The sequence below is a fragment of the Kitasatospora sp. NPDC093806 genome (assembly GCF_040683335.1).
Lineage (GTDB): Bacteria > Actinomycetota > Actinomycetes > Streptomycetales > Streptomycetaceae > Kitasatospora.
Window position 1 is genome coordinate 113,738 of the sequence record NZ_JBFBDO010000004.1, and the last position, 57,671, is coordinate 171,408.

Genomic DNA, 57,671 nt, shown 5'->3' on the forward strand with positions numbered 1-57,671 from the left:
CGGCAGCGCCAGCTCCGCGGCGACCTCCACCACGGCGGTCGGCGCCTCGCACATCCGCAGGATGCGCGCGTGCTCCGACTGCATGCCCGGTGCCGGCTCCCGCTCGGCGACGATCAGGGTGACCAGGTCGAACGCGTTCTCCGGGGCCCGGCTGCGGCCCCGGGTGATGGTGTACAGGCGGTCCGGGTCGTCGTCCCGGCCGGACAGGAGCGGACGCCCGTCGGTGTTCCCCCCGCGCCCGCTCATGCCCGGGCGCTCCCGTCGGTCACCGATCCGCCGGCCCCCGCCGCCTCGGCGTCCTCCCGGGCCGGGGCGCTGAGGTGGACGCCGATCTGCTCGATCAGCCCGTGCATGTTGTGGCCGACCACACCGACGTCCGCGTCCTCGTCGGTGACCACGGCCAGGTGCGCGCCCTCGCCGGCCGCCACGATGCACAGCACGCCGCCGTGGAACTCGGTCATCGACTGCCGCACGCCGCCGGTGCCGTCACCGAACTCGATGGACGCGCCGTGCGCCAGGCTCTGCAGGCCGGAGGCTATCGCGGCCAGCTGGTCGGCCTGGTCGTTGCCCAGCCCGGAGGTGTGGCAGAGCTTGAGGCCGTCGGCGGAGAGCACCAGGGCGTGCCGGGTGCCGGGCGTGTTGCCCAGCAGGTTTTCCAACAGCCAGTCGAGGTCGCGGTCGGTGGCACTGCTCATCAGGAGTCCTTCTCGGTGACGGGGGAAGCGTCGGACGCGGGGTGCGGGGTGGGCACCGGGTCCGGGGTGGACCGGGGGCCCGGGACGGACCGGGTGTCCGTGGGGTCCGGGATGACCGGCGTGCCCGCGGGCGGGGTGTCGCCCTTGGCCCGCTGGGCCGCCTGACGGAAGGCGCCGAACCGGGCGGCGGCGCTCACCCCGTCCGGACGGGCCGGCCGGTCGGCGGCCGCGGCCGCGGGGGCGGTCGTGGCCATGGTCTGACCGCGGCGGCGCTGCGGCAGGCCGCTGTCGGTGACCCGGACGGGAGCGGGGGCCGCCGCCGGGACGACCGCCGACGCGGACGGCACGGACGGTGAAACGGGAACGGGGGCGGCCGTCGGGGCGGCCAGCGCCGGGCGCGCGGGGGTGAGCGCGGGGCGCGGGACGGCCGCAGCGATCGGCTCGGGCGCCGCGGGCGCCGGAGCGGCCTCCGGCGCGGGGTGCGTGACCAGCTGCTGCGGGATCAGCATCACCACCCCGGTGCCACCGCGCGCCGACGGCCGGAAGGAGATCTGCAGCCCGTGCTTGCGGGCCAGCGCCCCGACCACCGCCAGGCCGATCCGGGTCCCCGCCGACAGCGCGGTCAGGTCCAGCGGCTCGGCCGAGACCGCCCGCTCGGCCCGGCGCAGCCAGCTGTCGCTCAGGCCCAGGCCGCTGTCCTCGACGGTGATCGCCAGGCCGGCCGGCACCTCCTCGACGTACACGTGCACCTCGGCCGGCGGGGCGGAGAAGTTGGTGGCGTTGTCCAGCAGCTCGGCCAGCGCGTGCATCACGCCCTCGGCGGCGAACCCGGCCACCGCGGCCGTGCTCGCGTTGTGCAGCCGGACCCGCTGGTAGGCGCCGATCCGGCCGAGCGCGCCGCGCAGCACCGACTCCACCGCGATCGGCTTCGCCCAGCGCCGACCCGACCGGGCACCGGTGAGCACGGCGATGCTGTCCGCCATCCGGCCCGCCTGGGCGGTCGAGTGGTCGAGGCGCAGCAGGTCGCCGAGGACCTCCTCGTCGTGCCGGTGCTGCATCTCGCGCAGCTCCGCGTGCATGCTCGTGGCCAGGGCCTGCACCCGGCCGGCGGCGGTCGCGCAGACCGCCAGCGCGGCGGCCCGCAGCTTCTCGCCCCGGCCGATCTCCTCGGCGACGGCGCGCAGCAGCGCGCGCTGGGGGTGGTCGCGGTGGGCGGCCAGCGCGCCGTCCACGGTCGCGCCGCCGCGCAGCCGCTTCACCACCTCGGGCAGCACCTCGTCGGCCAGCCGGTCCAGGGCGGCCCGCTCGGCCAGCTCCGCCTCGACCGCCGCGCGCGCCCGGGCGGCCTCCGCGCGGGCGGCGGTGACCTCCGCCTCGGCCCGCCCCTGTCCGGTCCGGGCCTCGTCCCGCTCGGCCTCCGCCGCGGCGGCCCGCGACCGGGCGGCGGCCTCGGCCTGCCGGGCCGAACCGGCCACCACGAGCGCCGCCATGGCCTCGTCGTCCTTCGCGGCCAGCGCCACCTCCAGCCGGCGGGCCCGCTCGGTGGCGGTCGCGGCCTGCCAGACGGCGATCAGCCAGAGCACGGCCACCGCGGCCACGGCGACGGCGGTCAGCGGCTGCCCGGCGTCGAGAGCCCGCAGCACCCCGACCGGCCCGGCCACCACCGCCAACAGGGCGGCCGCCGCCGTCAGGGCCTTGGTGCGCGCATCGGGTCGACGGCGTGGCCCGCCGTCGGGGCTGGTGGATTCTGTCATCGGTGCGGTGTCCTCGGCAGCGGGGCGGGCTGATGCGCGACCGCCCGGCCGACGTCGTGGAACGTCTCCGGGCGGGTGATCGGTACACGCGGTCGGCCGATCATATCCATTCATACAGTGCGCTCAACCGACGAGTTGACGGTCAGTCTCGGCCAGGCACGCTCCGTATACCGCTCCGCCCCCGTCCCCTCACCCCACCGCCACCTCCGACACCATCCGGCAGCGACGAAAAAGGTGGGGCGAGGACCTCAGGTCCTCGCCCCACCTCACACGTTCACCTCATCCGGTGGAACGTCCTGGTCTTCCGTCAGCTGCAGCCGCTGGTGGAGCCGCAGCCCTCGCAGAGGTAGCAGCTGCCGGCGCGGCGCATCTTGGTGCCGCAGGAGAAGCAGAGCGGCGCGTCGGCGTTCAGGCCCAGCTGGATCTCCATCAGCTCGGTCGAGTTGTGGGCCTGGGCCGGGGTGGCCTTCGGGGCCGGGGCGGCGGCCGGGGTGACCGGGGCGGACTGGACGAGGGTCTCGGTGTCCAGCTCCTCCTCGACCTCCAGCGGCTCGTAGGAGCCCGTCTCCAGGTGGCGCTGGCGCTCCTCGACGGAGTGGATGCCGAGCGCCGAGCGGGTCTCGAACGGCAGGAAGTCGAGCGCCAGGCGGCGGAAGATGTAGTCGACGATCGACTGCGCCATCCGCACGTCCGGGTCGTCGGTCAGACCGGCCGGCTCGAAGCGCATGTTGGTGAACTTCGAGACGTAGGTCTCCAGCGGCACGCCGTACTGGAGGCCGACCGAGACGGCGATGGAGAAGGCGTCCATCATGCCTGCGAGGGTCGAGCCCTGCTTGGACATCTTCAGGAAGACCTCGCCGAGGCCGTCGTCCGGGTAGGAGTTGGCGGTCATGTAGCCCTCGGCACCACTGACCGTGAAGGAGGTGGTGATGCCCGGGCGGCCCTTGGGCAGGCGCTTGCGGACCGGGCGGTACTCGACGACCTTCTCGACCGCGGCGGCGGGGGCCACCGGGGCGGCCTCGGCCTTGGTGTCCTCGCCGGACTTCTTCTTGGCCGAGAGCGGCTGGCCGACCTTGCAGTTGTCGCGATAGATCGCCAATGCCTTGACGCCCATCTTCCACGCCTCGAAGTAGATCTCCTCGATCTCGTCGACCGTGGCGGCCTCGGGCATGTTGACCGTCTTGGAGATGGCGCCGGAGATCCACGGCTGGATCGCCGCCATCATCCGCACGTGCCCCATGGCCGAAATGACACGCTCGCCCATGGCGCAGTCGAAGACCTCGTAGTGCTCGGTCTTCAGGCCCGGCGCGTCGACCACGTTGCCGTGCTCGGCGATGTGGGCGACGATCGCCTCGATCCGCTCGTCCTGGTAGCCGAGGCGCTTGAGGGCGCGCGGGACGGTGCCGTTGACGATCTGCATCGAGCCGCCGCCGACCAGCTTCTTGAACTTGACCAGCGCGAGGTCCGGCTCCACGCCGGTGGTGTCGCAGTCCATCATCAGGCCGATGGTGCCGGTCGGGGCGAGCACCGAGGCCTGGGCATTGCGGAAACCGTTCTGCGCGCCGAGCCGGAGCACGTCGCCCCAGGTGTCGGTGGCCGCGGCCCAGACCGGGGCGTCCAGCTCGTCGACGGAGACGGCGGCCTTCGAGGCGTCCGCGTGCTGCTTCATGACCCGCTGGTGCGGGGCGGCGTTGCGGGCGTAGCCGTCGTACGGGCCGACGACGCCGGCGAGTTCGGCGCCGCGGCGGTAGGCGGTGCCGGTCATCAGGGAGGTGATGGCGCCGGCCAGGGCGCGGCCGCCCTCGCTGTCGTAGGCGTGGCCGGTGGCCATCAGCAGGGCGCCGAGGTTGGCGTAGCCGATGCCCAGCTGGCGGTAGGCGCGGGTGGTCTCGCCGATCTTCTCGGTCGGGAAGTCGGCGAAGCAGATGGAGATGTCCATCGCGGTGATGACCAGCTCGACGACCTTGGCGAAGGTCGCGGCGTCGAACGAGTCGTCGTCGCGCAGGAACTTCATCAGGTTGAGCGAGGCGAGGTTGCAGCTGGAGTTGTCCAGGTGCATGTACTCGGAGCAGGGGTTGGACGCGTTGATCCGGCCGGACTCCGGGCAGGTGTGCCAGTGGTTGATGGTGGAGTCGTACTGGATGCCGGGGTCGGCGCAGGCCCAGGCGGCCTCGGCCATCTTGCGGAAGAGCTTCTTCGCGTCGACGGTCTCGATGACCTCGCCGGTCATCCGGGCGCGCAGGCCGAATTCGGTGCCGTTCTCGACGGCGGTCATGAATTCGTCGCTGACCCGGACCGAGTTGTTGGCGTTCTGGTACTGGACGGAGGTGATGTCGTCCCCGCCGAGGTCCATGTCGAAGCCCGCGTCGCGCAGGGCGCGGATCTTCTCCTCCTCCTTCACCTTGGTCTCGATGAAGGCCTCGACGTCCGGGTGGTCGACGTCGAGGACGACCATCTTGGCCGCGCGGCGGGTGGCGCCGCCGGACTTGATGGTGCCGGCGGAGGCGTCGGCGCCGCGCATGAAGGAGACCGGGCCGGAGGCGTTGCCGCCGGAGGAGAGGAGCTCCTTGGAGGAGCGGATCCGGGAGAGGTTGAGGCCGGCGCCGGAGCCGCCCTTGAAGATCATGCCCTCTTCCTTGTACCAGTCGAGGATCGACTCCATGGAGTCGTCGACGGCCAGGATGAAGCAGGCGGAGACCTGCTGGGGCTGCTTGGTGCCGACGTTGAACCAGACCGGCGAGTTGAAGCTGAAGACCTGGTGGAGGAGGGCGTGGGTCAGCTCGTGCTCGAAGACCTCGGCGTCGTCCGGGGTGGCGAAGTAGCCGTTCTTCTCGCCGGCGGCGCGGTAGGTGAGCACCACGCGGTCGATGATCTGCTTGAGGCTCCACTCGCGCTGCGGGGTGCCGACGGCGCCGCGGAAGTACTTCGAGGTGACGATGTTCACCGCGTTGACCGACCAGAAGTCGGGGAACTCGACACCGCGCTGCTCGAAGTTGATCGAGCCGTCGCGCCAGTTGGTCATGACGACGTCGCGCCGCTCCCAGCGGACCTCGTCGTACGGGTGCACGCCAGGGGTGGTGTAGATGCGCTCGACCCGCAGTCCGCCCTTGGGCGCCTTGCCGGCACCCTTCGCCGCGGTCTTGTCGGACTTCGACCCGCGTGCGGAACCGCTCGTGGTGTCTGTCACTGTTCCTCCTCCTGGTTGGGCAAACGCCCGAAGTGCCCCGAAAAGTCCGGGCACGGCTGGTTCGCTCTTCCGGTGTGCGGGCAGGCGGGACGCCGTCTGCTTGCGCACGATTTGTCATGATCTGTGCACCGATTTCGGGCACACGTCGGCCCTACGGGGAGCCGTGTCGGCCCCGGTGGGGGCCATGAGGTGCTGCCGACCCCGGAAGGGGCCGATGTGGGCCGCGCCGGCTAGGGCGCGGCGGCGGCGACGGGCACGCAGGCGCCGTCCGCCTCGGAGACGGGACGCTCGGCGCGGAGTTCCGCGATGGCGGCCTCGAAGTCTTCCAGTCCGTCGTACGCCTGGTAGACGCTGGCGAAGCGCAGGAAGGCGACGACGTCGAGTTCCTTGAGCGGGCCGAGTATGGCCAGCCCGACGTCATGGGTGGTGAGCTCGGCGTTGCCGGTGGCCCGCACGCACTCCTCGACCCGCTGGCCGAGCTGGGCGAGGGCGTCCTCGGTGACCGGGCGGCCCTGACAGGCCTTGCGGACGCCGGAGATGACCTTCTCCCGGGAGAACGGCTCGGTGACGCCGCTGCGCTTGATGACCATCAGGGCGGCCGTTTCCACCGTGGTGAAGCGGCGACCGCAGTCCGGGCACTGCCGGCGACGGCGGATGCAGCTGCCGTCCTCGGTGGTCCGGCTGTCGACGACGCGGCTGTCGGAGTGCCGGCAGAAGGGGCAGTGCACCTGAGGATCCCTCCTTGGCAGGACGTGCGGACTGGTCGAGTCTATGCGATCCGGAGGCGCTGCGGGCAACCCGATCTTGAGGCCTCGACCACAAGTACTGGGCCACGGGGAGGACTGTAGCCACTACATGTAGGTCTACGGCGGATCCGAGGGCGCTGGCGTGTCGGCGCCGACTAAACTGCCGGAAGCGACTTCGGGTCGAACATTTAATCGATGTACAACAAAGCCTTGATCGAGTCAGCCAACTCCCGAATAATTCACTCGAACGTGTGTTTGGCGCAACCTTTCGATACGAGGTGCGTTGGGCTGGAAAAAGGAGAGGACAGCCGTCGAGAGGGGCCGCCGTGAACACCGTCGAAAGCAACACCATCCCGGTGCAGGAACACTCCCAGCTCAAGGTGGGGCAGCGCACCACGAATCAGCAGAGTGTGGACATCACCATGGACCGTAGCGAAGACCACCGCCTCGCCGGCCCGGGCCATTCCGGCGTGGGCCGCGTGCCGGACCAGCCGATCGAACACTCCCCCGTGCTCGATGACGCCCACCCCGCGCCGACCAGGTCGGCGCCCGGCCGCCCGCCCGGGATCCGCACCGACGAGGCCGGCCTCACCGAGCGCCAGCGCCGGGTGATCGAGGTCATCCGGGACTCCGTCCAGCGGCGCGGCTACCCGCCGTCCATGCGCGAGATCGGCCAGGCCGTCGGTCTGTCCAGCACCTCCTCGGTCGCGCACCAGCTGATGGCCCTGGAGCGCAAGGGCTTCCTGCGCCGCGACCCGCACCGCCCGCGCGCCTACGAGGTCCGCGGCGTCGAGGTGGCCCGGCCGAACACCGCCGAGACCGCCGGCCGCCCGTCCACCTCGTACGTGCCGCTGGTCGGCCGGATCGCCGCCGGCGGCCCGATCCTGGCCGAGCAGACGGTCGAGGACGTCTTCCCGCTGCCGCGCCAGCTGGTCGGCGAGGGCGAGCTGTTCGCGCTCACCGTGCGCGGCGACTCGATGATCGAGGCGGCCATCTGCGACGGCGACTGGGTCACCGTCCGCCGCCAGCCGGTCGCCGAGAACGGCGACATCGTGGCCGCGATGATCGACGGCGAGGCCACCGTGAAGCGGCTCAAGCGCGAGGACGGCCGGATCTGGCTGATGCCGCACAACCCGGCGTACGAGCCGATCAACGGCGACAACGCGACCATCCTGGGCAAGGTGGTGGCGGTCCTGCGCCGGCTCTGACGGCCGCACCGCCCGCCGCACTCGCCCACCACGTACGGGAAGGGGCTCCACGCGACACCGCGCGGAGCCCCTCCGTCGTTCCCCCGGAAGAACCGCCCTGCTCAGCCCCGCTTCACCACCGGCCGGACCGGCGCCGCCGAGGCGTCGATCGAGGCCAGCGAGCGGCGCACCTGGTTGCGGTCGGTGGTGTACCAGAACTCCGGCATCGAGGACCGGAAGAAGCCCCCGTACCGCTTGGTCTCCACCCGCGGGTCGAGCACCGCCACCACGCCCCGGTCGTCCGCCGCCCGCACCAGCCGCCCGGCGCCCTGCGCCATCAGCAGCGCCGCGTGGGTCGCCGCGACGGCCATGAAGCCGTTCCCGCCGCGCTGTTCGACGTCCTTCTGCCGGGCGCTCATCAGCGGGTCGTCCGGACGCGGGAACGGGATCCGGTCCATCACCACCAGCTGGCAGGCCGAACCGGGCACGTCCACGCCCTGCCAGAGCGAGAGCGTGCCGAACAGGCAGCTGGTCGCGTCGGAGGCGAACTCCCGGATCAACTCGCCCAGGGTGTCCTCCCCCTGGAGCAGGATCCGGTGGTCCAGCCGCTCCCGCATCGCCTCGGCGGCCGTCTGGGCGCCGCGCATCGAGGAGAACAGCCCGAGCGTCCGCCCGCCGGCCGCGCCGATCAGATCGGCCAACTCGTCCAGCATGTCCGGCCGTTCGGGGTCGCGCCCGGGGTCGGCCAGGTGCTTGGCGACGTACAGGATGCCCTGCTTGGGGTACTTGAACGGCGAGCCGACGTCGATGCCCCGCCAGTGCGGCACCGGCTCGTCGTCGCCGAAGGCGGCCGGCTCCGGGCTGTCGCCCGGGGTGCGCACGTCCGGCAGCCGGGCCTCGGACGGCAGGCCGACCGAGCCGGCCACGCCGTTGAAGTCGCCACCGAGCTTGAGGGTGGCCGAGGTGAGCACCACCGAGCGCTCCTTGTACAGGCCCTCGCGCAGCAGCCCGGAGACGCTCAGCGGGGCGACCCGCAGCGAGGCGGTGCCCGGGCCGAAGCGGTCGCTGCGCTCGATCCAGACCACGTCGTACTCGGAGTCCTGGAGCAGCCGGTCGGCGGTCTCGTGCAGCGCCTCGGCGGAGGCCATCGCCTGCTTGCGGACGGCGTCCTCGTCGCTGAGCCCCTTGTCCCTGGTCTCGCCGAGCGAGGTGATCACCTGCCGGGAGGCGTCCCGGATCGCGGTAACCGCGTAGCCGAGGTACTCGGGCAGCTCCTCGACCCGGCCGGGCTGGGCGGTCTCCATCAGGCCGTGGTAGTTCTCGGCGGCGGCCTGGAGGGCGTCGACCGCCTTCTCGTTGGCGAGCCGGGCGGCGCGCTTGACCGTCCGGTTCACCGCGCCGACGGTCAGCTCGGCGGTGGCCGCCCCGGTGACCCGGTTGACCAGCTCGTGCGCCTCGTCGACGATCAGCAGCCCGTGCTCGGGCAGCACCGGCGCGCCCTCGATCGCGTCGATCGCGAGCATCGCGTGGTTGGTGACCACGACGTCGGCGAGCTTGGCCCGCTCGCGCGCCTTCTCCGCGAAGCACTCCTGGCCGTAGGCGCAGCGGGTGGCGCCCAGGCACTCCTTGGAGGTGACCGAGAGCTGGGCCCAGGCCTTGTCGGAGACGCCGGGGGTCATGTCGTCCCGGTCGCCGGTCTCGGTCTCGTCGGCCCAGTCGCGCAGCCGGAGCACTTCCTTCCCGAGCTTGCCGGTGGGCCCGCCCATCGCCTCGACCGGGTCGAACAGGCCCTCGCCCTCGTCGCTCGGGGTCCCCTCGTTGGCCCGGTGCAGGCAGAGGTAGTTGGAGCGGCCCTTGAGCATCGCGAACAGCGGGCGGCGGCGCAGCACCGGGTGCAGCGCCTCCACGGTGCGCGGCAAGTCCCGCTCGACCAGCTGGCGTTGCAGCGCCAGGGTGGCGGTGGCGACCACCACGCGGTCCCCGTGGGCGAGGGCCGGCACCAGGTAGGCGAGGGACTTGCCGGTGCCGGTGCCGGCCTGCACCAGCAGGTGCTCGCCGTGGTCGACGGCGTCGGCGACGGCCTCGGCCATCCGGAGCTGGCCGGGGCGCTCGACGCCGCCGACGGCCGCCACCGCGGCGTGCAGCAGCTCGGGGATGCGGGTCCGGGGGACGGCCTCGGCCGGGGCGTCCGCGCCGCTGTCGGAGCGGTCGGCGTCCTCTGCGGGGAGCTGGGATTCGGAGTCGTTCGTCATGGCCCTTCCACCCTACGGGGCAGGGGTGACAATCCGGTCCCGCTGTCCGGGCAGCGGCGCCTCCCCACCCTCGGCTAGCGGGTTGCCGACGGTGCCGTGGCGGGCCGCGTGCGGGCGGTGCGGGCGGTCCCCGTAGCCGTCCAGCAGCAGCCGGTTGCGGTTGAGGCAGAGCCGGTCGATCCGCGGCCGGAACAGGTCGAACAGCGCGTACCGCTCGGCCAGCTCGGGGAACCGCGCCTGGTGGCGGAGGATCTCGGCGCGCAGCAGCGCCCAGAACTCCTCCTCGGCCAGCCCGGTCCGCGCCTCCAGCAGCGGGGCCAGGTAGCGGAAGACGCCGATGAACAACCCGGAGTGCAGGAACTGGCAGAGGCCCGCCGGGTCCTCGCGCAGCAGGACCGCGTCGACCTCGGCGGGCAGTCCGCGCAGCTCGGGCAGGTCCCGGTCGCTGAGGTTGACGTCGTCGACGAAGTCCTTGACCGCCAGCCGGACCGGGGTGTCCCGCTCGTCGAAGAGCACGATGGCGTTCTCGCCGTGCGGGGAGAAGACGAGTCCGTAGCGGTAGAGGAAGTGCAGCAGCGGCGGCAGCATCGCGGCGAACAGCCGGCCGGTCCACTCGGCGGGGGTGAGCCCGGAGCGGGCGATCAGCTCGGCGACCAGCGGGCGGCCGTCGGTGCCGGTCTGGAGCAGGGCGGCCAGGGTGCGGGCGCGTTCGCCGTCCGCCAGCGCGGGGCCGAGCGGTTCGCGCCAGATCGCGCCGAGCAGTTCCTTGTACTGGTAGGGGGCCTCGGGCAGCTCGCGGTAGAGCGGGTGGTCGACGGTGACCGAGGCGATCTCGCCGAGCAGCACCACCCGGCACTCGTCGCGCAGGAACGGGTCGGCGTCGCGCAGGCCGTGGATCCAGGCGGTGACGGCGGGCGCGGCGAGCGTGCGCTCGGTGGGCAGGCCGCGCCAGACCAGGGTGTTGAGGATGGCCAGCGGGAGCTTGACGGTGCAGCGCTCGGGGCGGCTCTCGTTGAAGAAGGAGCGGATCGACTGCTGGGGCAGCCGCAGGTCGCCGTCGGTGCCGAGCGGGACGATCTCGCCGGAGGCGATCCACGGGGCGAACAGCGGGACGACGGTCTCGTCCCACTGCCAGGGGTGGACCGGCAGCAGCAGGTAGTCGTCGGCGGCCGGGCCGAGCGGGGCGCGCAGCGCGTCCGGGTCGTCGAGTTCGCGGCGGTACAGCCGCTCGGGGTCGGTCAGGCCGGGGACGCCCCGGTACTCGGCGAGCCGGCGGTGGACGGCGAGCCAGGGCAGCGGGCGGGCGGTGCGGGCCTCGGGGGCCCAGCGGGCGGTGTCGGCGGCGGAGAAGCCGAGCCGGCCCTTGTTGGGGACGATCCACGGGTGGCCGCCCTGCCGGCCCTCCAGTTCGGTGTGGCCGAGGTCGGCGAGTTCGGCGGCGGTGAGGCCGGTGGCCAGCAGGTGGGCGTCGGCGATCAGGGTGGCGGTGAGCTCGCGGAGCAGGTGGCCGGTGGTGTCGCCGCGCAGGCCGAGGGTGTGCCGGGCGTACGCGAGGAAGCGCAGCGGGTCGAGGCCGTCGGGCCGGTCGCACCGGACGGAGCCGGGGTCGACCAGCCAGCCGCCGTAGGCGCCGCGGCGGGCGGTGAAGCGGTACTCGGCCTCGGGCAGGGCGAGCAGGTGGCCGCCGGTGCCGTCCGGGACGGGGGTGATCAGCTCCTCGTAGGCGAACTCGCCGAGCATCTTGGCCAGCAGCGCGCGGCCGGCCCGCTGCCAGTGCCCGGCGGTGAGCTGCGGGGGCAGGTACAGCGGCGGTTCAGCGGCCGGCGGTTGCGGCACGGGTCGGCTCCTGGGGTCGGGGGAGGTCGGCGACGGACGGGGTCGGGGCTTCGGCGGACGGGACGGCTGCGGACGGGGCTTCAGCGGACGGGACGGCTGCGGGCGGCGCGAAGCCGGTCCAGGCGGTGCGGGTGGGCAGCCGGTGGACGGTCCGGCCGGTGACGGCGTTGAGGATCACCGCGGCCCGGTGGGCGCCGAGCCCGAGGTCGGGGGTGCCGACGCCGTGGGTGTGCAGTTCGCCGTTCTGCACGTACAGCCCGCCGGTGACCTCGGGCCTGGTGGCCACCCGGTGGTCGAGGTCGACCCGGTAGCGGCCGGCGCCGTCCCAGTCGATCAGCCCGGCGAGCGGTTCCAGGGCGGCCGGACGGGCCGCCCGGTAACCGGTGGCGAGCACCACGGCGTCGGTGCGCAGCACGTGCCCGGTGCCGGAGTCGGTGTGCTCGCAGCGCAGTTCGAGCCCGCCGCAGGGGCCGGGCCGGGCGTCGGTGACGGCGGTGCCGGGGGTGATCTCGACCGGCGCGCTGTCGATCGGCCGGCCGACGGTGCGCTCGTACAGGTGGTCGTGGATCTCGGCGAGGGTCTCGGCGGAGGCGGCCTTGTGCAGCTGCCACTGGGCGTCGACCAGGGTGTCCCGGACGGCCTCGGGCAGGCCGTGGAAGTACCGGGTGTAGTCGGGGGTGAAGTGTTCCAGGCCGAGCTTGGAGTACTCCATCGGTGCCAGCGCCCGGGTGCGGGTGAGCCAGCGCAGCCGGACGCCGTCGCCGTCGTGGCGGCGCAGCAGGTCCAGGAAGACCTCGGCGCCGGACTGGCCGCTGCCGACCACGGTGATGTCCCGGGCGCCCGCCAGGTCGGCCCGCCGGTCGAGGTAGTCGGCCGAGTGGAAGGCGCGCGGGTGGCCGTCCAGGGCGGCGAAGGCGGCGGGCCGGGTCGGCCGGGTGCCGACGCCGAGCACCAGGTGGCGGGCCTCGACGGTGCGGGTCCGGCCGGTGGCGGTCTCGCGCAGCTCGGCGCGGTAGCGGTCGCCGGCCCAGTGCAGGGCGGTGACCTCGGTGCCGAAGCGGCAGTTGGCGAGCCGCTCGGCGGCCCAGCGGCAGTAGTGGTCGTACTCGCGGCGGGTGAGCTGGAAGCGCTCGGTGAAGTAGAAGGGGAAGAGCCGGTCCTGTTCGCGCAGGTGGTTGAGGAAGGACCAGGGGTTGGTCGGGTCGACCAGGGAGACCAGGTCGGCGAGGAAGGGCACCTGCATCCGGGCCCCGTCGACCAGCATCCCGGGGTGCCAGCGGAACTCCGGGCGCCGGTCGCAGAACAGGGTGCGCAGGCCGGGAACGGGTTCGGCGAGCGCGGCGAGCGAGAGGTTGAACGGGCCGATGCCGACGCCGAGCAGGTCGTAGGGGCCGGGCGGGGGTGCTGGGGTGTCCATGGGTCGGGAACGTCCTAGGCGGGGTGCGGGGCGTGCGCGCGGTCACGGTGCGGGGCGCGGTCGCGGATCATCAGGGCGGCGCGCTTGGCGGGCAGGTCGAGTACGGCGGCGAGCCGGAAGCCGGCCCGTTCGAAGGCGCGGACGGAGCGCCGGTTGCGGACGTCGGGTTCGGCGACCACCCGCTGGCAGTGCGGCCGTTCCCGCAGGACGCGGTCGGCGAGGGCGGCCAGCAGGGTGGCGCCGAGGCCCCGGCCGCGGCTGCCGGCGGGGCCGAGCAGCAGGTGCAGGCCGGTGTCGTGGGGCCGGGCGCGGTAGTGCGCGGCGAGCGGGTCGAGATCGGCGCGGTAGACCTCCCAGTAGCTCATCGGGACGGCGTCGAGCAGGCCGAGGCAGGGCAGGCTGTGCCGGTCGCCCTCGGGGCCGGTGCCGTCGGGTCCGGCGCCCTCGGGTCCGGCGCCCTCGGGTCCGGCGCCGCCGGGTCGGACGCCGTCGAGCTGGGCGCGCAGGTGCCGCTCGGTGACGGCGGGCGGGCCGGCGAGCTCCCAGAAAGCGGCGACCTCGGGGTCGTTCATCCAGTCGGCGAGCAGCCCGAGGTCGGCGGGGAGCCGGACCGCCCGGAGCCGGAACTCCCCGGCGGCGGTGGCCATGGCGCCCCACCCGGACGGCTCGTCGGTGCCGGTCACGGCCCGGCCGGACGGCTCGTCGGCGCCGGTCACGCCCCGGCCGGACGGCTCGTCGGCGCCGGTCACGCCCCGGCCGGACGGCTCGTCGGCGCCGGTCACGCCCCGGCCACCGGGTTGGGGATGTCGACGTAGACGGACTGGGTGGCGACCGGGCCGACCAGTTCGTCCAGGCCCTGGATCCGGGTGAGCAGGTTGGCCTTGCACGGCAGGGTGGGCGCGTCGAGCAGCAGGGCGGGCAGCGCGGAGCCGGTGGCGGTGACGGCCGGGCCGGCCAGGAAGCGGCGGAGCGCGGCCAGCAGCACCGTCTCGTCGGCGAGCTGCTGGGAGCCGAGGGCGCCGATCAGGCCGAGGACGTGGTTGATGCCCAGGTAGTAGGCGAAGTGGTGGTCGATCACCGGGTCGTCGAGGAAGGTGTCGCTGCGCGCGCCGAGGCCGGGGAGCCGGGCGGTGAGCCGGTCGGCGGCGCTCTGCCGGTAGTAGTAGCCCTGGTTGTCGCGGTAGCGGCCGCCGGTCGGCCAGCCGTCGGCGTCGAGCAGGACGAGGCTGTTCTGCTGGTGGGCCTCCAGCGCGATGCCGGCCCGGCCGTCCAGCCAGAGGACGGGCAGCACGACGGCGTCCAGGTAGCGCAGGAACCATTCGGCGGCGACGGTGGGCAGCGGGCGGCCGGTGCGGGCGGCGAGCGCGCGCAGCAGGTCGCCGAGCCGGGAGGGGACGGTCTCGGCCGCGCCGTGCGGCCGTTCGGCGACCAGCCCGGCCACGCAGTAGGCGCGCGTGGCCGGGGCGAAGGGCTGGGCGCGCAGCACGGTGTCCAGGCCGCCGGGGTCGCCGAGGTCGGGGTGGTCGACGCCGATCCAGGCCGGGTCGCGGACGACGTCGAAGCCGGGGTGGGCGGCCCGCCACTCGGCGCCGAGGCCGCTCTCCAGCAGCCGGTGCATCTCCAGGCCGCGGTGCAGTTCCTTGCGGAGGTTCTCGCGGCGGGAGTTGGTGATCCGCAGGCCGAGCGAGAGCTTGAGCATCCACGGGGTGCCGGGCCGGTAGACGGTGCGCACCGAGGAGGTGGGGTACCAGGCGGCGCCGGCCGGGCCGAGGTCGTGCAGCCGGCCCTCGGCGAGCAGGGCGGCGACGGCCGGGCGGTGGGCGAGTTCGCGGGCCTGCCAGGGGTGCAGCGGCAGGGCGGCGGTGCCGGGCGGCAGCAGGGCGGGGTCGCCGAGGAGCTGGGCGGTGATCCGGTCGGCACTCTCGGTGAGGGCGGAGCCGGCGGCGAGCAGTTCGCGGTCGACGGCGTACCAGTGGAGCGGGAAGCAGCCGTGCAGTTCGGGCGAGTAGGCGGCGCTCTGGGCGGGGCCGAGGCCGTCCCGGCTCTTCGGGGTGGGGTGCAGCGGGTGGCCGAGCAGCAGGGACTGCTCGGCGGCGAGGAACTGCGAGCCCTCGGGCCCGCCGGGGGCCGGGGCGGGGGTGGTGCGGTGGTGGGTGAGGATGTCGGCGGTGCGGACCACCGAGTCGGCGACCCGGGCGGCGAGGTCGGCGATCCGGCCGGGGTCGGGCCGGTCGGCGGCCGCGGCGGCGAGCAGGGCGGCGGCGGTGACGGCGTCCACCGGGGTGCCCGGGGCCTCCCCCGCCGCGGTCGCCCCGCCGGGCGCGAGGGTGGCCGGGCCGAACCGGTGCCAGCCGGCCGGCGACCAGTGCCGGACCCGGGCGGAGAGCCGGGCGGCGCCGCCGAGGACGGGGATCCGCAGCTGTCCGTCCGGGCCGGGGACGGTGCCGGTCTCACGGGCCCAGCAGCGCAGCAGGGCTTCCAGGGCGGCCTGTTCGGCGGCGACGGCCGGGTCCGGGTGGAGCAGCCGGTCGGCCGGGACCGGACCGGCCGGGGTGGCGGGGCCGGCCGCGGCGGGGCCGGCGGGCCCGGGTCGGTGCGCCGGGAGGTCCGGCGGGGCTCCGGTGAGGGCGGTGCTCAATGCTGCTCCTTGGTGCGCGTGGGGTGCCGACGCGCGTGGGGTGGAGAGGAACCGGCGGGCGCTCGCACCGTCGCGTCAGGTAAGGGTTACCTATCCCTGAGGGGTGATCACAAGGACGGCTCACTCGTCCGAGTGAAGAGTGGTGAATGTTCAACACTCAGGAGCGAGCAAGGGCCCGCCGTGCCAACGAGCGGGCCCGGCCGACGTCACCCGACCGGCCGTGCGGCGCGGCGCCACGTCACAACTCGGTGACCCCGCCGCCGGCCGGAAACCGGGGGGCGGGCGGGGTCGTCCTGAAGGCCAGTGGGAGACTCCAGGACGGCGGTCCGCCGCCCACACCGAACCACCAGGGGGAAGCACACCATGCCAGCGATCCACCGGTCAGCCGTGGCCGCGGCCCTCGCCGCGGGGACCCTGTTCGCCGTCACCGCCTGCGGCCCGGACGGGCCTTCGGGCGGCGGGGGCACCGCCGCACCGCCGCCCGCCTCGGGCAGCGCGTCCGCCTCCGCCACCGCCGCGGGGGGCGGCAGTGGCGTGATCGGCGGCATCACCCTGCCCTCGGGCATCCCGACCAGCCTGCTGGAGGGCCTGCCGAAGAGCTGGGACGACCTGACGAAGTGGAAGTTCGAGGACTGGGACGCCTGGGCGTCCAAGCACGTCTTCAACAACCCGATCGTCAAGGACTTCTGGAACCCGGACAAGATGGGCGACTCCAAGCCGGCCGACCCGGCGCCGCCCACCGCCAAGCCCGCCGACGACGCCGGGGTCACCGACCCCGAGCCGCCGGTGGTCAAGGCCGTGCCGGTGCCCCGCCCGTACACCAAGCAGCCGTCCGGGAAGATCTTCTTCTCCGCCGAGGGCGGCCGCGGCAACTGCTCGGCCACCGTGATCCAGGACCCGGCGCGCCCGGGCAAGAGCAACCTGGTCTGGACGGCCGGGCACTGCGTCCACCCGGGCAAGGGCGGCAACTACTTCAAGGACCTGGTCTTCGTCCCGGCCTACAACAACTCGGGCGCGTCCAGCGGCGGCAAGAAGGCCCCGCTGGCCGAGCTGGCGCCGCTCGGCACCTGGTGGGCCAAGGACGTGGTGACCTCGCCGCAGTGGCTGGTCGAGGGCGGCGGCACCGGTGACGCGGCCAGCCAGTACGACTTCGCGATCATGCGGGTGAGCAACCAGAACGACACCGGCAAGTCGCTGGAGGAGACGGTCGGCGCGGCCGTCCCGGTCTGGTTCGACGCCCCGCGCGACAAGCTCTCGGTCACGGCGATCGGCTACCCGCTGTACAAGCCGTTCGACGGCCAGGAGCTGGAGAAGTGCGAGGGCGGCAAGCCGACCCGGCTGTCCTTCGACGCGAAGCGCCCGTCGATGCTCACCATCGGCTGCAACATGACCCAGGGGTCCAGCGGCGGCGGCTGGTTCGCCCCGATGCCGGACGGCAAGCTCGCCCTGGTGTCCAACACCTCGATCGGCACCCAGGAGCACACCTCGCTGAGCGGGCCGTACCTGGAGACGGTCGCCAAGCAGGCGCTGGACTGGATCACCAAGAAGAAGTAGCCGGCGCGAACGCCGGACGGGCCCCGGCCCCCTTCCCGAAGGAGGGGGACCGGGGCCCGTCCGTGTGCGGCGCGGCTCAGCCCCGCGGCATCAGCCCTGCGGCGTCAGCGCCACCGCGAAGTACTCCAGCTCGGCGGCCAGCTCGGCCGGCACCTTGGCGTGCAGCAGGGTGCCCTCGGCGGTGTGCTCGGTACCGAGCAGCTCGCCCTCGGCGTGCACCCGGGACACCAGGGCGCCCTGGGTGTACGGCACGAGCGCGTGCACCTCGACGGCCGGGCGCGGCAGCTCCTCGTCGATGAGCTTGAGCAGCTCCTCGATGCCCTGGCCGGTGCGGGCCGACACCACGATGGCGTGCGGCTCGCGGCGCAGCAGGCGCTGCAGCACGTGCGGGTCGGCGGCGTCGGCCTTGTTGATCACCACGATCTCCGGCACGTTCTGCGCGTCGACCGAGACGACCACCTCGCGGACGGCGGCCAGCTGCGTCTCCGGCTCGGGGTGCGAGCCGTCCACCACGTGCAGGATGAGGTCGGCGTCGGCGACCTCCTCCATGGTGGAGCGGAACGCCTCGACCAGGTGGTGCGGCAGGTGCCGGACGAAGCCGACGGTGTCGGCCAGCGTGTAGAGCCGGCCGCTCGGGGTCTGCGCCCGGCGCACGGTCGGGTCGAGGGTGGCGAACAGCGAGTTCTCCACCAGCACGCCCGCGCCGGTGAGCCGGTTGAGCAGGGAGGACTTGCCGGCGTTGGTGTAGCCGGCGATGGCCACGGACGGCACCTGGTGGCGCTTGCGCTCCTGGCGCTTGGTGTCGCGGCCCTTCTTCATCTCGGCGATCTCCCGGCGGAGCTTCGCCATCTTCTCGCGGATCCGGCGCCGGTCGGTCTCGATCTTGGTCTCACCGGGACCACGGGTGGCCATGCCGCCGCCGGACGAGCCGGAGCCACCACCACCCATCTGCCGGGAGAGCGACTGACCCCAGCCGCGCAGGCGCGGCAGCATGTACTGCATCTGCGCGAGCGAGACCTGCGCCTTGCCCTCGCGGGACTTGGCGTGCTGGGCGAAGATGTCGAGGATCAGGGCCGTCCGGTCGACGACCTTGACCTTGACCACGTCCTCCAGGTGGATCAGCTGGCCCGGGGTGAGCTCACCGTCGCAGACCACGGTGTCGGCGCCGGTGGAGGCGACGATGTCGCGCAGTTCCTTCGCCTTGCCGGAGCCGATGTAGGTGGCCGCGTCGGGCTTGTCGCGGCGCTGGATGACGCCGTCGAGCACCTGGGAGCCGGCCGTCTCGGCCAGCGCGGCGAGCTCGGCCATCGAGTTCTCGGCCTCTTCCAGGGTGCCGTCGGTCCACACCCCGACGAGCACCACGCGCTCCAGGCGGAGCTGGCGGTACTCGACCTCGGTGACGTCCTCGAGCTCGGTGGAGAGACCGGCGACACGGCGCAGCGCGGCACGCTCGCTGCGGTCGTACTGGTCGCCGTCGTAGTGGTGGCCGAGGTCCTCGTCGATGGCCGCGAGGTCCTCGTCCATGAGGGCTTCCGCCCGCAGACCGTCGATGCGGCGCGGGGCGTCGGCGTGGTCGCGGGTGTCGAACGTGGAGGTCATTCTGTCCTTTGGCTACTGGTACGGGTGGCCTGTGCGCAACCGTACGCGACGGTCGCGCAAGGAGTGTGCCCAGCTGCCGCCCCGTCTACCACTCGGGCGAGGTGTGAGCTACCCCTCGGGGCCGCGGGACCGGCTGAGACTCCTCTGCCCGGTGAACGCCGCGGTCCGGCCGTGAATTCCCCACGATGTTCGCACGCCGGGCGCGGACGGGTCATCCGCATTTCCGGCCGGCGCCGCAGGTTCCCCCGCTCCGGTCCCCGCCGGGGCCCCCGCCGCGGCCGCCGGGGCGCGGCCCGGACCGCCGCCCGCCGGGGCGTGCGGCCGCTCGACGTCGTACACCCCGGAGACCCGCAGCATCGCCCGCAGCACGCCGGCCAGCGCGGCCGGGTCGGGCAGCTCGACGGTGTAGGTGTGCCGGACCCGCAGCTCCTGCGGCGGCTCGACCTCGGCCGAGACGATCCCGACGCCCTCCGCCGAGATCGCCTCAGTGAGGTCGGCGAGCAGCCGGGGGCGGTTCAGCGCCTCGGCCCGCAGGGTGGCCCGGTAGCCGGCCGGCGGGGCGCCGCCGGGCCGCCAGCGGACCGCCAGCGCGCCGCGCCCGTCGGCCCGCATCCGCTCCCCGGCCGGACAGCCGGCCCGGTGCACGGCGACCGCGCCGGCCCGGATCGGGTAGCCGACGATCTCGTCCGGCGGCACCGGGGTGCAGCAGCGGGCCAGCCGGACCGGCGCCGCGGGGCGGTCGGCCACGGTGACCGGGGCGGCGGGGCGGTCGGCAGGCGGGGCGCTCCGGTCCGGCACCGCCGATCGGCGTCCGCTCGCTCTCCCCTCCTCCCCCTCGGCGCCGGCGCGCCCCTTCGGTCCGTGCCGGGGCGGTGCCGGGCGGCGCGGCGGGTGGTCGGCCAGCCAGCGCTCGATGGCCAGCCGGGCGGCCGGGGTGCGGGCGTGCGCGAGCCACTCGGGCGCCGGTCCGGACGGTTCGGGGCCCTCGGGGCCGCCGCTCCCCGCCGGTTCCCCGGCCGCCCGGGTGCCGTCGGCGCCGTCGCCGGGCCCGGCCCCCGCCGCCCCGGCCGGCCCGGTCTGCTCGGTCAGGATCGCCACCCGGTCGCCGTCCTGGAGGACGGTGGAGAGCGCGGTGAGCCGCCCGTTCACCCGGGCGCCGATACAGCGGTGGCCGGTCTCCTCGCCGAGCAGGTAGGCGGCGTCCACACAGGTCGCGCCGGCCCGCAGCTGAAGCGTTTCGCCGCCCTCGGTGACCACGGTGATCTCGCGGTCCCCGGCCAGGTCGGCGGTGAGCGCGGACCAGAAGGCGTCCGGGTCCGGGGTCTCCTGCTGCCACTCCAGCAGCCGGGAGAGCCAGCCGGGCCGGGCCGGGTCGGTGCGGTCCAGCTCGTCCCGGCCCGGCTCGCCGCCGCTCGCCCCGGGCTGGCGCGGGTCGCCCAGCGCGACCACCCCGGTCTCGGCGACCTCGTGCATCCGCCGGGTGCGGACCAGCACCTCGACCACCTCGCCGCCGGCCAGCGCGACGGCGGTGTGCAGCGACTGGTAGAGGTTGAACTTGGGGGCGGCCACGAAGTCCTTGAACTCGCCGGGCAGCGGCGTCCAGCAGGTGTGCAGCTCGCCGAGCACGGCGTAGCAGTCGGCGTTCTCCTCGACCACCACCAGCAGCCGCCCGAAGTCGGCCGGCTGCGGCGCCTGCGGCCGGCCGTCCGGGCCGGGCGCGGCGGCCCGCTTGAGCAGCACCCGGTGCAGCGACACGCAGTGCCGGGGCCGGACGGTGACCTCGGCGGCGACCCCGGCCTCGGCCAGCTGGCGGCCCAGGTCGCGGGCGAACGGGGCGAGCAGGGTGTCCGGTCCGTCCTCGTGCCGGGCGAGCAGGGCACGCGCGCGGGTGTGCTCCTCGGGGTGCAGGGTGGCGAAGACGATGTCCTCCAGCTCCGCCTTGAGCACCTGGATGCCGAGCCGCTCGGCCAGCGGGATCAGCACGTCCCGGGTGACCTTGGCGATCCGCACCTGGCTGGCCGGCTTCATGTGCCGGATGGTGCGCATGTTGTGCAGCCGGTCGGCCAGCTTGATCACCATCACCCGGACGTCGTCCCCGGTGGCGACCAGCATCTTGCGGAAGGTCTCGGCCTCGGCCGCCGCGCCGAAGTCGACCTTCTCCAGCTTGGTCACCCCGTCGACCAGGTAGGCGACTTCGGGCCCGAAGCCCTCGGCCACCTGCGCCAGCGTCAACTCGGTGTCCTCCACGGTGTCGTGGAGCAGCGAGGCGACCAAGGTCGTGGTGCCGGCGCCGAGTTGGGCCAGGATCATGGTGACGGCGAGCGGGTGGGTGATGTACGGCTCGCCGCTCTTGCGCTTCTGGCCGCGGTGGCTGGCCTCGGCCAGCCGGTAGGCGCGGCCGAGCAGGCCGAGGTCGGCCTGCGGATGGTGCCGCCGGTGGGCCTGGACCAGCGGTTCGAGGGCGTCCGGCACCGGCGGCCGGCCGGTGGCCAGCAGGGCGGCCCGCCCGGCCCGGCCGAGGGCCGCCCGGCCCAGTCCGCCGAGCGGCCGGCGGGACCCGGCCTGCCGTGCGGACGTCGGCTGCCCCGCCAGGGGCTGCCCTGCTTCGATGGTCATCGGCACCTCCGGCAGCAGTACCGGGAGCTTGGGCCGACCCGGTGGTCCATGCTACCGAGCAGAGCACGTTCCGCGATGCCCCGCTTCCCGTCCGTCATGGCTATCACCCGAACGGGGGGATTCGGCGCTGTACGAATTGGGCAAACGGACGCTGCCGCCCGGCCGGGCCGGACGAGCCCGGAGGCGGCGTCAGCCGGTGAGGGCCGCCAGCCAGCGCGGGTCGAGCTCGCCGCGGGCCACGATCACCGCCGGACCGGTCTTCTCCACCCGGCCGTCCGGGTGGACGGTGAGCAGCAGCCGGCCGCCCGGCACGTCCACGGTGTAGGTCACCGGCTCGCCGGTGACGGTCGGGTCGACGCCGTCCCGGCGGGCGGCGGCCACCGCGACCGCGCAGGTGCCGGTGCCGCAGGAGCGGGTCTCGCCGGAGCCGCGTTCGAACACCCGCATCGCGACGTGCCGCGGCCCGCGCTCCACCACGAACTCGACGTTGACGCCCTCGGGGTAGGCCGTCGCGGGGCTGGTCAGCGGCGCCTCCCAGAGGTTCCCGGCGTGGTCCAGGCTCGCCACGAAGGCCACCGCGTGCGGGTTGCCCATGTTGACGTTCAGGGCCGGCCAGCTCCGCTCGCCGACGGTCACCTCGATCCCGTCCGGACCGGGCAGCACCGCGCGGCCCATGTCCACGGTGACCTGGCCGGGGGTGCCGTCCTCGGCGTCCTCGGCGACCCGCACGGTCCGCACGCCCGCCCGGGTGGCCACCGCCAGCTCGCCCGGCTTCGCCAGCCCGGCCTCGATCAGGTAGCGGGCGAAGACCCGGACGCCGTTGCCGCACATCTCGGCGATCGAGCCGTCGGCGTTGCGGTAGTCCATGAACCACTCGGCCCGGTCCGCCTGGTCGGCCGCGGCCGGGTCGGCGGCCGACCGCACCACGCGCAGCAGCCCGTCGCCGCCGATCCCGGCCCGGCGGTCGCAGAGCGCGGCGACGGCCTCGGGGCCGAGCGTCAGCCGGCCGTCCGGGTCGGGGATGATCACGAAGTCGTTCTGGGTGCCGTGCCCCTTGAGGAAGGGGAGGCCGACGGGCTGCGCGGAGGATGCGGTCACCCTCCCGATGGTACTGAGCCGCCCCGGACTCCCCCGCTCCGGTTCACCTGCCGGACGCCCCGGAGGTGAGCGGGCGCCCCCTCCTACCGGCCGGAGAGGCGGACCACTCGCCAGAGGGCCAGCGCGCAGGCGGCCAGCACGATCAGGGTGTAGAGCACGATCGCCTTCCACCCGGCCCGCTCGCCGGTGCCGCGGCGCGGCAGGCCGGGCCACTTGTAGCCGGCGTGCCGGGCGGCCATCGCGCCCCAGCCGAGCGAGGCGGCGGTGAGCAGCAGGCCGAGCATCCCGATCATCGCCGAGCCGGCCCCGGCCGAGCCGAAGGCCAGCGGGAAGGCGAACATCAGCGAGCCGGCGGTGGCCAGCAGCGCGATCGGCAGGGTCTGCCACCAGCGGAGCCGGCGGCGCGGGCGGATCTCCCGCTCGTGCACGGCGCCGGCCGGGGCGCGGGTGTCCAGCGCGACCGCGTACGAGGTGGGCGCGTCGAGTCCGGTCAGCACCGGCAGGTCGGGCAGGGTCGAGGCGTCCAGGCCGTCGGCCTGCGCCGTGGCGCTCCCACTCATCGGCCCTCCGCCCATCGCCCTGGCGCCCTGGCCGGCTTCGGGGCCGGTACCCGTCGACACGCGGCCTCCCCTGACAGTTCGACACGAGTGCGGACTCGCGGCCGGGCACGGCCGACCCGCCCGGGCCGACCCTTATGACATCGATGATGGCATGTCCAGGGTGGCGTTCCGGGCCTGACCGGGGTCGACGGGTGATCCGTGGCCATCACGTGATCCGGCCGTGACCGCCGGGTCGTCCTGCACGGCCGTCTGCGCGCGCAACTGCACCGCCACATGGCCGGAAAGCACCTACCGGACGGCGGATTCCTGACGGTGGATCAGCTCCAGCGAGCGGTCCAGCAGCGCGACCGGGTCGGTGCCGGCCGGTCGGGCGAGCCAGTGGATCCGGTCGTCCCGGCGGAACCAGGACTCCTGCCGCCGGGCGAACCGCTTGGTGGCCCGGACCGTCTCGGCGCGCGCCTCGTCCTCGGTGCACTCGCCGGCGAAGTGGTCGAGCACCTGCTGGTAGCCGAGCGCCCGGGAGGCGGTCCGGCCCTCGCGCAGCCCGACCTGCTCCAGCTCCCGCACCTCGTCGAGCAGCCCGGCCGCCCACATCCGGTCCACCCGCAGGGTGATCCGCTCGTCCAGCTCGGGGCGCGGCACCGCGACGCCGATCTGCACCGCGTCGTAGACGGCGGTGTTGCTCGGAAGGTTGGCGGTGAACGGCTGCCCGGTGATCTCGATGACCTCCAGGGCGCGGACGATCCGCCGCCCGTTGGAGGTCAGGATGGCCTCGGCGGCGGGCGGGTCCAGCTCGGCCAGCCGCCGGTGCAGCGCGTACGGGCCGGCCTGCGCCAGCTCCTCCTCCAGCCGGGCGCGGACCGCCGGGTCGGTGCCGGGGAACTCCATCTCGTCGATCGCCGCCCGGACGTACAGCCCGGAGCCGCCGACCAGGACGGGGGTGCGGCCGGCCGCGAGCAGCCGGTCGATCTCGGCCCGGGCGAGCCGCTGGTACTCGGCGACGCTGGCCGCCTCGGTGACGTCCCAGACGTCCATCAGGTGGTGCGGGACGCCGCCGCGCTCCTCCCGGGTGAGCTTGGCGGTGCCGATGTCCATGCCGCGGTAGAGCTGCATCGAGTCGGTGTTGATCACCTCGCCGTCGAGGGCGAGGGCCAGGGCGACGGCCAGGTCGGACTTGCCGGCGGCGGTCGCGCCGACCACCGAGACGACGCGGGGCTGGGCGGGGGAGGAGCTGCTCACCGGTCAAGTCTGCCAAAGAACGCCGGCCGCCCGACGGGCCGCCCGGCCACCCGGCCCGGCCACACCGTCCGACCCGGTCCCGACCTGGCGAACATATGACCGATTGCACCGGTTTTCGGCCATCGCGTGCCGTTGCGAACGGTTCGGCCGTGATGGACGTTGTGAGAGAGACAGCAGAGGAAAGGTGAGGCGCCATGGGTCTGATGGACAACCTCAAGGGCAAGGCCGGCGAGTTCAAGGAGAAGGCCAGCGAGTTCGCCGGCAAGCACAGCGAGCAGATCGAGAACGCCGTGGAGAAGGCCGGCGGCGCGATCGACAAGGCCACCAAGGGCAAGTACAGCGAGAAGATCGAGCACGGCACCAGCAAGGCCAAGGGCGCGGTGGACGACTTCGCCCACAAGCCGCAGGCCCCGGGCGGCGGCCCGACGGACGGCACGCCCGGCCCGTCGGCCTGACCGGCCCGGGAGCCGCGTTCCGGCGGCTCAGCTCCAGGCGGCGACCAGGTACCCGACCCCGTACGGCGCGTCCTGGTAGCCCAGCCGCGCGGTGAGGCCGGCGCCCTCCGCGGCGCCGGCCAGCACCTGCCAGGGCGCCCGGCCCTCGGCCTTCAGCTCGGCCGCCAGGCCGGCGTCCAGCGCGGCCAGCGCCGCCGTGTCCGCCGAGCCCAGCGCGCGGGCCAGCTCGGCGTCGTACCCCTCGGCGCGCTCGTCCAGGTACCCGGGCGCCTTCACCGAACGGCAGGCGCTGCCGTCCCCCAGCACCAGCAGGCCGACCCGGTCGGCCAGCCCGGCCAGGCCCTGGCCCAGCCCGAGCATCCGGTCGGCGGGCGCGTCGGCGGGCACCGCGCAGGCGTGCGTCGGCAGCGTCACCCCGGCCCGTCCGAGCAGCCAGGCGCCGACGGTCAGCGCGGGCGGCAGCTCCGGACCCTCGGCCCGGCCGCCCGGCAGCCCCGCCACCAGCTCCACCCCGTAGCGGTGGAACGACCCGGCCCCGCCCTCGGTCCACACCTCGGCGTCCGGCCCGGTGCCGACCACCACCAGCAGCTCCGGCCCGGCCGCGAGCACCGCGGCCAGCGCCTCGTCACAGGCCGCGCGCAGCGGCTCCAGCTCGTCCGCCGCCCCGGCGGCGACCTCCGGGACGAGCAGCGGCGGGCAGGGGCAGACGGCGGCGGCAACCAGCATGTGGATCACTCTAGGCCCTGCCCCCGGACGGCCGGGAACCCCGACGCCCCCGGGAACGCCGACGGCCCGGCGGGACCGTCCGATCCCGCCGGGCCGTCGTGCGAACGGACCGGTCAGTCGCCGCAGCAGCCGCCCGCCGGAGCGGCGAGCGGGAGCGCCGCCGGGGCGCCGATCGACGGCAGGCCCAGCATCACGCCCGCCGGCTTGGCGGCCGGCTTGGCCTGGCGCTTCTCCCAGGCGTCGCCGGCCCGGGTGCGGCGCACCCCGAGGGTCGGCCCCTCCGCCAGCAGGTGGTGCGGGGCGGCGTAGGTGATCTCCACCGTGACCATGTCGCCCGGGCGGACCGGCTCGGCCGGCCGGGTGAAGTGGACCAGCCGGTTGTCGGGGGCGCGGCCGGAGAGCCGGTCGGTCTTGTCGTCCTTCTTGCCCTCGCCCTCGGCGACCAGGATCTCCAGGGTGCGGCCGACCTGCTTCTTGTTCTCGTCCCAGGAGATCTCCTCCTGGAGCGCGATCAGCCGGTCGTAGCGGGCCTGGACCACGGCCTTCGGGATCTGGTCGGCCATCTCGGCCGCCGGGGTGCCCGGGCGCTTGGAGTACTGGAAGGTGAAGGCGTTGGTGAAGCGGGCCTCGCGGACGACCTTCATGGTCTCCTCGAAGTCCTCCTCGGTCTCGCCGGGGAAGCCCACGATGATGTCGGTCGAGATGGCGGCGTCCGGCATCGCCTCCCGGACCTTCCTGATGATGTTCAGGAAGCGGTCCTGGCGGTACGAGCGGCGCATCGCCTTGAGCACGGTGTCCGAGCCGGACTGCAGCGGCATGTGCAGCTGGTGCATCACGTTCGGGGTCTCGGCCATCGCGGCGATCACGTCGTCGGTGAAGTCGCGCGGGTGCGGCGAGGTGAAGCGGATCCGCTCCAGGCCCTCGATCTGCCCGGCGGCGCGCAGCAGCTTGGAGAAGGCCTCGCGGTCGCCCAGGTCGGAGCCGTAGGCGTTGACGTTCTGGCCGAGCAGGGTCACCTCGATGACGCCCTCGTCGACCAGCGCCTCGATCTCGGCGAGGACGTCGCCGGGGCGGCGGTCCTCCTCCTTGCCGCGCAGCGCCGGGACGATGCAGAAGGTGCAGGTGTTGTTGCAGCCGACCGAGATCGCGACCCACGCGGCGTAGGCCGACTCGCGGCGGGTGGGCAGCGTGGAGGGGAAGGTCTCCAGCGACTCCAGGATCTCGACCTGGGCCTTGCGCTCGACCGCGGCCCGCTCCAGCAGCGCCGGCAGGTGGCCGATGTTGTGGGTGCCGAACACCACGTCGACCCAGGGGGCCTTCTTGACGATGGTGTCGCGGTCCTTCTGCGCCAGGCAGCCGCCGACGGCGATCTGCATGCCCTGGTGACGGGTCTTGACCGGCGCGAGCTGCCCGAGGTTGCCGTACAGCTTGTTGTCGGCGTTCTCCCGCACCGCGCAGGTGTTGAACACCACGAGGTCCGGGTCGCCGTCCTGCCCGGCCTTCACGTACCCGGCGTCCTCCAGCAGCCCGGAGAGCCGCTCGGAGTCGTGGACGTTCATCTGGCAGCCGTACGTGACGACCTTGTAGCTCTTCGATCCGCTGTCACCGCTCACCCAACCAGAGTACGGGCAGCCGCGAACGACTTTTCCCGGCCGTTACCCGCGAGGCCGCTCCCCCATCCCGTTCCGTCCCCCTTTCCCCTCCCGTTCGCCGCGCGCGCCTGGCACTATCCCTGCATGGCCCCCAGTACTCCCGCCCGCCTCGGCGCAGCCGTCCGCACGGCCGCGCGCCGACCGCTGTGGCGGTTCGTGCTGGCCCTGGTGCTGGTGCTGTCCGGGCTCGGCGGGTGGTGGCTGTCGGAGAGCCGCTCGACCGGCTACCCGCGCGGCGAGATCCGGCTGGCCACCGGGGTCACCAGCGGGGTGTACGACCGGTACGGGCAGCTGCTGGAGGGGCACGTCACCAAGGCGATGCCGGGGGTGCGGCTGGCACTGGACAACTCGGAGGGGTCGCTGGAGAACCTGGCCCGGGTGACCCAGGGCCGGGACGACTTCGCGATCGCCACCGCCGACGCGGTGGCCCAGTACACCGGTCCCGGCCGGGAGAAGCTGCGGGCGATCGCCCGGCTCTACGACGACTACCTGCAGCTGGTGGTGCCCGCCAACTCCCCGGTGCGCCGGGCCTCCGACCTCAAGGGCCTGCGGGTCGGCGTCGGCCAGTCGCTCTCCGGGGTCAACCTGGTGACCCGGCGGCTGCTGACCGCGGCCGGCCTGAACCCGGACCACGACATCGAGCCGTTCTTCCTGGGCGTCGGCGCCGCCGCCAACGAGCTGAAGGCCGGCCGGCTGGACGCCTTCTTCTGGTCCGGCGGGCTGCCGACCAACGCGCTCACCGACCTGTCCGAGCTGGTCCGGATCCGGATCGTGCCGCTGGGCGACCTCGCCGAGACGGTGCACAAGCTGGAGGGCGGCGGCACCGACGCCTACCGGGCGGCCACCATGCCCAAGGGCACCTACCCGATGGCCGAGCCCAAGGACGCGGTCGCCACCGTCGCGGTGCCCAACCTGCTGATCACCCGGGCCGACGTGGACGACGACCTGGTGCAGGGCATGACCCGGGTGGTGATCGACAGCCGCGACCAGATCGGCGCCCAAGTGCACGCCGCCCAGCTGGTCGACCTGCGCACCGCCGTCTACACCGACCCGCTCCCGCTGCACGAGGGCGCCGCCCGCTACTACCGCTCGGTGAAGCCCTAGCCGGTCCTGGGCGTGTGCGTCCCTAGCCCTTCTTCGCCCCCGCCCGGGGCACGGTGAGGGTCACCGCCAGACCGGACGGGGTCGCGGTGCCGAAGGCGAGCGAGCCGCCGCCCGCCTCCAGCAGGGTACGGGCGATCGACAGGCCCAGCCCCGAGCCGTCCACGTTCTGGTGCCGCGGGCTGCGCCAGAACCGGTCGCCGGCCCGGGCCAGCTCCTCCTCGGTGAGGCCCGGCCCCTGGTCCGAGACGGTCACCGCGACGCCCTCGCGGCGCACCGCGACCAGCACCCGGACCCGGCTGCCGGCCGGGCCGAACTTGAGCGCGTTGTCGAGCACCGCGTCCAGCGCGCTGCCGAAGCCGATCGGGTCGGCCAGGCCGAGCGCCAGCGCCGGGCCCTCCCAGACCAGCCCGATCCCGCGCTGCGCGGCCAGCGGCCGCCAGGCGTCGACCCGGGCCAGGGTGAGCTCGGCCAGGTCGGTGGGCTCCGGCTCGGGGCGGGCGTGCTCGGCGGTGGCCAGCCCGAGCAGGTCGTCCAGCACCCGGGCCAGCCGGGCGCCCTCCTCGCGGACCCCGCCCAGCTCCTCGTCGTGCCCCTCGGGCAGCTCCAGGCCGAGCACCTCGACCCGGAGCAGCAGCGCCGCCAGCGGGTTGCGCAGCTGGTGCGAGGCGTCCGCGACGAAGGCCTTCTGCTGGTCCAGGGCGAGCACCACGTGGTCGGCCATCTCGTTGAACGAACCGGCCAGCCGCTGGAGCTCCGGCGGACCGCCGCCGGGCGCCACCCGGGCGTTCATCCGGCCGGTGGCGATGTCGTGGGTGGCCCGGTCCAGGGTGCGGACCGGGCGCAGCACCCACTCGGTGAGCCGGACGGCGAGCAGCACCGCGACGATCATCGCGGCGGCCTCGCCGGCGCCGATCACCAGCCAGCTGTGCAGCACCCGGGTGCGCAGCGCGCCGGTCGGGGACTCGCTGAGCACCACCGCGACCACGTCGCCGTCGCGGACCACCGGGGTGGCGACGGTGAGCGTCCGGTCCGGGGTCCACGGCCAGACCTGCGGCGGGTTGTGGCTGCGCCGGCCGTCGAGCGCCTCCTGGAAGGCCTGGTCGCCCCAGCCGCTGGTGGGGACCCGCCAGCCGGCCGGGGCGACCGCGATCGGCATGCCGTCGCGCTGGAAGATGCCGATCCGCACCCCGTAGAGCTCGTGGTAGCGCACCACCTCGGCGTCCAGCGCGTGCCGGCGGCTGAGGTCGCCGGGGGCCGGTCCGGGCTCGCCCTTGAGCGCGGACTCCAGGCCGGAGAGGCCGGAGGTGGGCAGGTCCTGGGCGAACCGGGCGGCGTCGTCGAGCCGGTCGACCACCACCTTGCTCTGGTCGGCGGCCGCGAAGGCCGCGGCGAGCGGCAGCCCGAGCGCGGCGAGGACGCAGAGCATCAGCGCGAGCAGGATGCCGAGCAGGCGGGTGCGCACGTGCGGTCAGTGCTCCGCGCGGGCCGGGGGCGTGTCCGCGGCGGTGGCCGGGCACTCGGGGATCAGCCGGTAGCCGACGCCCCGGACGGCCTCGACCAGGCCGGGCAGGGCGAGCTTGGTGCGCAGCGAGCCGATGTGCACCTCCAGGGTGCGGCCGTTGCCCTCCCAGCCGCTGCGCCACACCTCGCTGAAGATCTGCTCGCGGCGGTAGACCACGCCGGGGCTCTGGGCGAGCAGGGCCAGCAGGTCGAACTCCTTGCGGGTGAGCGGCACGTCCCGGCCGTCCACGCTGACCCGGCGGCGCTCGCGGTCGATCACGATGCCGCGGGACTCCAGCGGGCCGCGCTGCAGCGGGACGGCGTCCGGCGCGGGCGCGGCGACGGCGGCCGGGGCGGCGCCGCGGCGGGCCACCGCGTGGATCCGGGCGAGCAGCTCGCCCATGTCGTAGGGCTTGGTGACGTAGTCGTCGGCACCGAGGTTGAGGCCGTGGATCCGGGAGCGGATGTCGGCGCGCGCGGTCACCATGATCACCGGTACGCCGCTGCCGGCCCGGATCCGGCTGCAGACCTCGAAGCCGTCCCGGTCGGGCAGCCCGAGGTCGAGCAGGACCACCCGGTACGGCTCGTTGCCGTCCGGCACCAGGGCGTCGAGCGCCTCGTGGCCGCTGCGGGCGTGCCGGACCTGGAAGCCGTGCCGGCCCAGCACCGCGACCAGCGCGGCGGCCACGCGTTCGTCGTCCTCGACGAGCAGCAGTCTCATGCGTCTCCTCCTCTCCCCAGTGTCCCCGGGGTCTCCAGTGGTCGTCCGGTGATCGTCACGGCTCGTCCCCCGCCCGGGCGGGTCCCGGTCCTGCGCAGTATGGGCCAGCAATCGCCCGGACGCCAGGCTGGGAACCGGCCCGTCCCCCCGCTTCCAGGGTGCCCCGACCCGGCGGGGAAGGCTCCCGGACGGTGTCACTGTGCCCCGGTCCGGCCCCGGTGAACAGCGCACTCCCGCCGTGTGGCCGGATCGTGATCCTCAAGTTCCGCTCAGATCGGCTGACGTGGCATCGTCATGGCTCCTATGGTCACCCCACCGAGGGCTGCGACTCCGCCGGTTGCGGCCCTCGGATTCCTACCGTCTTTGCCGCCCAAGGGAGTTCGCTTCCGCGGGCCGACCCGAGGGAGCTGGCGCGATGACCACGAGCCTCACCAAGGACTCTCGCGCCGACGCCGCTCCCCTGGTGGTCCTGCGCGATGTCAACAAGCACTTCGGTGCGCTGCACGTGCTCCAGGACATCGACCTGGAGATCCACCAGGGCGAGGTGGTCGTGCTGATCGGCCCTTCCGGTTCGGGCAAGTCCACGCTCTGCCGGACGATCAACCGGCTGGAGACGATCGACTCCGGCACGATCTCCATCGACGGCCGCCCGCTGCCCGCCGAGGGCCGGGAGCTGGCCCGGCTGCGCGCCGAGGTCGGCATGGTGTTCCAGGGCTTCAACCTCTTCGCGCACAAGACCGTGCTGGAGAACGTGGTGCTCGGCCAGGTGAAGGTGCGCGGCATCGCCCGCGACAAGGCCGTGCAGACCGCCAAGGAACTGCTCGACCGGGTCGGCGTGGGCGCGCAGGCCGCGAAGTTCCCGGCCCAGCTGTCCGGCGGCCAGCAGCAGCGCGTCGCGATCGCCCGGGCGCTGGCGATGAACCCGAAGGTGATGCTCTTCGACGAGCCCACCTCGGCGCTCGACCCCGAGATGATCAACGAGGTGCTGGAGGTCATGCGCCGGCTGGCCGCCGACGGCATGACGATGGTGGTCGTCACCCACGAGATGGGCTTCGCCCGCTCCGCCGCCAACCGGGTCCTCTTCATGGCCGACGGCCGGATCGTCGAGGAGAACACCCCCGAGGCCTTCTTCACCGCGCCGCGCTCCGACCGCGCCAAGGACTTCCTCTCCAAGATCCTGCACCACTGATTTCCTCCGGGCCGGCTCCCGGTCGACGACGGCAAGGGCGCCGCCGTCGGCCCGCCCGCCCGTCCACCACCCGGAACCCCCACTCCGGATTCCCCCGCACCGGGGCGCCGGACCGTCCGCCCGCCGGACCGTCCGCCCGTCCCGGACTTCCCTTCGCCAGAGCCCGGTTGACCCGTGGCCCAGCCCGAGGAGAGCTACCCTCATGAGGACTCGTCGCACCTTCGCCGTCGCGCTCTGTGCCATCGCGCTCACCGCCACCGCCGCCTGCGGCAAGGACGGTTCGCCCGCCGCCGGCGGCAACGCCTCGTCCGGCGGTTCCGCCGCCCCGGCGCTGCCGACCTACACCGTGAAGACCGACGCCAAGATCGACTCGCCGACCCTGGCCGAGGCCAAGAAGCGCGGCCAGCTGATCATCGGCGCCAAGTCCGACCAGCCGTTCCTCGGCTGGGAGGACCTCGCCACCAACGACCGCAGCGGCTTCGACATCGAGATCGCCAAGATGATCGCCGCCGACCTGGGCTTCAGCCCGCAGCAGATCAAGTGGCAGACCCTGGTCTCCTCGCAGCGCGAGCCGGCCATCTCCAAGGGCCAGATCGACTACTACGTCGGCACCTACAGCATCAACGACGAGCGCAAGAAGTCCGTCTCCTTCGCCGGCCCGTACTACATCGCCGGCCAGGACCTGCTGGTGAAGGCCGACAACACCGCGATCACCGGCCCGGACTCGGTCAACGGCAAGAACGTCTGCACCGCCACCGGCTCGACCTCGATCAAGAACATCGAGAAGTACTCCCCGAAGATCACCCAGTTCGACACCTACTCGGCCTGCGTCGAGAAGCTGATGTCCGGCGAGGTCGACGCGGTCACCACCGACGACTCGATCCTCAAGGGCTACGCCTCCAAGTACGCGCCCAAGCTCAAGGTCGTCGGCCAGCCCTTCACCAAGGAGAACTACGGCGTCGGCCTGAACAAGGACGACAAGGCGCTGCGCGACGCGATCAACGACGCGATCAAGGCCCACCAGGACAACGGCGACTGGAAGAAGGCGTACGACGCCACCCTCGGCCTGTCCGGCTCGGCCGCGCCGACCCCGCCGGCCCTCGACCGCTACTGATCCACCCGTGACCCCTGGTCACTGAACCCCTGAGAGGAGGGCCGCCGGATGGGTTTCCTGTTCGAGGACGGCAACTTCGCGCTGTTCCGCGACGGCTTCCTGCAGACCATCGAGCTGAGCGGGCTCAGCGCGCTGCTCGCCCTGCTGCTGGGCACCCTGCTGGCGGCCTTCCGCGTCTCCCCGGTCCCGGTGCTGCGGGCCTTCGGCACCGCCTGGGTCACGCTCTTCCGCAACACCCCGCTGACCGTGCTGTTCTTCGCCGTGACCTTCGGCCTCCCGCCGCTCGGCGTGCACTTCGAGCACCTCACCTTCGCGGTGCTGGCGCTCGGCAGCTACACCGCGGCGTTCGTCTGCGAGGTGCTGCGCTCCGGCATCAACACCGTGCCGCTCGGTCAGGCGGAGGCCGCCCGCAGCCTCGGCATGACCTTCGGCCAGACCCTGACGCAGATCGTCCTGCCGCAGGCGGCCCGCACCGTGCTGGCGCCGATGAGCAGCGTCTTCATCGCCCTGCCGAGGAACTCGGCGATCGCCGGCGCGTTCAGCGTCGGCGAGCTGTACAGCGTCCAGCAGGGCTTCTCCGACGGGGCCGGCTACTCGATCTTCGCGATCTTCTTCTGGGTGGCCTGCGCCTACCTGCTGATCAGCGCCTTCGTCGCCCTGCTGTTCCGCTTCCTGGAGAACCGACTGGCGGTGGCCCGATGAGCAACCTCTTCACCCGTACCGCGACGGCCAGCGTCCTCTACGACGCGCCCGGCCCGAAGGCGGTCGTCCGCAACCGGATCCTCGGCGTGCTCGCGCTGCTCGGCATCGCCGGCCTGTTCTGGTACGCCTTCACCACGCTGAACGACAACGGCCAGTTCGACGCCGGACTCTGGGACGCGTTCCAGTACAACACCATCCAGCAACGGATCGCCGACGGCCTGGTCGCGACCCTGCAGGCCTTCGGGCTGGCGGCGGTGCTCTCCCTGGTGCTGGGCGCCCTGCTGGCCGCCGGACAGCTCTCCGACCACAAGCCGGTGCGCTGGGCGAGCGTCTCCGTCGTCCAGTTCTTCCGGGCCATGCCCCTGCTGATCCTGATCGTCGCGCTCTACTACGGCTTCTTCGCCAAGGAGCCGATGTGGGCCCTGGTGCTCGGCCTCACCCTCTACAACGGCTCGGTCCAGGCGGAGATCATCCGCAGCGGCGTCAACGCGGTGCCGCGCGGCCAGGGCGAGGCGGCGTACGCGCTCGGCCTGCGCAAGACCCAGGTGATGACCACCATCCTGGTCCCACAGGCGGTCCGCTCGATGCTGCCCTCGATGATCGGCCAGCTGGTCGTCACCCTGAAGGACACCTCGCTGGGTGCCATCATCACCTACCACGAGCTGCTCTTCGTCGGTAAGGCCATCGCCACCCAGCCGCTGAACTCGGCGGGCTTCCCCTACATCCCCGTCGTCCTGGTGATCGGGCCCATCTACATCGCGATGTGCCTGCTGCTCACCGCGCTCGCCCGGTGGATCGAGGCACGCGGCCGACGCGGCGCGAACCGGCGCACTTCAGCTGCTGCTTGACGGACACGCAGGTGAACTGTTGCATTGCTCTTCGTGACACCATCCGGGAGCATCCACGCGGCATATGACGCCCGCCTGTCAGCCGACCCATGCCCGGAACTCCACGGCGTCCGTCCGTGCCCGGAGGTCCCGGCATGGACCCGGTGATCGTGGTCGGGGCCGGGCCGGTCGGCCTGGCCCTGGCCCTCGCCCTCGCCCGGCACGAGGTGCCGACGGTCGTCCTCGACGAGGGCTCCGGGCTCTGTCCCGAGAGCCCTCGCAGCGTCGTCCTCGGCGCCGACACCGCCGCCTTCCTGACCCGGATCGGCTACTCCCGGGCGGTCTCCGACTCCGCCCGCTGGGACGCCTTCGGGGTCTGGCGCCGCCGCCAGGAGGTGCTGCGGATCGACCTCGCCGACACCCCGGTCCTGCACCTGCCCCAGCACCGGCTCCAGCGCGGCCTGCGCGACGCCCTCACCGGCACCCCGCTGGTCAAGCTGGTCCCGCTGCACCGGGTCACCCGGCTCGAACAGGACCGCGACGGCGTCAGCGTGCACACCCGCAACCCGCAGGACGGCACCGAGACCTGGTGGCGCGGCAGCCACCTGGTCGGCTGCGACGGCGCCCGCTCCACCGTCCGCAAGCTGCTGAAGATCCGCTTCCCCGGCCGGCCCGCCGTCGACCGCAGCGCCGTCGCCACCGTCCGGGTCGACCTGCCGTTCACCGAGCCCCGGCTGCACCGCGAGCCGCCGTGGCGCGGCGACCGCGAGGCCACCGCCCGCCCGCTGCCGCACGGCGTCTGGCGGCTCGACTGGCGGCTGCCCCCGGGCCGGCCCGCCCCCACCGAGTCGGTCGACCCGCACGCCACCTGGCCCGGCATCGTCACCGGCGACACCCTGCTCACCCGGGTCACCGCCACCCTCACCGGCTGGTGCGGCGAACTCCCCCGGTTCGACCTGCTCGCCGCCGCCGACCACACCAACCAGCAGCGGCTGGCCGCCCGCTTCCGCAGCGGCCGCTGCTTCCTCGCCGGGGACGCCGCCCACCTGCACGGCGCGCTCGGCATGCAGAACCTCACCGACGGCCTGCGCGACGCCGACAACCTGGCCTGGCGGCTCGCCCTCGCCTGGCACCTGCACTCCGGCGGCCCACAGCCCGGCGGCTCCCTGCTCGACGGCTACGAGGCCGAACGGCGCGGCGCGGTCGGCTCCCGGCTGCGCGCCGTCGACCAGGCCATGCCCCTGCTGCGCCCGCTGCGCGGCTGGGCGCAGACCCGGCGCTCGCTGCTCACCGGCTCGTTCCGCAAGCACGCGCCGCTGCTCGCCGACGGCCACCTCGGCACCGGCCGGTTCGGCGGCGCCCCCGCCTACCCGGCGGCCCCCTCCGGCGTGCCCGGTCGGGTCCCGGTCCAGCGCGGCGCGCGCGGCACCACCTCGCTCAGCGAACTGCTGCCCGCCACCGCGCCCGGCGTGCTCGTCCCGGACCTGCCGGTGCTGGGCACCGACGGCACCCCGGACCGGCTGCACGCCCGGCTCGGCGCCGGCTTCCTGCTGCTGCTGGTCGCGCCCGGCACCGCCGTCTGGTCCGCCGAGCACTGGCTGGGCGCCGGGCTGATGCCCCGGCTGGCGGAGGTCGCGGCCGCGCTGCCGGTGCCGGCCGAGGTCCTGGTCACCGAGGCCTACCCCGGGGCCGGCCCGCACACCGTGCTGCTGATCCGGCCGGACGGGCACCTGGTCGGGGTCACCCAGGGCGCGGCCGCCGAGGACCTCCAGGCGCTGGCCGACCGGGCCCGCGGCGGCCCGGCCTCGCTGACCGGCGGCCCCGAGCCGGAGCTGGAACCCGAGCCGCCGTCGGCCACCGAACCGGCTGCCGGAGCGACCGCCGAACCTAGCGGGCCACCTCGGTGACCCGGCTCTCCCGGACCACCGTCACCCGGATCTGCCCCGGATAGGTCAGCTCCTCGGCGACCTGCTTGGCGACCTCGCGGGCGATCACCTGCGCCCCGAGGTCGTCCACCACCTCCGGCCGGACCATCACCCGGACCTCCCGGCCGGCCTGCATCGCGTACACCGTGGCCACCCCGTCGTGCGCCCGGGCGATCTCCTCCAGGCGCTCCAGCCGGCGCACGTACACCTCCAGCGACTCCTTGCGCGCGCCCGGCCGCCCGCCCGAGCAGGCGTCCGCCGCCTGGGTCAGCACCGCCTCGACGGTCCGCGGCTCCACCTCCCCGTGGTGCGCCGCGATCGCGTGCACCACGTCCGCCGACTCGCCGTGCCGCCGGGCGAAGTCCGCGCCGACCGCCGCGTGGCTGCCCTCGACCTCGTGGGTCAGCGCCTTGCCGATGTCGTGCAGCAGCGCCGACCGCCGCACCGGCTCCGGGTCCACCCCCAGCTCGGCCGCCATCATCCCGGCCAGGTGCGCCGACTCCACCAGGTGGCCGAGCACGTTCTGCCCGTACGAGGCCCGGTAGCGCAGGGTGCCGAGGGTGCGGACCAGCTCCGGGTGCATGCCGCCGACCCGGACCGCGAGCAGCGCGTCCTCGCCGGCCCGCACGCAGCGCTGCTCGACCTCCGCCCGGCTGCGCTCGTGGACGTGCTCGATCCGCACCGGGTGGATCCGGCCGTCCTCGACCAGCTGCTCCAGGGTGAGCCGGGCGGTCTCCCGGCGGACCGGGTCGAAGCAGGAGAGCTGCACCACCGCCGGGGTGTCGTCGATGATCAGATTGACGCCGGTGACGGCCTCGAAGGTGCGGATGTTGCGGCCCTCGCGCCCGATCACCCGGCCCTTCATCTCCTCGTTGGGCAACCGGAACACCGACACCGCGGTCTCGGCGGTCTGCTCGGCCGCCAACCGCTGGATCGCCCCGGCCACGATCGCCCGGGCGCGCTGCTCGCCCTCCTCCCGGGCGGCGCGCTCGATCTCCCGGACGGTGACCGCCGCCTCCCGGCGGGCCTGCGACTCGGCCGCCCGGAGCAGTTCGGCGCGGGCCTGGTCGGCGGAGAGCCCGGCCGCGCGTTCCAGCTCCGCCGCGCGGCGCCGGACCAGCGTCTCGGCCTCGTCCCGGGCCCGCTCCAGCCGGGTCGACCGCTCGGCGAGTTCGTCCTCGCGGGTGCGCAGGCGGTCCAGTTCCTCGGTCAGCCGCTCCTCGCGCCGGTCGAGTTCGGCGCGCAGCCGGGCGGCCTGCTGCTCGGCCTGCCGCTCGCCCTGCCGCCGGGCCCGCTCGGCCTCGGCGGCGGCCCGGCGCTGCGCGGTCCGGAGGCGTCTCGCCAGCAGCCAGGCCGCCACCGGGGCGGCGACCAGCAGGACGACGGCCGCGAGGACCGTCACCAGCAGGGAGGCGGACGTTCCGGCGCTGACCGCGATCCTCATCCTGCCCACTCCCCGTCCCACCGCGGCACGCCGCCCGGGACACCACGCGGCCGGGCCCGGACCTGCCTGGTCACGGGCGTGGCCAGGGTGCGGCCAGGGACGGCCGAGGAATGATCGACGTGCTCTCGCACTGAGTGCGAGGCTAAGCGCGGGTTACGAAACGGTCAAGACTGGCTTGGCAGTTGACCAACCCTCGGAGACGGGCCGGGGCCGGAGCCGGCGCCTGGTCCGGGGCCGGCGCCGGGGCCTGGGTCAGTCCCAGGACGACTCGGTGGACTCCTCGGCGGAGCCCTCCTCGTCCAGCGCCTCGCGGACCACCCGGAAGGCCAGGCCCTCCGAGTAGCCGCGCCGGGCCAGCATCCCGACCAGCCGCCGGGTGCGGGTCTGCCGCTCCAGGCCCCGGGTGGTCCGGAGCTTGCGGTCGACCAAGGCCCGGGCCGCCTCGGTCTCGTCGTCGTGGTCGAGCTGGGCGAGCGCCCGTTCGGCGAGCTCGCCGGTGACGCCCTTGGTCCGCAGCTCCTGCGCCAGCGCGCGCCGGGACAGACCCCGGACGCTGTGCCGGGACTCCACCCAGGCCTGCGCGAAGGCCGCGTCGTCGATCAGCCCGACCTCCTCCAGCCGGGTCAGCACCTCGTCGGCGACCTCGTCCGGGATCTCCCGCTTGCGCAGGGCGTCGGCGAGCTGCTTGCGGCTCTTGGCCGCGCCGGTGAGCAGGCGCAGGCAGATGTCCCGCGCCCGACTCTCGGGATCGACCGGCTCCTCGGCCCGGGCCCGCCGGCCCCCGGACGGGCCCGCTTCGGCCTGGCCTACCGCGGACTGGCCCGCCGTGGACGGATCGGTGTCGTCCGGGAGCCCGCCGCGCCGGGTCCGGGTGGACCGCCGCCGGGCCCGGGCCTCCGGGGCCGCCGCGGCGGGGGCGGCCACACCCCCGTGACCGGCCGCCCCCACCCCGGCGCCGCCCCCGGCCGGGTGGCCGGGTGCTTCCTCCGCCGCCAGCGCCGAGCGGCGCCGACGCCGCCCCGTGGGCAGCTCGGAGGCCGCGACCAACCCCAGGTCGGCCGCGTCCGCCGACCGGTCCGGCGCGCGCCCGGCGGCGCGGGCACGCCGCGGCCCGGGCTCGCGGCCCGACCTCGGCGCCGGTTCCGGCTCGGGCCCTGGCTCCGGCTCGGCCACGGCCGCGAACCAGTCCGGCGGCCCGTAGTCGTCATCGTCCTCCGGGCCCGCCGGCCCACTGTGCTGCGTCAACGGCTCAGGCCTTGGCGGCCGCCGCCGTCTTCTTCGCCGCGGCCGTCTTGGCGGCGGTCGCGGTGATCGGCTTGGCCGCGCCCTCGGCGGCCCCGGCCTCGGCCTCGGCCGGCTCCTCGACCTTCGGGCCGATGCCCAGCTTGCCCTTGATCTTCCGCTCGATCTCGTCGGCCAGCTGCGGGTTGTCGCGCAGGAAGTTGCGGGCGTTCTCCTTGCCCTGGCCGAGCTGGTCGCCCTCGTAGGTGTACCAGGCGCCCGACTTGCGGATGAAGCCGTGCTCCACGCCCATGTCGATCAGGCCGCCCTCGCGGCTGATGCCGACGCCGTAGAGGATGTCGAACTCGGCCTGCTTGAACGGCGCGGCGACCTTGTTCTTGACGACCTTGACGCGGGTGCGGTTGCCGACCGCCTCGGTGCCGTCCTTCAGGGTCTCGATCCGGCGGATGTCCAGCCGGACCGAGGCGTAGAACTTCAGCGCCCGGCCACCGGTCGTGGTCTCCGGCGAGCCGAACATGACGCCGATCTTCTCGCGCAGCTGGTTGATGAAGATCGCCGTGGTGTTCGACTGGTTCAGCGCACCGGCGATCTTCCGCAGCGCCTGGCTCATCAGACGGGCCTGCAGACCGACGTGCGAGTCACCCATCTCACCCTCGATCTCCGCGCGCGGCACGAGCGCCGCGACGGAGTCGATGATCACCAGGTCGATCGCGCCGGAGCGGATCAGCATGTCGGTGATCTCCAGGGCCTGCTCACCGGTGTCCGGCTGGCTGACCAGCAGGGCGTCGGTGTCCACGCCGAGCTTCTTGGCGTACTCCGGGTCGAGCGCGTGCTCCGCGTCGACGAAGGCGACCGTGCCGCCGGCCCGCTGGGCGTTGGCCGCCAGGTGCAGGGTCAGCGTGGTCTTGCCGGAGGACTCGGGGCCGTAGATCTCGATCACCCGGCCGCGCGGGATGCCGCCGACCCCGAGGGCGACGTCCAGGGCGGTGGACCCGGTGGGGATCACCTCGATCGGCTCGTTGGCCTTCTCGCCGAGGCGCATCACCGAGCCCTTGCCGAACTGCCGCTCGATCTGAGCGAGCGCGGTCTCAAGGGCCTTCTCGCGGTCCGTACCTGCCATGGCTTCCACCCTCGGGTTCTGTGCTGTGCGCTTCATCGTCCTCGACGCTAGCGCGTCCCACTGACAAACGACCCGGACCGGGCTCGGCCTGGGGAAAACTCTTCGCCGGAGAGTACAAAGAACAACTGTTCGATTCAAGCGCAAGCCGTTCGACCTACTTCTCCCCGCCCCCGTCGCCGGAGCCACCCGAACCGGCGGAGCCGCCGGAGCCACCGGACCCGCCGCCGACCATCCGCCGCAGCCGGCGCGCCGCCTCCCGGCGCAGCGCCCGCCGGGCCCGCCGCTGCTCGCCCCGGTCGATCCGGGGATCGGTGGCCACCTCGTACCGGCGCACGTACGTCCCGACGAACCCTTGCAGGGTGGCCGCCGCCGGGATCGCGATCAGCGCGCCGACCGCCCCGAGCAGCGCCGCGCCCGCGATCACCGAGCCGAACGCCACCGCCGGGTGCACGTCCACCGTCCTCGCGGTGATCCGCGGGTGCAGCAGGTAGTTCTCGATCTGCTGGTAGACCACCACGAAGACCAGCACCCAGAGCGCATCCACCGGCTCCGCCGTGGTGAGCGCCACCAGCACCGGCAGGGCGCCCGCCAGGTAGGTGCCGATGGTCGGCACGAACTGCGACATGACGCCGACCCATACCGCCAGCGCGGCCGCGTACGGGAGGTCCAGCAGTGCGAACATCACCCAGTGCGCGAGCGCCGAGGCGACCGCCAGCAGCGCCCGGGAGTAGAGGTAGCCGCCGGTCTTGGCCAGCGCGATCTCCCAGGCCCGCAGCACCTCGGCCTGCTTGGCGGGCGGCAGCAGCGAACAGACGGTCCGTCGGACCCGGGGGCCGTCGGCGGTGAAGTAGAAGGTGAAGAGGCCGACGGTGAACGCCTGGAACAGTCCGCCGAGCAGGGTCGAGGAGACGCCCCAGACGTTGTCGGCGGCCTGCTGGGCGTAGTTCTCGATCGCGCCGGAGTCCTTGAGCAGCTTCTTCTGCAGCTCGTCCAGCGAGAGGTCCTGGTGGAAGGTGCGGTTGACCCAGCCGATCAGGTTGTCCAGCAGGTGCGGGAGGTCGCTCGCGATCTTCGCCACCTGGTCCACCAGCAGGGTGCCGAGCGCGGTGAGGAAGCCGCCGACCGCGATCGCCACCGCGACGAAGACCAGGAAGGTGCCGACGCCCCGGCGCACCCCGCGGGCCGCCATCCGGTCCACCGCCGGCTCCAGCGCCAGGGACAGGAAGAAGGAGACCAGCAGCATCACGAAGAGGTCGATCAGCTGGTGGAAGGCCCAGTCGGCGAGCTGGAACAGCCCGACCAGGACCAGCGCCAGCACCATCGCCCTCGGCAGCCAGCGCGGCATCCCGGAGCCCCAGAGGCCGTCACCCGCGGTCCGGGCGGGCGCCGGGCCCGAGGGCGGCGCGGGCGGGGAGGCGGGCGAAGGACCCGCGGCCTCGTCGGCGACCTGCGCCGACCTGTCCGAATTCTGCTGGTCTGCACTGCTTGTCACCCGCACAGTCTGACCCATGCCCGACGCCCGTTCGGGCAGCGGGCCGGGGTCGGCCGCCGGGGCGCCGGACCGGACCCGGCCGGCCGACGCGCCAGGTCAGCGCGTCAGGTCGGCATGGAAGGCGGACCTGGAAGGCGACGTGGAAGGCCGATACGGAAGGCCGATGCGGAAGGCCGGCGCGGCGGCTCAGCGCAGCACGGTGGAGACGCCCTGGGTCTCGCAGACCACCCGCCAGACGTCCTTGGCCTCCCAGCCCGCGTCCAGCGCCTGCCGGACCGTCCGCCCGCCCAGCTCGCTCATCACGTGGTCGCTCGCGAAGGACTCGGCGTACCCCTCGCCGAAGTGCGCGTACATCCGCCGCCAGAACTCCGTCAGCCTCATGCCCACCAGTATCCCCGCTACGCCTGCCAGTCCGCGGCGGCCAGGGCGTACTCGACCTCGCCGTGCTCGCTGCCCGGGATCATCTCGGGGTAGTCCTCGTGGAAGGTGCGGACGAAGCCGAGACCGGCCTTCTCCATCACCCGCCGCGAGCCGAGGTTGACCGCCATCGTGTAGGCCACCACCCGCTCCACGCCGAGCTCGGTGAAGCCCCGGCGGATCAGCGCCCGGGCGCCCTCGGTGGCGTAGCCGTGCCCCCAGGCCGGGCGGCGCAGCCGGTAGCCGAGCTCGACCTCGGCGCGGTCGCCGTTCAGCGAGCGGAACTCGAACCAGCCGAGGAACGCCCCGCCCGCCCGCTCGTGGGCTGCCCACCAGCCGAGGTCGCCGAAGCGGCGGTAGTGGTCGAAGTAGAGCGGCAGCAGGGTCTCCTCGACCACCGCGCGCGGGGTGGGCCGCCCGCCGGTGAGGTAGCGCGTCACCTCGGGGTCGGCGTCCAGCTCCACCAGGGCGTCCACGTCGTCGGCGGTGAAGCGGCGCAGCTCCAGCCGCTCGGTGGTGAGGAAGGTGTCCATCCCCCGATCCTCACCCGCCCCGCCCGCCCCGTCACCCGGTTTTCCGCCCCGCCGCCCGCCGCCCGCTGCCCACCGCCCGCCGCCCGGTGCTCAGCGCGGCAGGGCCAGTGTCCCGGCGCCGTAGTACTGGCGGTCGCCACAGCCGGCCGGGCCCGGCGGGCAGGCCGCGGCCGCGGTGGCGGCCAGCAGCCCGGCGAGCCGGTCGGAACCCCAGTCCGGGTGCAGCGCGGCGGCCACCGCGACCGCGCCGGTGACGTGCGCCGCCGCCATCGAGGTGCCGGCCAGCGCGGCGTACCGGCCGCCCGGCCAGTCGGAGACCACCGCCCCCTGCGCGCCGCCGTCCGGGTCCCCGCCGGGGGCGGCCAGCGAGACCTTGCCGCGCCCGAAGTTGGTGTACGCGGACGGGCGGCCGTCCCGGTCGACCGCGGTCACCGTGACCACGCCGGGCAGCTCGCCGGGCAGCCGGACGCACTCGGGGCCGACGTGGCGGGACCGGGCCGGGCCGGCGGTGCGGTCGTTGGGGCTGCGCTCGTCGGTGCGGGCGGCGCCGAGGTCCTGCCCGTCGTTGCCCGCCGAGGCCACCACCACCGCGCCCTGCCGGCGGGCGTACCCGACGGCCCGGCCGACGGCGGCGGCCAGCGCGGCCTGGTCCGGGTCGTCGGGGCAGTTGTACTTCCACGGGTCGGCGAAGTAGCTGTCGTTGATCGCCCTGGCACCGTGGTCGGCGGCCCAGAGCATGCCGCAGACGATGTTCTCGGCGTAGTACTGGCCGAGCGGGCCGAGCAGCCGGACGGCGGCGATCCGGACGCCGGGCGCCACCCCGCTGACGCCGCGGCCGTCCCGGGCGGCGCCGACGATCCCGGCGACGTGGGTGCCGTGGCCGCTCTCCCCGACGTCGGCGTCGGGCCGCCAGGAGCCGCTGCGGGCGTCGGGGCGGCCGTCGGCGCAGGAGGCGGAGCTCTTCGGGTCGACGGCGGCGCGCAGGTCGGGGTGGGTGTCGTCGACGCCGGAGTCGAGGACGGCGACCAGCACCTTGCGCAGGGCGTCGGTCGCGGGGGCGTCGGGGCCGCGCAGCAGGTTCGGGGTGGCGTCCGCGCCGGGGCCGGGGGCGGTGCCGAGCAGGGCGAGGTTCCAGGCGTCGCGCTCGCCCGGGTCGGCGACGGTGACGGTGGCGTCGTCGTCCCCGCCCTCCAGCCGGTCGCCGCCGCCCGCCCGGCCCCCGTCCACCCGGTCGCCGTGCGCGCCGCCGACCCGGTCCGCGCCGACCCGGAAGTCCCCGGCGCCGTCCAGCGGCCGGGGCGGGCCGGGCACCGGCGCGGTCCGGGTGGCGCCGACCGCGGCCACCCCGGGACGGCCCCGGAGCTGCTCGGCGAAGCCCCCGGCGGCGTACGCGAGCACCACCCCGATCTGCGGGTACTCCTGGACGACCTGGCCGCCGGCCGCGCGCGCCTCGGCCGCCGCCCGGGCGGCCCCGGCCGGGTCCGCCTGCTCGGCGAGCACCAGGTAGCTGAGGTAGGCCCGGCCGGGACCGGCGACGTACGGCACCGCGCCGCCGACCACCAGCGCGGTGAGCAGCATCGCGAGCAGCGCCCGGAGCGGCCCCCGGGCCCGGGCCCGTCCGACCCGGTCGACGCCGGCCGCCCGGACCGCCCGCACCGCCAGAGCAGGGAGGGGGACCGGAGCGGGAGCCGGCGCCGGAGCGGGACCGCGGCCGGACGGGTCCACCTGCGCCATGGCACGGTCTCCGCTCGTCGGTCCCGGCGGTCGCGCCGGGACGGCCGGCCGCAGGAGGGCTGATCTTCACAGGAGCATCACGGGGTCTGAATCATCACCATATGATCCGATTGCCCGTTCTGCCTTCCCGGTTGCCCCGAACGGCCACCCGCCGACCGGCGACCCGCCGCCGGTCCCCGCCCCGTTGTCAGTGCCACCCGGCACCATGGGGGCATGGCGCCGCAGCACCCGACCCAGCCCCCCGCCGACCCGCTGGCCGGCTTCGCCCCGGCCACCCGGGCCTGGTTCACGGGTGCCTTCGCCGCGCCCACCACCGCCCAGGCCGAGGCCTGGCGCGCCATCGGGCAGGACACCGACGTCCTGGTGGTCGCCCCCACCGGCTCCGGCAAGACGCTCGCGGCCTTCCTCTCCGCACTCGACCGGCTCAGCAGCACCCCGCCGCCCGCCGACCCCAAGCGCCGCTGCCGCGTCCTCTACATCTCCCCGCTCAAGGCCCTGGCGGTGGACGTCGAGCGCAACCTCCGCGCCCCGCTGGCCGGCCTGCGCCAGGCCGCCGTCCGGCTCGGCCTGCCCGAACCGGAGGTCCAGGTCGGCATCCGCTCCGGGGACACCGCGGCCGCCGACCGCCGCCGCTTCGCCACCCACCCGCCGGACATCCTGATCACCACCCCCGAATCGCTGTTCCTGCTGCTCACCTCCGCCTCCCGGGAGGCCCTGCGCGGCATCGACACGGTGATCCTGGACGAGGTGCACGCCGTGGCCGGCACCAAGCGCGGCGCCCACCTCGCGCTCTCCCTGGAGCGGCTGGACGAGCTGCTGGACCGCCCGGCCCGCCGGATCGGCCTCTCCGCCACCGTCCGCCCGGTCGAGGAGGTGGCCCGCTTCCTCAGCCCCGGGCGCGGCGCCGTCGTGGTCCAGCCGCCCGCCGCCAAGGAGTTCGACCTCTCCGTGGTCGTCCCGGTCCCGGACCTCGACGACCTGCCGGCCGCCCCCACCGTCGGCGCCGCCGCGGACGAGGACCCGGCCCGGAAGGCCTCGATCTGGCCGCACGTCGAGGAGCGGATCGTCGACCTCGTCCAGGCCCACCGCTCGACCATCGTCTTCGCCAATTCCCGCCGGCTCGCCGAGCGGCTCTGCAACCGGCTGAACGAGATCGCCCTCGAACGCGCCGCCGGCGCCGGCCTGCCGGAGGCCCACGCCCCGGCCCAGCTGATGGGCGGCTCCGGCGCCGCCAAGGGCGCCCCGCCGGTGATCGCCCGCGCCCACCACGGCTCGGTCTCCAAGGAGCAGCGCGCCCTGGTCGAGGAGGAGCTCAAGGCCGGCCGGCTGCCCGCCGTGGTCGCCACCTCCAGCCTGGAGCTCGGCATCGACATGGGCGCCGTCGAGCTGGTGGTCCAGGTCGAGTCCCCGCCCTCGGTGGCCTCCGGGCTCCAGCGGGTCGGCCGGGCCGGCCACCAGGTCGGCGCGGTGTCCACCGGCGTCGTCTTCCCCAAGTACCGGGGCGACCTCGTGCAGTCCGCCGTGGTCACCGAGCGGATGCGGGCCGGTCGGATCGAGGCGCTGCGGATCCCGCGCAACCCGCTGGACGTGCTGGCGCAGCAGCTGGTCGCGATGACGGCGCTGGACACCTGGCAGGTGGACGAGCTGCTCACGGTGGTCCGCCGGGCCGCGCCGTTCGCCACCCTGCCGCAGTCCGCGTTCGACGCGGTGCTCGACATGCTGGCCGGCCGCTACCCCTCGGACGCGTTCGCCGAGCTGCGCCCCCGGCTGGTCTGGGACCGGGTGGCCGGTACCGTCACCGGCCGCCCCGGCGCCCAGCGGCTCGCCGTCACCTCCGGCGGCACCATCCCCGACCGCGGCCTGTTCGGCGTCTTCATCGCCGGCACGGACCCGAAGAAGGGCGGCGGCCGGGTCGGGGAGCTGGACGAGGAGATGGTCTACGAGTCCCGGGTCGGCGACGTCTTCACCCTCGGCACCACCTCCTGGCGGATCGAGGACATCACCCACGACAAGGTGCTGGTCACCCCCGCCCCCGGGGTCCCCGGCCGGCTCCCGTTCTGGAAGGGCGACACCCTCGGCCGCCCGCTCGAACTCGGCCGCGCGCTCGGCGCCTTCACCCGCGAGCTCGGCGCGCTCGACCCGGAGGCCGCCACCGCCCGGCTCAAGCTGGCCGGCCTGGACGACTGGGCGGCCGGCAACCTGCTCGACTACCTCGCCGAGCAGCGCGCCGCCTGCGGCCACCTCCCCGACGACCGCACCATCGTGGTCGAGCGGTTCCGCGACGAGCTGGGCGACTGGCGGATCGTCGTGCACTCGCCCTTCGGCGCCCAGGTGCACGCGCCCTGGGCCCTGGCCCTGGCCGCCCGGCTGCGCGAGAAGCACGGCCTCGACCCGCAGGTCATGCACGCCGACGACGGCATCGTGCTCCGCCTCCCCGACGCGGACCTTCTGGACTTCCCCTCGGAGAAGCCGGTCACCGACGACGCCCCGGTCGGCGCCGACGCCGCGCTGTTCGACCCGGCCGAGATCGAGCAGCTGGTCACCGACCAGGTCGGCGGCTCCGCCCTGTTCGCCTCCCGCTTCCGCGAGTGCGCCGGCCGCGCCCTACTGCTCCCCCGCCGCAGCCCCGGCAAGCGCACCCCGCTCTGGCAGCAGCGCCGGCGCGCCGCCCAGCTGCTGGAGGTCGCCGCCGAGTACGGCTCCTTCCCGATCGTGCTGGAGGCCGTCCGCGAGTGCCTGCAGGACGTCTTCGACGTGCCCGGCCTGGTCGAGCTGATGGGCGACCTGGAGTCCCGCGCCGTCCGCCTGGTGGAGGTCACCACCCCCGAGCCCTCCCCGTTCGCCCGCTCGCTGCTCTTCGGCTACGTCGCCCAGTTCCTCTACGAGGGCGACTCCCCGCTCGCCGAGCGCCGCGCCGCCGCCCTCTCCCTCGACTCCCGGCTGCTCTCCGAGCTGCTCGGCCAGGCCGAGCTGCGCGAGCTGCTCGACCCGCAGGTCCTCGCCGAGCTGGAGGCCGAGCTCCAGCGGCTCACCCCCGAGCGCCGGATCAAGGACGCCGAGGGCGTCGCCGACGCGCTGCGCCTGCTCGGCCCGCTCGCCGAGGCCGAACTGACCGCCCGGGGCGCCGAACCGCTCTGGGCGCTCGAACTGGAGGCCGCCCGCCGGGTGATCCAGGTCCGGATCGCCGGCGAGCGGCGCTGGGCCGCGATCGAGGACGCCGGACGGCTGCGCGACGCCCTCGGCACCCCGCTCCCGGTCGGCGTCCCCGAGGCCTTCACCGAGCCGGTCAAGGACCCGCTCGGCGACCTGCTCGCCCGGCACGCCCGCACCCACGGCCCGTTCACCGCCGCCGAGGCCGCCACCCGCTTCGGCCTGGGCACCGCCGTGGTCACCGGCACCCTGCACCGGCTGACCGCCACCGGCCGCCTGGTCCAGGGAGAATTCAGACCGGTCGAGGGCCACACCGCCACCGTCGAGTGGTGCGACGCCGAGGTGCTGCGCCGGCTGCGCCGCCGCTCGCTGGCCGCCCTGCGCCAGGAGGTCGAACCCGTCCCGCCGCGCGCCCTGGCGGCCTTCCTGCCGCAGTGGCAGCACCTGGCCGGCCACCGGCTGCGCGGACCGGACGGCCTGCTCCGGGTGGTCGAACAGCTCCAGGGCACCGCCCTGCCCGCCTCCGCACTGGAGAAGCTGATCCTCCCGGCCCGGCTCGCCGACTACTCCCCCGGCCTGCTGGACGAGCTGATGGCGGCCGGCGAGATCGGCTGGGCCGGCGCCGGCGCCCTGCCCGGCAAGGACGGCTGGATCAGCCTCCACCTGGCCGAGAACGCCCACCTGCTGCGCCCCGAGCCCGTCCCGCCCGCCGTCACCCCGGTGCACACCGCGCTGCTGGAGGCGCTCACCGGCGGCTACGGGCTGTTCTTCCGCCAGCTGGTCGCCCAGGTCCCGGAGACCCCGGAGCCGGAGGTCGTCGAGGCCCTCTGGGACTTGGTGTGGGCCGGCTACGTCAGCAACGACACCCTGGCCCCGCTGCGCGCTCTGCTCGGCTCCGGCCGGACGGCCGGGGCCACCGCCCACCGGGCGCCCCGGGCCACCCCGCGCGGCCGCTACGGCGGCGCCGGCCGCCCGTTCGGCCGGGTCGGCGGGGCGCTGCGCAGCGGCCCGCCGACGGTCGGCGGGCGCTGGTCGCTGCTGCCCGGCTTCGCCACCGACCCGACCGTCCGGGCCACCGCCCAGGCGCAGAGCCTGCTCGACCGGCACGGCCTGCTGACCCGGGGCACGGTGGCGGCCGAACGGGTGCCCGGCGGCTTCGCCGGGGTCTACCGGGTGCTCGCCGCGCTGGAGGAGCGCGGCCGGGCCCGCCGGGGCTACTTCGTGGAGGGGCTGGGCGGCGCCCAGTTCGCCATGGAGGGCGCGGCCGACCGGCTCCGCTCGGTCAGCGGCCGGCTGGAGCGGGCCCGGGGCGCCGAGTGGCCGGCCGCCCCGTCCGCCGAGCCGCCGCAGGCCCTGGTGCTGGCCGCCGCCGACCCGGCCAACGCCTACGGCGCGGCCCTGCCCTGGCCCGAGCCGCCCGCCGGGGCCGCCGACGGCGCGGCGGCGAAGGCGCACCGGCCCGGCCGGAAGGCCGGCGCGCTGGTGGTCCTGGTCGACGGCGAGCTGTGCCTGTACGTGGAGCGCGGCGGCAAGTCCCTGCTGGCCTGGCCGGAGGACGGGGCGACGCTCGCGGCGGCGGCCGCCGCGCTGGCCGGGGCGGCCCGGGCCGGGGCGCTCGGCAGCGTCACGGTGGAGCGGGCCAACGGCGCGCCCGCGCTCGGCTCGGCGCTCGGCGCGGCCCTGGAGGAGGCGGGCTTCCACGCCACCCCGCGCGGCCTGCGCCTGCGCCCGTAGCGGGCCGCACGGCAGGCCGGAGGCGGCACCAGGACCACGAACGGGAGCCGGAAACGCACGAGGGCCGCGGGACCTTTCCGGTCCCGCGGCCCTCGTCACACTTCCGTCACCCGATCGGCGGTTCCACCGCCGCCCGGGCCGTCGGCTCACCCGTCCGGCGCCGGACCGGTCCGGTGGCCCGCCAGTCGGCGTGGACCGGGATCAGCCCCAGTCCCCAGCCGCCGGCCGCCAGCAGGGCCGGCACCGCGCCGTCGGGCAGCTGCCCGCGCGAGGCCAGGACCCACCAGCCGAGCCCGCCGGCCAGGACCGGCAGACTCCGGAGGACCGGCCGCGGCCGGCGGGACCGTATTCGGGCCCTGGCACACGTCACCGCCGCTACAAGCACGACCGCCCTCCTTCGCTCGTCGCGCCGGGCGCAACGCCCGCGCTTCGAGGCCGGATCAGGCGGCGACCACGTCCATCGCGGCGGCCTTGGGCGAGATGTTCGCCCGGTCGGTTCCGGGGGCCGGCAGCGGTACCGGTTCGAGGACCGGCCTCAACAGTTCACCTTCGGAGAGGCTGGCCATCGCCGCAAGTTCGGCGAGCGACAGTTCGTCGCTGACCTCGCGCATGACCTCGGACATCCGGACGTCGAGCGCGTCGCAGATGGCGGAGAGCAGCTCCGAGGAGGCCTCCTTCTGTCCCCGCTCGACCTCGGAGAGGTATCCGAGCGAAACCCTGGCGGCCGCCGACACCTCGCGGAGTGTGCGGCCCTGGCGCTGGCGCTGCCGACGCAGTACATCGCCCAGTAGGCGACGAAGCAGGATCATCGGTGCCTCCCTCCTCGGACTGCGGATCGAGATGTCACGACCCCACCGTACCGCCTTGCCCGCTTCGCGTGCGGGGACCATGGTCGTGTTCACTCTGGGCTGCAAGGCTGTCCCCTCCCCTGTCTCGGTGTCGCACCCGGGCCTGTGGGCACCCCGTCGTACCCTCCGGGTGGCACGCGGCCACCGCCACGCCACTCGTTCGCCACCTGGTTTCTGCCCAACCAGGCACCTCGATGTAACACGATCCTCCTGCCGTGCGATGCCCGCACGCCAGTTCGGCAGATCTCGGTTCGGTGGAGATCTCGGCGAGCGGCCCCCGGCAGCGGCGGTGGACGGCTCAGTGCGTGGGCGCACCGGACGGGAGCCGCCCGACGAGCAGCTCCAGAGCGGCGGTCACCGCTCCGTGACGGATTGTGGCACGCTCCCCCGACAACCGTGGCGAAGTGACCAGACTTCCCCCCGGACCGGCGACCGCGAGGTACACGGTGCCGACCGCCCGCCCGTCCTGGGGCTCCGGGCCGGCCACCCCGGTGGTCGCGAGGCCGTAGGTGGCCCCGAGCAGCTTCCGCACGCCCTCGGCCATCTGCCGGGCCACCACCGGGTGGACCGGGCCGTGCACCGCGAGCAGTCCCTCGTCGACGCCGAGCACCGAGGCCTTCAGCTCGGTCGCGTACGCGGTCACCGAGCCCCGGAAGGTCGCGGACGCCCCGGGGACGTCCACCAGCGCGGCCGCCAGCAGTCCGCCGGTCAGCGACTCGGCGACGGCCACCGTGCCGCCCTCGGCCCGCAGCGCGGCGTGCGCCCGCGCGGCCAGCCCGAAGTCCACCGGTCCGAAGCCCACCGGTCCGAAGCCCGCCGCGCTCGCGGCTCCGCCACTCATCCCGACGTCCCTCCCTCGCCCGCCCCCGGGCCCGCCCCGGCGTCCCCGCCATTGTGCGCCCGGCGGCCACCCGGAAAGGCCGACCGCCCACCGGATTCACCCCTACGCGCAAGAGCCCCCCCGACCCGTCCGGTCGGCGCCGGGCGCCCGGCCGGCGCGCGGCCTCAGTGCTCCGCGCGCCGCGCCGCCAGACCCTCCCGGCGCAGGCGCAGCGCCTGCCCGACGTAGTCCAGCGCGGTGCCGACGGTCAGCAGCACCGCGAGCCCCATCAGCACCGCCCGGGCGGTCGCCAGCCAGCCGGTCAGCTCCAGGACGTACATGCCGACCGCGATGCCCTGGGTGAGCGTCTTGAGCTTGCCGCCGCGGCTGGCCGGGATCACGCCGAAGCGGATCACCCAGAACCGCATCAGCGTGATGCCGAGCTCGCGGGCGAGGATCACCACGGTGATCCACCACGGCAGGTCGCCCAGCACCGAGAGGCCGATCAGCGCCGCGCCCATGATCGCCTTGTCGGCGATCGGGTCGGCGATCTTGCCGAAGTCGGTGACCAGGCCCTTGCGCCGGGCCAGCTCGCCGTCGAACAGGTCGGTGATCATCGCGATGGCGAAGGTGGCCCACGCCACCGAGCGCCACTTGGGGTCGTGGCCGCCCTCGGCGAAGAGCAGCGTCACGAAGACGGGAACCAGCAGCAGCCGGACCATCGTCAATACGTTCGCGATGTTCCAGATACTGGGCGCCGGTGGCACCGCGGCCGCCGGTCTGCCCGGGTGGGCCGCGGCCGGGGCGCCGGGCCCCTGGGTCATTCCCCGGCTCCCGGGGCGCCGGTGACGGCCTTGCGGACGCGCACCTGCTCCAGCGCCTCGGCGACCAGGTCGACGCCCTCGCTGGCGATCACCCGGGCCCGGTGGAACTGGCCGACCTCGGGGTTCTCCACGCCGACCAGCGTGGTGAGGCCGTCCGTCTCGGGCGCCTGGTGGGCGGCCCGGCCCTCGACCAGGTCGCCGTCGACCGACTCGATCAGCACCTCGACCTCGGTGCCGATCCGCTGCTCGGCGCGCTGGGCGGTCATCTCCTCGGCGAGCCGGGTGAGCCGGGCCAGCCGGTCGGCGACCACGTCCTCGGGCAGCTTGTCCTGGTAGGTGGCGGCCTCGGTGCCCTCCTCGTCGGAGTAGCCGAAGACGCCGATCGCGTCCAGCCCGGCGTTCGTGACGAACCGCTCCAGCTCGGCGTAGTCCGCCTCGGTCTCGCCGGGGAAGCCGACGATGAAGTTGGACCGGGCGCCGGCCTGCGGGGCCTTGCCGCGGATGGTGCCGAGCAGCTCCAGGAACTGGTCGGTGGAGCCGAAGCGGCGCATCTTGCGCAGCACGGCCGGCGCGGAGTGCTGGAACGACAGGTCGAAGTAGGGCACCACGTCGGCGGTGCCGGTCATCGCGTCGATCAGGCCCGGGCGCATCTCGGCGGGCTGCAGGTAGGAGACCCGGACCCGCTCGACGCCGTCGATCTCCGCGATCTCGCCGAGCAGCGTCTCCAGCAGCCGGATGTCGCCGAGGTCCTTGCCGTACGAGGTGTTGTTCTCGCTGACCAGGACGACCTCGCGGACGCCCTGCTCCGCCAGCCACTGGGCCTCGTGCAGCACGTCGGAGGGGCGGCGGGAGATGAAGGAGCCGCGGAACGCCGGGATGGCGCAGAAGGAACACCGCCGGTCGCAGCCGGAGGCCAGCTTGACCGAGGCGACCGGGCTGTCGTCCAGGCGCTTGCGCAGGGTGCGCGGCCCGGAGGCGGGCGCGACGCCCTCCGGCAGGTCCTCGGGGGCGCCGTGGCCGGGCAGGGCGACCTCGGTGGCGGCGGCCTGGCGCTCGACCGGGCTCAGCGGCAGCAGCTTGCGGCGATCGCGCGGGATGTGCGGGGCGTGGTGGCCGCCGGAGAGGATGGTCTGCAGGCGGTCGGAGATGTCGGAGTAGTCGTCGAAGCCGAGCACGCCGTCGGCCTCGGGCAGCGCGTCGGCGAGCTCCTTGCCGTAGCGCTCGGCCATGCAGCCGACCGCGACGACCGCCTGGGTGCGGCCGTGACCCTTGAGGTCGTTGGCCTCCAGCAGGGCGTCGACGGAGTCCTTCTTGGCGGCTTCGACGAAGCCGCAGGTGTTGACGACGGCGACATCGGCTTCGGCGGCATCGTCGACGAGCAACCAGCCGTCGGCTTCCAGTCGCCCGGCGAGTTCCTCGGAATCAACCTCGTTGCGGGCGCATCCGAGCGTGACAAGGGCGACAGTACGGCGTTCAGGCATAGGGCCAAGATTAACGCGCGGCCGCCGGAGCCGTTCGCCCCGGAGGCCGCGCGCCTCGTTCGACCGGGTTCGTCCCGGGTCGGCCGACCCCTGCGATCAGCCCGCCTGCGGGTCCCCGGGGGTGTACGTGACGTGCACCACCTTGCCGTTCTTGCCCGCCGGACCGAGGTCCTTGCCGTTGACGTACACGTGCACGGCGCCGGCGTTGCCGATCACCAGCTTGATCTGCTTGGGATCGGTGAAGGTCTGATCCTGGCCTTCCTCGATGTTGTTCTGGAACAGCGACTTCCCGTTGCTGTCCACCGCCGAGACCCAGCTGGTGTCCTTCTCGGCGACCAGCTTCACGGTGACCTTGTCGGCCGGGGCGGCGGCGATCGCGGCGACGCTGGGCGCCGGCGCGGGCGGCTGCACGGCCGGGGTGGGCGCGGGGGCCGCCGGGGCGACCGAGCCGGTGCCGGAGCCGGACGGCAGCGGGGCGCTGGCCGAGCCGGTGGTGCTGCCGGGACCGCTCTTGCCGCTGACCAGGTTGAAACCGATCAGTCCGACCACCGCGACGATCGCGGCGACCATCGCGGCCGTCCAGTTCGGCCGGCCCCGGCCGGGGACCTTGATCGGGCCGCTCTCGATCAGCTCGGTGGGCCGCTTGGAGGCCGGGGAGCCGCCGTGCGCGGCGTCGTAGCGGGCCACCAGGGCCTCGCCGTCGACGCCGACCTGCTGGGCGATGGCCCGGATGTGGCCGCGGGCGTAGAAGTCGCCGCCGCACCGGCCGAAGTCGTCCTCCTCGATGGCGTGCACGATCGGGACCCGGACCCGGGTCGCACTGCTCACCTGATCCACCGTGAGCCCGGCCTCGATCCGGGCGGCGGACAGCACCCGGCCGATGCTCGGGGCATCGGCGGTCTGTTCCGCGGCGCCGGGGGGCGGGGCGGAGGACGCGGCGTTCTCGCGGTCGGAGGACTTGCCGATGGTCACGGTGCACGCCTTTCGAGCGGTTGGCCACCTGCTGGAGAACAGTCTAGGGGCGTGGGCGGATCGTTTCTCAAGCGGAACAGACCCGAATGCGCTCGGCCGCCCCGGCCGGGGGCCGATGGTGCACTGACCGCCCCTCAGCGCGGAGGCCGCCGTCGCCGGGGCCGCCGCACCGGGTCGCGCGTCCGGTCTCGCCCGTTGGACGCGGTGCGCACCCGATCGGTTCCGCACCGGGCGCCTACCCTCATCCGAACGGATGAACACCCCTCAGCCTCAGCCGCGGATGGTGACGATCACCCCGTCCAGCTCGTCCGGCTTCACCAGGACGTCGCGGGCCTTGGAGCCCTCGCTCGGACCGACGATCCCGCGCGACTCCATCAGGTCCATCAGCCGGCCGGCCTTGGCGAAGCCGACCCGCAGCTTGCGCTGGAGCATCGAGGTGGAGCCGAACTGGGTGGAGACCACCAGCTCGGCCGCCTGGATCAGCAGCTCCAGATCGTCGCCGATCTCCTCGTCGATCTCCTTCTTCGGCCCGCCGCCGACCGTCACGTCGTCCCGGTAGACGGCGGACAGCTGCTCCTTGCAGTGCTTCACCACCGCGGCGATCTCCGCCTCGGTGACGAACGCGCCCTGCATCCGGATCGGCTTGCTCGCGCCCATCGGCAGGAACAGCGCGTCGCCCTTGCCGATCAGCTTCTCCGCGCCGGGCTGGTCCAGGATGACCCGGGAGTCGGCCATCGCCGAGGTGGCGAAGGCCAGCCGGGACGGCACGTTGGCCTTGATCAGGCCGGTGACCACGTCCACCGAGGGCCGCTGGGTGGCCAGCACCAGGTGGATGCCGGCCGCGCGGGCCAGCTGGGTGATCCGGACCACCGAGTCCTCGACGTCGCGCGGCGCGACCATCATCAGGTCGGCCAGCTCGTCGACGATCACCAGCAGGTACGGGTACGGCGTCAGCTCGCGCTCGCTGCCGAGCGGCGGCGTCACCGTCCCGGCCCGCACCGCCGCGTTGAAGTCGTCCACGTGGCGGAAGCCGAACGCCGCGAGGTCGTCGTAGCGCGTGTCCATCTCGCGGACCACCCACTGGAGGGCCTCGGCGGCCTTCTTCGGGTTGGTGATGATCGGCGTGACCAGGTGCGGGATGCCCTCGTACGCGGTCAGCTCGACCCGCTTGGGGTCGACCAGCACCATCCGCACCTCGTCCGGGGTGGCCCGGGCGAGCACCGAGGTGATCAGGCAGTTGATGCAGGACGACTTGCCGGCGCCGGTCGCGCCGGCCACCAGGATGTGCGGCATCTTGGCGAGGTTGGCCATCACGGTGTGGCCCTCGACGTCCTTGCCCATGCCGACGACCATCGGGTGGGTGTCCTCGGCGGCGGTGCGCGAGCGCAGCAGGTCGCCGAGGTTGACCATCTCGCGGTCCCGGTTCGGGATCTCGATGCCGACCGCGGACTTGCCCGGGATCGGGCTGATGATCCGCACGTCCGGGCTGGCCACCGCGTACGCGATGTTCTTGCCGAGCGCGGTGATCCGCTCGACCTTGACGGCCGGGCCGAGCTCGACCTCGTAGCGGGTGACCGTCGGGCCGCGGGTGAAGCCGGTGACCCGGGCGTCCACCTTGAACTCGGAGAAGGTCCCGGTGAGCTGGGCCACCACCTCGTCGTTGAGGGCGCTGCGGGCCTTCGCCGGGCCGCCGCGCTCCAGCAGGTCGAGCGGGGGCAGCGAGTAGGTGAGGCCGGCCGAGAGCTGGAGCTGCTCCATCCGGGCCGGGGCGGGGCCGTGCTCCTCGGGGGCGCCGGGGCCGGAGCCGCCGCTGCGGGCGGCCGGGACGGCCGGCTCCTCCGGCGGGGCGGTGTGGTCCTGCACCTGGTGCATCATGTCCGCCACCGCGGAGGAGGCGGGCACGCCGTAGACCAGCGCGCCGTCCAGGTCGGCGGCGGCGCCGGCGGCGAGGTCCCGGGTGGCGTACGGGTCCAGGGCCTCCTTGGCGAACATGTCCGGCTCGGCGGCCGGCTCCTCCTCGGCGGCCGGCTTGCGCTTGCGGCGGCGACGGCGGGCGGCGATCTCGTCCGAGGGGTCGTCACCGTCCGTGTCCACGGTGTAGGGCAGCGCCGAGGGGTCGGCGTCCTCGGGCGGCTCGTGGGAGAGCTCGCGCTCCGGCGTGCGCCCCCCGTCGGCGGTGTCCTGCGGCTCCGGTTCGACCACGCCCAGCCGGACGCCGGCCGCGCGCATCCGCTCGGGGATCCGGTTGACCGGGGTGGCGGTGGTGACCAGCAGTCCGAAGAAGGCGAGCAGCAACAGCAGCGGCACCGCCAGGGCCGGTCCGGCGGCGGCCATCATCGGGGTGGACGCGGCCCAGCCGATGATCCCGCCGGCGGTCCTTATCCGAGTCGCGCCGCTGCCCATGGTGGGCGCGCCGCAGCCGATGTGGACCAGGCCGAGCACGCCCACCAGCAGGGTGCTCAGGCCGATCATGATCCGCCCGTTGGCCTCGGGCAGCTCCGGGTGGCGCATCAGCCGGACCGCGACCGCGGCCAGCAGGAACGGCACCAGCACGTCGAGCCGGCCGAACAGGCCGGAGACCACGTTGGTGGCCGCCTCGCCCAGCCAGCCCTGCGGGCTGAACCAGGTGCCGGCGGCGGTGACCAGGGCGAGCGCGAGCAGCAGCAGGCCGACGCCGTCCTTGCGGTGCGCCGGGTCCAGGTTCTTGGCGCCGTCGCCGAAGCCGCGGAAGACCGCGCCGACGCCGTGCGCGAGGCCGAGCCAGACGGCGCGCACGGCGCGGAAGAGTATCGGCCGGGGCGCGGGCGGCGGTGGGGCCTGCTTGGCCGCCGTCTTCTTCGCCGGGGCGGCCTTGCGGGCGGCCGCCTTCTTCGCGGGCGGCTTGGCCGGAGCCTTCGCCGCGGCCTTCTTGGACGGTCCCGGGCTCGGGTTGCGTGCCGCGCTTCCGGGCGTACGTGTGGCCATGGGTCAGCAGCCTACCGGGGCACGCGAGCTGTGCACATGTCGTCCGACCGGGGTCCCCGGACGTGTCGCAGACACACCGTCACACCGGCCGCGTTCACCCGTCCGGGGGAGCCCGTCCGGGTGAACGCGGGGCGACGTCCTCAGTCCGAGCCGGGGCGCAGCGCGTCCAGCGCCCGGCGCAGGCCGGCCAGCTTGCGCTCCAGGTGCGCCGCGGTGGCCGCCACCCCGCCGTCCGCGGTGCCGTCCAGCTGCTTGGTGAGCGCCTCGGCCTGCTCCTCGACGGAGGCCAGCCGGGCCGACAGTTCGCCGAGCAGCGCGCCGCCGATGGCCGGCTCCGCCCCGCTCGCCTCCAGCTGGAGCCGGAGCAGCGCGGCCTGCTCCTTCAGCTGGCAGTTCTTCATGTACAGGTCGACGAAGACGGAGACCTTGGCGCGCAGCACCCAGGGGTCGAACGGCTTGGAGATGTAGTCCACCGCGCCGGCCGCGTACCCCCGGAAGGTGTGGTGCGGGCCGTGGTTGATCGCGGTCAGGAAGATGATCGGGATGTCCCGGGTGCGCTCGCGCCGCTTGATGTGGGCGGCGGTCTCGAAACCGTCCATCCCC

General features: G+C 74.4%; 42 protein-coding genes and 2 pseudogenes (2 of these 44 running past the window's edge). 10 read left to right on the forward strand and 34 right to left on the reverse strand.

Features of this window, described 5'->3' with window-relative positions; translation table 11 throughout:
- The 5 genes from AB0N76_RS04980 to nrdR form a co-directional block, all read right to left on the reverse strand.
- Positions 1-246: the 5' portion of a DUF742 domain-containing protein gene (locus AB0N76_RS04980; protein WP_363553245.1), read on the reverse strand. The gene continues 144 nt to the left of window position 1, outside the view; the window shows 246 of its 390 coding nt (coding positions 1-246); the start codon lies at positions 244-246; its stop codon lies off the left edge, out of view.
- A complete protein-coding gene (locus AB0N76_RS04985; protein ID WP_363553247.1) occupies positions 243-695 on the reverse strand; it encodes a roadblock/LC7 domain-containing protein in 453 nt (150 codons plus the stop codon). The genes AB0N76_RS04980 and AB0N76_RS04985 overlap by 4 nt, the downstream gene beginning before the upstream one ends.
- Positions 695-2,449: an ATP-binding protein gene (locus tag AB0N76_RS04990; RefSeq protein ID WP_363553249.1), complete on the reverse strand. Its 1,755-nt coding sequence runs from the start codon at positions 2,447-2,449 to the stop codon at positions 695-697. The genes AB0N76_RS04985 and AB0N76_RS04990 overlap by 1 nt, the downstream gene beginning before the upstream one ends.
- A 307-nt stretch (positions 2,450-2,756) precedes the next feature.
- A complete protein-coding gene (locus AB0N76_RS04995; RefSeq protein ID WP_363553251.1) occupies positions 2,757-5,636 on the reverse strand; it encodes a vitamin B12-dependent ribonucleotide reductase in 2,880 nt (959 codons plus the stop codon).
- 230 nt (positions 5,637-5,866) lie between these two features.
- Positions 5,867-6,364: a transcriptional regulator NrdR gene (nrdR, locus tag AB0N76_RS05000; RefSeq protein WP_363553253.1), complete on the reverse strand. Its 498-nt coding sequence runs from the start codon at positions 6,362-6,364 to the stop codon at positions 5,867-5,869.
- A 557-nt stretch (positions 6,365-6,921) separates the two neighbouring features.
- Here nrdR and lexA point away from each other — a divergent pair.
- A pseudogene (gene lexA / locus AB0N76_RS05005) lies at positions 6,922-7,590 on the forward strand (transcriptional repressor LexA); the annotation flags it as partial.
- A gap of 101 nt (positions 7,591-7,691) precedes the next feature.
- Here lexA and AB0N76_RS05010 read toward each other — a convergent pair.
- The 5 genes from AB0N76_RS05010 to AB0N76_RS05030 form a co-directional block, all read right to left on the reverse strand.
- On the reverse strand, positions 7,692-9,821 hold the full coding sequence (locus AB0N76_RS05010) for an ATP-dependent DNA helicase (protein ID WP_363553255.1): 2,130 nt from the start codon (positions 9,819-9,821) through the stop codon (positions 7,692-7,694).
- A gap of 12 nt (positions 9,822-9,833) precedes the next feature.
- On the reverse strand, positions 9,834-11,657 hold the full coding sequence (locus AB0N76_RS05015; protein ID WP_363553257.1) for an IucA/IucC family siderophore biosynthesis protein: 1,824 nt from the start codon (positions 11,655-11,657) through the stop codon (positions 9,834-9,836).
- Positions 11,635-13,074 carry a SidA/IucD/PvdA family monooxygenase gene (locus AB0N76_RS05020; protein ID WP_363553259.1) on the reverse strand — a complete coding sequence of 480 codons (1,440 nt, stop codon included), beginning with the start codon at positions 13,072-13,074 and terminating at the stop codon, positions 11,635-11,637. Before AB0N76_RS05020 ends, AB0N76_RS05015 begins: the two co-directional genes overlap by 23 nt.
- Positions 13,075-13,088: 14 nt before the next feature.
- Positions 13,089-13,757, reverse strand: a complete 669-nt coding sequence (locus tag AB0N76_RS05025) for a GNAT family N-acetyltransferase (protein ID WP_363553345.1) — start codon at positions 13,755-13,757, stop codon at positions 13,089-13,091.
- Between the two features lie 95 nt (positions 13,758-13,852).
- On the reverse strand, positions 13,853-15,712 hold the full coding sequence (locus AB0N76_RS05030) for an IucA/IucC family protein (RefSeq protein ID WP_363553261.1): 1,860 nt from the start codon (positions 15,710-15,712) through the stop codon (positions 13,853-13,855).
- Positions 15,713-16,075: 363 nt separating this feature from the next.
- Here AB0N76_RS05030 and AB0N76_RS05035 point away from each other — a divergent pair, with 363 nt between their 5' ends.
- Entirely contained in the window at positions 16,076-17,266 is a 1,191-nt protein-coding gene (locus AB0N76_RS05035; protein WP_363553263.1) for a trypsin-like peptidase domain-containing protein, read from the forward strand.
- Positions 17,267-17,356: 90 nt separating this feature from the next.
- On the opposite strand, the gene hflX is transcribed toward AB0N76_RS05035, so the two are convergent.
- The 5 genes from hflX to miaA form a co-directional block, all read right to left on the reverse strand.
- Positions 17,357-18,865 (reverse strand): GTPase HflX, encoded by a 1,509-nt coding sequence (gene hflX / locus AB0N76_RS05040; RefSeq protein ID WP_363553265.1) that lies wholly within the window; start codon positions 18,863-18,865, stop codon positions 17,357-17,359.
- Between the two features lie 108 nt (positions 18,866-18,973).
- Positions 18,974-21,481, reverse strand: coding sequence for an HD domain-containing protein (locus AB0N76_RS05045; RefSeq protein WP_363553267.1), 2,508 nt, complete (start codon positions 21,479-21,481; stop codon positions 18,974-18,976).
- 189 nt (positions 21,482-21,670) lie between these two features.
- Positions 21,671-22,579: a diaminopimelate epimerase gene (dapF, locus tag AB0N76_RS05050; protein WP_363553269.1), complete on the reverse strand. Its 909-nt coding sequence runs from the start codon at positions 22,577-22,579 to the stop codon at positions 21,671-21,673.
- An 83-nt stretch (positions 22,580-22,662) separates the two neighbouring features.
- Positions 22,663-23,139 carry a hypothetical protein gene (locus AB0N76_RS05055; RefSeq protein WP_363553271.1) on the reverse strand — a complete coding sequence of 159 codons (477 nt, stop codon included), beginning with the start codon at positions 23,137-23,139 and terminating at the stop codon, positions 22,663-22,665.
- Positions 23,140-23,427: 288 nt separating this feature from the next.
- A complete protein-coding gene (miaA, locus tag AB0N76_RS05060) occupies positions 23,428-24,378 on the reverse strand; it encodes a tRNA (adenosine(37)-N6)-dimethylallyltransferase MiaA (RefSeq protein ID WP_363553273.1) in 951 nt (316 codons plus the stop codon).
- A 194-nt stretch (positions 24,379-24,572) separates the two neighbouring features.
- Between miaA and AB0N76_RS05065 the strand changes: the two genes are divergently transcribed.
- Positions 24,573-24,833 (forward strand): antitoxin, encoded by a 261-nt coding sequence (locus AB0N76_RS05065; protein ID WP_363553275.1) that lies wholly within the window; start codon positions 24,573-24,575, stop codon positions 24,831-24,833.
- 27 nt (positions 24,834-24,860) lie between these two features.
- On the opposite strand, the gene AB0N76_RS05070 is transcribed toward AB0N76_RS05065, so the two are convergent.
- Positions 24,861-25,559 (reverse strand): class III extradiol dioxygenase subunit B-like domain-containing protein, encoded by a 699-nt coding sequence (locus AB0N76_RS05070; RefSeq protein ID WP_363553277.1) that lies wholly within the window; start codon positions 25,557-25,559, stop codon positions 24,861-24,863.
- Positions 25,560-25,672: 113 nt separating this feature from the next.
- The gene (miaB, locus tag AB0N76_RS05075; protein ID WP_363553279.1) at positions 25,673-27,172 is read right to left on the reverse strand and encodes a tRNA (N6-isopentenyl adenosine(37)-C2)-methylthiotransferase MiaB; all 1,500 of its coding nucleotides are present in this window, start codon (positions 27,170-27,172) and stop codon (positions 25,673-25,675) included.
- A gap of 123 nt (positions 27,173-27,295) precedes the next feature.
- On the opposite strand from miaB, the gene AB0N76_RS05080 reads away from it, so the two are divergent.
- Positions 27,296-28,315 carry a TAXI family TRAP transporter solute-binding subunit gene (locus AB0N76_RS05080; RefSeq protein WP_363553281.1) on the forward strand — a complete coding sequence of 340 codons (1,020 nt, stop codon included), beginning with the start codon at positions 27,296-27,298 and terminating at the stop codon, positions 28,313-28,315.
- A gap of 22 nt (positions 28,316-28,337) precedes the next feature.
- Here the strand turns inward: AB0N76_RS05080 and AB0N76_RS05085 are convergent, their stop codons facing one another.
- Both AB0N76_RS05085 and AB0N76_RS05090 read right to left on the reverse strand, forming a co-directional pair.
- Complete coding sequence (locus tag AB0N76_RS05085) at positions 28,338-29,777, reverse strand: HAMP domain-containing sensor histidine kinase (protein ID WP_363553283.1); 1,440 nt, start codon at positions 29,775-29,777, stop codon at positions 28,338-28,340.
- A gap of 6 nt (positions 29,778-29,783) precedes the next feature.
- Positions 29,784-30,536, reverse strand: coding sequence for a response regulator transcription factor (locus tag AB0N76_RS05090; protein WP_363553285.1), 753 nt, complete (start codon positions 30,534-30,536; stop codon positions 29,784-29,786).
- A 415-nt stretch (positions 30,537-30,951) separates the two neighbouring features.
- On the opposite strand from AB0N76_RS05090, the gene AB0N76_RS05095 reads away from it, so the two are divergent.
- The 5 genes from AB0N76_RS05095 to AB0N76_RS05115 all read left to right on the forward strand — a co-directional run bounded on the left by AB0N76_RS05095 (position 30,952) and on the right by AB0N76_RS05115 (position 36,275).
- The gene (locus tag AB0N76_RS05095) at positions 30,952-31,725 is read left to right on the forward strand and encodes an amino acid ABC transporter ATP-binding protein (RefSeq protein ID WP_363553287.1); all 774 of its coding nucleotides are present in this window, start codon (positions 30,952-30,954) and stop codon (positions 31,723-31,725) included.
- A 202-nt stretch (positions 31,726-31,927) separates the two neighbouring features.
- Entirely contained in the window at positions 31,928-32,839 is a 912-nt protein-coding gene (locus tag AB0N76_RS05100; RefSeq protein WP_363553289.1) for a glutamate ABC transporter substrate-binding protein, read from the forward strand.
- 48 nt (positions 32,840-32,887) lie between these two features.
- Entirely contained in the window at positions 32,888-33,541 is a 654-nt protein-coding gene (locus AB0N76_RS05105) for an amino acid ABC transporter permease (protein ID WP_363553291.1), read from the forward strand.
- Positions 33,538-34,389, forward strand: coding sequence for an amino acid ABC transporter permease (locus AB0N76_RS05110; protein WP_363553293.1), 852 nt, complete (start codon positions 33,538-33,540; stop codon positions 34,387-34,389). The genes AB0N76_RS05105 and AB0N76_RS05110 overlap by 4 nt, the downstream gene beginning before the upstream one ends.
- A 134-nt stretch (positions 34,390-34,523) precedes the next feature.
- On the forward strand, positions 34,524-36,275 hold the full coding sequence (locus AB0N76_RS05115) for an FAD-dependent monooxygenase (RefSeq protein WP_363553295.1): 1,752 nt from the start codon (positions 34,524-34,526) through the stop codon (positions 36,273-36,275).
- Here AB0N76_RS05115 and rny read toward each other — a convergent pair.
- The 7 genes from rny to AB0N76_RS05150 form a co-directional block, all read right to left on the reverse strand.
- A complete protein-coding gene (gene rny, locus AB0N76_RS05120; protein WP_363553297.1) occupies positions 36,256-37,737 on the reverse strand; it encodes a ribonuclease Y in 1,482 nt (493 codons plus the stop codon). The genes AB0N76_RS05115 and rny overlap by 20 nt on opposite strands.
- A 252-nt stretch (positions 37,738-37,989) precedes the next feature.
- Positions 37,990-38,982, reverse strand: coding sequence for a regulatory protein RecX (locus AB0N76_RS05125; RefSeq protein ID WP_363553299.1), 993 nt, complete (start codon positions 38,980-38,982; stop codon positions 37,990-37,992).
- Positions 38,983-38,986: 4 nt separating this feature from the next.
- Positions 38,987-40,099: a recombinase RecA gene (recA, locus tag AB0N76_RS05130; protein WP_363553301.1), complete on the reverse strand. Its 1,113-nt coding sequence runs from the start codon at positions 40,097-40,099 to the stop codon at positions 38,987-38,989.
- Positions 40,100-40,253: 154 nt separating this feature from the next.
- A complete protein-coding gene (locus AB0N76_RS05135) occupies positions 40,254-41,591 on the reverse strand; it encodes an AI-2E family transporter (RefSeq protein WP_363553303.1) in 1,338 nt (445 codons plus the stop codon).
- Positions 41,592-41,777: 186 nt separating this feature from the next.
- The gene (locus AB0N76_RS05140; RefSeq protein ID WP_363553305.1) at positions 41,778-41,972 is read right to left on the reverse strand and encodes a DUF3046 domain-containing protein; all 195 of its coding nucleotides are present in this window, start codon (positions 41,970-41,972) and stop codon (positions 41,778-41,780) included.
- 17 nt (positions 41,973-41,989) lie between these two features.
- Positions 41,990-42,541, reverse strand: a complete 552-nt coding sequence (locus AB0N76_RS05145) for a GNAT family N-acetyltransferase (protein WP_363553307.1) — start codon at positions 42,539-42,541, stop codon at positions 41,990-41,992.
- Positions 42,542-42,631: 90 nt separating this feature from the next.
- Complete coding sequence (locus tag AB0N76_RS05150) at positions 42,632-44,275, reverse strand: S8 family serine peptidase (protein ID WP_363553309.1); 1,644 nt, start codon at positions 44,273-44,275, stop codon at positions 42,632-42,634.
- Positions 44,276-44,488: 213 nt separating this feature from the next.
- Between AB0N76_RS05150 and AB0N76_RS05155 the strand changes: the two genes are divergently transcribed.
- A complete protein-coding gene (locus AB0N76_RS05155) occupies positions 44,489-49,159 on the forward strand; it encodes an ATP-dependent helicase (protein ID WP_363553311.1) in 4,671 nt (1,556 codons plus the stop codon).
- Positions 49,160-49,265: 106 nt separating this feature from the next.
- Here AB0N76_RS05155 and AB0N76_RS05160 read toward each other — a convergent pair whose 3' ends face one another.
- The 8 genes and pseudogenes from AB0N76_RS05160 to AB0N76_RS05195 form a co-directional block, all read right to left on the reverse strand.
- Positions 49,266-49,544: a hypothetical protein gene (locus tag AB0N76_RS05160; protein WP_363553313.1), complete on the reverse strand. Its 279-nt coding sequence runs from the start codon at positions 49,542-49,544 to the stop codon at positions 49,266-49,268.
- Positions 49,545-49,728: 184 nt separating this feature from the next.
- Positions 49,729-49,968 (reverse strand): annotated as a pseudogene (locus tag AB0N76_RS05165) (helix-turn-helix transcriptional regulator); the annotation flags it as partial.
- 337 nt (positions 49,969-50,305) lie between these two features.
- Positions 50,306-50,848 carry a CinA family protein gene (locus AB0N76_RS05170; protein WP_363553315.1) on the reverse strand — a complete coding sequence of 181 codons (543 nt, stop codon included), beginning with the start codon at positions 50,846-50,848 and terminating at the stop codon, positions 50,306-50,308.
- 164 nt (positions 50,849-51,012) lie between these two features.
- Positions 51,013-51,651, reverse strand: a complete 639-nt coding sequence (gene pgsA / locus AB0N76_RS05175) for a CDP-diacylglycerol--glycerol-3-phosphate 3-phosphatidyltransferase (RefSeq protein WP_363553317.1) — start codon at positions 51,649-51,651, stop codon at positions 51,013-51,015.
- Positions 51,648-53,132, reverse strand: a complete 1,485-nt coding sequence (rimO, locus tag AB0N76_RS05180; RefSeq protein WP_363553319.1) for a 30S ribosomal protein S12 methylthiotransferase RimO — start codon at positions 53,130-53,132, stop codon at positions 51,648-51,650. Before rimO ends, pgsA begins: the two co-directional genes overlap by 4 nt.
- A gap of 96 nt (positions 53,133-53,228) precedes the next feature.
- Positions 53,229-54,014, reverse strand: coding sequence for a RodZ domain-containing protein (locus AB0N76_RS05185; protein ID WP_363553347.1), 786 nt, complete (start codon positions 54,012-54,014; stop codon positions 53,229-53,231).
- 360 nt (positions 54,015-54,374) lie between these two features.
- Positions 54,375-57,068: a DNA translocase FtsK gene (locus tag AB0N76_RS05190; RefSeq protein WP_363553321.1), complete on the reverse strand. Its 2,694-nt coding sequence runs from the start codon at positions 57,066-57,068 to the stop codon at positions 54,375-54,377.
- Between the two features lie 140 nt (positions 57,069-57,208).
- A protein-coding gene (locus tag AB0N76_RS05195) for a response regulator (RefSeq protein ID WP_363553323.1) crosses the window boundary here: on the reverse strand, positions 57,209-57,671 show its 3' portion. 176 nt of this gene lie beyond the right edge of the window; the window shows 463 of its 639 coding nt (coding positions 177-639); the start codon falls outside the window, past its right edge; its stop codon occupies positions 57,209-57,211.

Coding starts and splice junctions, on each gene's coding strand:
- AB0N76_RS05065 (WP_363553275.1), top strand. CDS start 24,573: ATGGGTCTGATGGACAACCTCAAGGGCAAGGCCGGCGAGTTCAAGGAG.
- AB0N76_RS05070 (WP_363553277.1), bottom strand. CDS start 25,559: ATGCTGGTTGCCGCCGCCGTCTGCCCCTGCCCGCCGCTGCTCGTCCCG.
- rimO (WP_363553319.1), bottom strand. CDS start 53,132: ATGCCTGAACGCCGTACTGTCGCCCTTGTCACGCTCGGATGCGCCCGC.
- AB0N76_RS05145 (WP_363553307.1), bottom strand. CDS start 42,541: ATGGACACCTTCCTCACCACCGAGCGGCTGGAGCTGCGCCGCTTCACC.
- AB0N76_RS05045 (WP_363553267.1), bottom strand. CDS start 21,481: ATGACCATCGAAGCAGGGCAGCCCCTGGCGGGGCAGCCGACGTCCGCA.
- hflX (WP_363553265.1), bottom strand. CDS start 18,865: ATGACCTCCACGTTCGACACCCGCGACCACGCCGACGCCCCGCGCCGC.
- AB0N76_RS05190 (WP_363553321.1), bottom strand. CDS start 57,068: ATGGCCACACGTACGCCCGGAAGCGCGGCACGCAACCCGAGCCCGGGA.
- pgsA (WP_363553317.1), bottom strand. CDS start 51,651: ATGACCCAGGGGCCCGGCGCCCCGGCCGCGGCCCACCCGGGCAGACCG.
- AB0N76_RS05155 (WP_363553311.1), top strand. CDS start 44,489: ATGGCGCCGCAGCACCCGACCCAGCCCCCCGCCGACCCGCTGGCCGGC.
- AB0N76_RS05170 (WP_363553315.1), bottom strand. CDS start 50,848: ATGAGTGGCGGAGCCGCGAGCGCGGCGGGCTTCGGACCGGTGGGCTTC.
- AB0N76_RS04990 (WP_363553249.1), bottom strand. CDS start 2,449: ATGACAGAATCCACCAGCCCCGACGGCGGGCCACGCCGTCGACCCGAT.
- AB0N76_RS05105 (WP_363553291.1), top strand. CDS start 32,888: ATGGGTTTCCTGTTCGAGGACGGCAACTTCGCGCTGTTCCGCGACGGC.
- AB0N76_RS05150 (WP_363553309.1), bottom strand. CDS start 44,275: ATGGCGCAGGTGGACCCGTCCGGCCGCGGTCCCGCTCCGGCGCCGGCT.
- AB0N76_RS05140 (WP_363553305.1), bottom strand. CDS start 41,972: ATGAGGCTGACGGAGTTCTGGCGGCGGATGTACGCGCACTTCGGCGAG.
- rny (WP_363553297.1), bottom strand. CDS start 37,737: ATGAGGATCGCGGTCAGCGCCGGAACGTCCGCCTCCCTGCTGGTGACG.
- AB0N76_RS05110 (WP_363553293.1), top strand. CDS start 33,538: ATGAGCAACCTCTTCACCCGTACCGCGACGGCCAGCGTCCTCTACGAC.
- AB0N76_RS05090 (WP_363553285.1), bottom strand. CDS start 30,536: ATGAGACTGCTGCTCGTCGAGGACGACGAACGCGTGGCCGCCGCGCTG.
- AB0N76_RS05010 (WP_363553255.1), bottom strand. CDS start 9,821: ATGACGAACGACTCCGAATCCCAGCTCCCCGCAGAGGACGCCGACCGC.
- AB0N76_RS05035 (WP_363553263.1), top strand. CDS start 16,076: ATGCCAGCGATCCACCGGTCAGCCGTGGCCGCGGCCCTCGCCGCGGGG.
- AB0N76_RS05115 (WP_363553295.1), top strand. CDS start 34,524: ATGGACCCGGTGATCGTGGTCGGGGCCGGGCCGGTCGGCCTGGCCCTG.
- AB0N76_RS05080 (WP_363553281.1), top strand. CDS start 27,296: ATGGCCCCCAGTACTCCCGCCCGCCTCGGCGCAGCCGTCCGCACGGCC.
- AB0N76_RS05095 (WP_363553287.1), top strand. CDS start 30,952: ATGACCACGAGCCTCACCAAGGACTCTCGCGCCGACGCCGCTCCCCTG.
- AB0N76_RS05020 (WP_363553259.1), bottom strand. CDS start 13,074: ATGGACACCCCAGCACCCCCGCCCGGCCCCTACGACCTGCTCGGCGTC.
- AB0N76_RS05100 (WP_363553289.1), top strand. CDS start 31,928: ATGAGGACTCGTCGCACCTTCGCCGTCGCGCTCTGTGCCATCGCGCTC.
- AB0N76_RS04985 (WP_363553247.1), bottom strand. CDS start 695: ATGAGCAGTGCCACCGACCGCGACCTCGACTGGCTGTTGGAAAACCTG.
- AB0N76_RS05055 (WP_363553271.1), bottom strand. CDS start 23,139: ATGAGTGGGAGCGCCACGGCGCAGGCCGACGGCCTGGACGCCTCGACC.
- recA (WP_363553301.1), bottom strand. CDS start 40,099: ATGGCAGGTACGGACCGCGAGAAGGCCCTTGAGACCGCGCTCGCTCAG.